This window comes from Mycobacterium sp. E2989, assembly GCF_001667595.1.
GTDB lineage: Bacteria > Actinomycetota > Actinomycetes > Mycobacteriales > Mycobacteriaceae > Mycobacterium.
The window spans coordinates 1-48,548 of the sequence record NZ_LZJX01000037.1 but is presented as its reverse complement, the minus strand read 5'-3'; the positions used below and the strand labels follow the sequence as shown (position 1 = coordinate 48,548).

Genomic DNA, 48,548 nt, shown 5'->3' with positions numbered 1-48,548 from the left:
GCGTCGTCGCGGGCATCCACCTGGAGGGGCCGTGGCTGAGCCGGGCCCGGTGCGGGGCGCACGACCCGGCCCGGATGCGCGACCCGGACCCGGCCGAGATCGACGCCCTGCTGGGCGCCGGCGGCGGCGCGATCCGGATGGTCACCCTGGCCCCCGAACTGCCCGGGGCCGACGACGCGATCCGGCGCTTCCTCGATGCCGGAGTCGTTGTGGCACTGGGGCACACGGACTGCACCTACGAGCAGGCCGAACGCGCCATCGGCCTGGGCGCCACGGTCGGCACCCACCTGTTCAACGCGATGCCGCCGGTGCACCATCGCGAGCCCGGCCCGGCGCTCGCCCTGCTCCGCCATCCCGCGGTCACCGTGGAGGTGATCGCCGATGGCGTGCACGTGCACCCGGCCGTCGTGCGGGCGGTGGTCGAGGACGCCGGGCCGGACCGGGTCGCCGCCGTCACCGACGCCATCTCCGCCGCCGGCCGCGGCGACGGGGCGTTTCGCCTCGGCGCGGTGGACGTCGACGTCGCGTCCGGAGTGGCGCGGGTGCGCGGCACGCCGACGATCGCGGGCAGCACCGCCACCATGGACCAACTCTTCCGCAACGTGCACGCCGGAGCGGGACTGGCCGCCGCCGCGCAGACGACCTCGGCGACGCCCGCGCGCGCCCTCGGCCTGCAAGGGGTGGGCAGCCTGCGCGCCGGCTACGACGCCAATCTCGTTGTGCTGGACCGCGATCTGCGGGTGGCCGCGGTCATGGTGGCCGGGCGATGGCGGGTGGGCGGCTAGCGCAGCCGCCGGATGATACGGGAAAGGGTCAGCGCCCCAAGGGCTCCCATCGCCATCGCGGTCAGCGTCTGCCGCGTGCCGATCCCCTCGTCGGGCTGCACGCGCGGCGCGATGATCGCCGGCGGCGGCGGGGGGACGCGACGCGCGCGCGGGTGATCGGACGCCGTCGCGGCCCACGCCGTGCAGAAGAGCACGAGATAGGCGGTGATGTAGGCGAACACCATCAGACCCAGCACCGGGCCGAAGGTGGCGCCCGCCGGGCTGCGCAGCACCACCCGCAGATAGACGGACCCCACCTGTTTGAACACCTCGAACCCGACCGCCGCCATCAGCGCGGCCCGCATCGACGCGCTCAGGCTGACCTTCTCGCGGGGCAGGCGCGCGATCATCCAGGTGAACAGCAGCCAGGACACGGCCGTCGAGATCACGATCGACAACAACCAGAAGAACCAATCGAACACCGAAAGCTGCGGCACGCCAAGCCATCTCAGCAGCGCGGCAAGCGGCGCGTCATGACCGAGCGTGGTCAAACCGACGGTGGCCATGATCACCGCGAACGTGCCCAGCATCGCCAACAGGTCGGAGAGCTTGTTGTGCACGAAACCCGGCGACTCGATCCGCTCGTCCCACCACATCTCCGTCAACGCCTGGCGCAGATGCGATATCCAGCCCAGCCCCGCCCACACCGCGGTGGCCAGGCCGATGACACCCACCGACGTCCGCGCGGCGATCGCCGAGTTCATCAGGTCCAGCAGCTGATCCCCCAGCGCACCGGTCACCTGCGACCGGATGTGGTCGTCGATCGTTTTCAGCAGCTCGGGCCGGCGCGCCAGCACGAACCCGAAGGCCGCGAAACCGACCATCAGCAAGGGAAATAACGCGAAGATCGTGTAGTAGGTGAGGCCGGCGGCGAAGAATCCGCCGCTGCGGTCGTCGAAGCGCCGGTAGGCGCGCAGGACGTGGTCGAGCCAGCCGTGCCGGGCCCGCAGCCGATCGAGAATTCCGGGCTTGGCAGCTTCGGTCATGAGGGGACTTCACCTGCCTGCCGGGCCCGGGGGCCGTCCCGCGCCGTCGCGGCCCAGGCGGTGCTGTACAGCACCAAGAGCCAGGTGACGTACGCGAACGCCAACAGACCCAGCACCGGGCCGAAGGTGGCGCCGGCGGCGCTGCGCAGCACGAATTTCAGGTAGAGCGATCCCAACAGCTTGAACAACTCGAAACCGGCGGCCGCGATCAAGCCGGCCTCCATCGACGTGACGACGCCAACCGACTCGCGCGGCAATCGCACGATCACCCAGCTGAACACCACCCACGACACCACGAACGCCGTCAACACCGAAACAACCCGAAAGACCCAATGGAACACCGAGAGTTCCGGCAGCCCAAGCAGTTTCAACGCCGCACGCAACGGCTTCTGATGTCCCAGTGCGGACAGCCCCATGCTGACCACGATCACCGCGAACGTGCCCACCACGGCGGCCAGATCGGACAGTATCGTCCGCACGAAACCCACGGAGTCCATTGGGTGATCCCAGATTCGGCCCAGCGCCTCCCGGAGGCGATACATCCACGTCTGGCCCAGCCAGGCCGCGACGACCAACCCGATCACACCGACGGACGTGCGGGCCGCGACCGCCGAATGGATCAAGTTGACCAGATGCTGCCCCAACTCGGGGGACACCCAGGACCGGACGTGGTTGTCAATTGTGTCCAATCGCTCGGGATGATGCGACAACCCGAAGCTACCCAGCGCGAAACCGACCATCAGCAAGGGAATTAGCGCGATCAGCGTGTAGTAGGTGAGGCCGGCCGCGAGCAGATTGCCGTTGCAGTTCCGGAAGTGAAAAAAGGCGCGCAGGACGTGGTCGAGCCAGCCGTGCCGGGCCCGCAGCCGATCGAGGACACCTGGCTTGGCCGGCTCGCCCATGTGCGACTCATCCCCGTTGCGGAAGGAAACCTAACCGATCGTAGACCCGCCGAACGGTTTTCCCGGCGACGTCCTCGGCGCGCTCCGCGCCCGCCGCGAGCACCGACTCCAATTCGGCTGAATCGGCCAGCAATTCGTCGACGCGGGCCTTGATGGGGCTGACGAACTCGACGACGGCCTCGGCGGTGTCCTTCTTCAGATCCCCGTAACCGCGTCCGGCATAACCCTCCACGAGCGTGTCGATCGCGGCACCGGTGACCGCCGACTGGATGCTCAGCAGGTTGGACACCCCCGGCTTGGCGTCGGTGTCGAAGCGGATCTCGCGCTCGCTGTCGGTCACCGCCGAGCGGATCTTCTTCGCCGACGCGGCGGGATCGTCGAGCAGGTTGATCAGGCCCGCGTCGGTGGCCGCGGATTTGCTCATCTTCGACGTGGGGTCTTGCAGGTCGTAGATCTTCGCGGTCACCTTGGGGATCATCACGTCGGGGACCACGAACGTGTCGGGGAACCGGCTGTTGAACCGCTGCGCCACGTCGCGCGCCAGTTCGAGGTGCTGGCGCTGGTCCTCGCCCACCGGCACCAGCTCGGTGTCGTAGGCCAGCACGTCGGCGGCCTGCAACACCGGATAGGTGAACAGGCCGACGGTGGTGGAGTCGCCGCCCTGGCGGGCCGACTTGTCCTTGAACTGCGTCATCCGCGAGGCCTGCCCGAAGCCGGTGAAGCAGCCCAGCACCCAGGCCAGCTGGGAGTGGGCGGGCACGTGGCTCTGCACGAAGACCGTGCTGCGGGCCGGGTCGATGCCCAACGCCAGGTACTGGGCGGCCGTGACCAGGGTGCGGCGGCGCAGCGCCTCGGGATCCTGCGGGATGGTGATGGCGTGCAGGTCGACCACGCAGAAGAAGCAGTCGTGATCGTCCTGCAGCCCGACCCATTGGGTGATGGCACCCAACGCGTTCCCCAGGTGGAGCGAATCGGAGGTGGGCTGGACGCCGGAGAAGATCCGGCCGGATCGGGTGCTCATGATGCACCGATCTTTTCACGCGGGCCGTGCCGGGCATGCGCCGCCGCCGAGTGTGCGGCTAGCTTCATCCTCGCCGCCGAGTGTGCGGCCAGCCGCACACGCGCGAGCGAGCGGCGCCCCTCCAGGCGATCGCGCCGCGGGTCACACTCGCTTGCGGTACCGGCGGTACCGCCTTTAGTGTCGGGGCTATGGGGAGCAGCACGAACAGCAGCGCGGGGACGCGGCCACCGATTCACCTGGGTTCTGGAGAGCCGGTCCTGTTGCTGCACCCGTTCCTGCTGTCCCAGGCGGTTTGGCAGGACGTCGCCCAGCGGCTGGCCGACACCGGGCGCTACGAGGTGTTCGCCCCGACGATGGCCGGCCACAACGGCGGCCCGCCCGCGGGGACCTGGTTCTTGTCCTCGGCGGTGCTCGCCGACCACGTGGAGCGCCAGATGGACGAGCTGGGCTGGAAGACCGCGCACATCGTGGGCAACTCGCTGGGCGGTTGGGTCGCGTTCGAGCTGGAGCGGCGCGGGCGCGCGCGCAGCGTGATGGGCATCGCCCCGGCCGGCGGATGGACCCGATGGAGCCCGGCCAAGTTCGAGGTGATCGCCAAGTTCATCCTGGGCATTCCGCTGCTGATATTGGCCGCGCTGTTCGGCCCGCGGGTGATGGGGCTGCCGTTCAGCCGCCACCTGGCCACCTACGCGATCAGCGCGACGCCCGACGGGGTCAGCCACGAGCAACTGCTGGGCTGCATCGACGACGTCGCGCACTGCCCGGCCTACTTCCAGCTGCTGGTCAAGTCGCTGCTGCTGCACGGACTGCGGGAGCTGGCCGAGAACGCCGTCCCGGCGCACCTGGTGATCTGCGAGAAGGACCGGATCGTGCCCGCCCCCAGGTTCAGCCGGCATTTCACCACCCATTTGCCCGACGACCACCAGGTCACCGAGCTCGACGGCGTGGGCCACATCCCGATGTTCGAGGCGCCCGAGCGCGTCACCGACGTGATCATCGGCTTCCTCGACGAATGCGTCGACCCGGCGCGGCGCCGCGCGAACCCCTCGGCTAGTTAGCCAGCTCCTTTTCCAGGTTTTCGGCGATCGAGTTGAGGAACTCCTCGCTCTGCTGCCATTCCTGGTCGGGGCCGACGAGCATGGCCAGGTCCTTGGTCATCTTCCCGCTCTCGACCGTCCCGACGACCACGTCCTCCAGCCTCTGCGCGAACTCGACCACCCCCGGGGTGCCGTCGAGCTTGCCGCGGTGGGCCAGCCCGCGCGTCCAGGCGAAGATCGAGGCGATCGGGTTGGTCGAGGTCGGCTTGCCGGCCCGGTACTGCCGGAAGTGCCGGGTGACGGTGCCGTGCGCGGCCTCGGCCTCCACCGTCTTGCCGTCGGCGGTCATCAGCACCGACGTCATCAGCCCCAGCGAGCCGTAGCCCTGGGCGACGAGGTCGGACTGGACGTCGCCGTCGTAGTTCTTGCACGCCCACACGTAGCCGCCCTCCCACTTCAGGCACGCGGCGACCATGTCGTCGATGAGCCGGTGCTCGTAGGTGAGCCCCTCGGCCTCGAACTTGTCCTTGAATTCCTCGTCGTAGATGCGCTGGAACTCGTCCTTGAACATGCCGTCGTAGGCCTTGAGGATCGTGTTCTTGGTGGACAGGTACACCGGCCATTTGGCGTTGAGGCCGTACTTGAACGACGCGCGCGCGAAATCCCCGATGGAGTCCTTGAAGTTGTACATCCCCATCACGACGCCGCCGTCGTCGGGGATGTCCACCATCTCGTGCACGATCGGCTCGCTGCCGTCGGACGGGGTGAACGTGATCGCCACGGTGCCCGGCTTGTCGATCTTGAAGTTGGTCGACCGATACTGGTCACCGAACGCGTGGCGCCCGATGACGATCGGCTTGGTCCAGCCGGGAACCAGCCGGGGGACGTTCGAGATGACGATCGGCTCGCGGAAGATGGTGCCGCCCAGAATGTTTCGGATGGTGCCGTTGGGTGAGAGCCACATCTTCTTCAAGTTGAATTCTTGGACGCGGGCCTCGTCGGGGGTGATGGTGGCGCACTTGACGCCTACCCCGTGTCTCTTGATGGCGTACGCGGCGTCGATGGTCACCTGGTCGTTGGTGCGGTCGCGGTTTTCGATGCCGAGGTCGTAGTACTCGAGGTTGACGTCGAGATGCGGCAGTATCAGCATCTCCTTGATCAGTTTCCAGATGACGCGGGTCATCTCGTCACCGTCGAGCTCGACGACCGGCCCCCGGACTTTGATCTTGCGGTCGCCTGACATCTTCGGACCTTACGAACCTTGCGAGGCTGTCAGCGCTTCGTTGAACGTCTTGCTCGGCCGCATCACGGCGGTCGTCTTCTCGCTGTCCGGGTAGTAGTAGCCACCGATGTCCACCGTCTCGCCCTGCGCCTCGGCCAGCTCGCCGACGATGGTGTCCTCGTTCTCGCCCAGCGACTCGGCCAGCGCGGCGAAGTGCTTGGAAAGCTCCTCGTCGTCGGATTGCGCGAGTTCCTGCGCCCAGTACAGCGCCAGGTAGAACTGGCTGCCGCGGTTGTCGAGTTCGCCGGCCTTGCGCGACGGACTCTTGTTGTTCTCCAGCAGCTTGCCGATCGCGGCGTCCAGCGTCTTGCCCAGGATCTTGGCGCGCTCGTTGTCCGTCTTGATGCCGATGTCCTCGAAACACGCTCCGAGAGCGAGGAATTCGCCGAGGGAATCCCAGCGCAGGTGGTTCTCCTCGAGGAGCTGGTGCACGTGCTTGGGCGCCGAACCGCCCGCCCCGGTTTCGTACATGCCGCCGCCGGACATCAGCGGCACGATGGACAGCATCTTGGCGCTGGTGCCCAGCTCGAGAATCGGGAACAGGTCGGTGAGGTAGTCGCGCAGGATGTTTCCGGTCGCGGCGATGGTGTCCTGGCCGCGGATCGCGCGCTCGATCGTGTACCGCATGGCCCACACCTGGGGCATGATGTTGATGTCCAGGCCCTCGGTGTCGTGTTCCTTCAGATACGCCTTGACCTTCTTGCGCAGCTCGACCTCGTGCGGCCGCTCGGTGTCCAGCCAGAACACCACCGTCATGCCCGAGTTGCGCGCCCGCGTGACGGCCAGCTTGACCCAGTCGCGGATCGCCTCGTCGGTGACGATCGGCATCCGCCAGATGTCGCCCTCCTCGACGTTCTGGGTCAGCAGCACCTCGCCGCTGTCAAGGTCGACGATGTTGGCGACCCCGTCCTCGGGGATTTCGAACGTCTTGTCGTGCGAGCCGTACTCCTCGGCCTGCTGCGCCATCAGGCCGACGTTGGGCACGGTCCCCATGGTCGTCGGGTCGAACTGCCCGTGGGTCTTGCAGAAGTTGATGATCTCCTGGTAGATCCGCGAAAAGGTCGACTCGGGGTTGACGGCCTTGGTGTCCTTCTGCCGCCCGTCGGCGCCCCACATCTTGCCGCCCGCCCGAATCATCGCCGGCATCGACGCGTCCACGATCACGTCGCTGGGCGAGTGAAAGTTGGTGATGCCCTTTGCCGAATCGACCATGGCCAGCTCGGGGCGGTGTTCGTGGCAGGCGTGCAGGTCGCGGATGATCTCCTCGTGCAGCGAGGCGGGCAGCGACTCGATCTTGTTGTAGAGGTCGACCAGTCCGTTGTTGACGTCGACGCCGAGCTCGTCGAACAGCTCCTGGTGTTTGGCGAAGGCGTCCTTGTAATAGACCTTCACGGCGTGGCCGAAGACGATGGGATGCGAGACCTTCATCATGGTCGCCTTGACGTGCAGTGAGAACATCACGCCGGTCTCGTAGGCGTCCTCCATCTGCTCTTCGTAGAACTCGACCAGCGCCTTCTTGCTCATGAACATGCTGTCGATGACGTCGCCCTCGCGCAGCTCGACCTTGTCCTTCAGCTCGAGGGTCTTGCCGCTCTTGGTTTCCAGCACCATCTTCACGTTGCGCGCGCGGTCCAGCGTCATCGACTTCTCGCCGTGGTAGAAGTCGCCCTTGCGCATGGTCGCGACGTGGGTGCGCGACGCCGGCGACCACTCCCCCATGCTGTGCGGGTGCCTGCGCGCGTACTCCTTGACGGCCTTGGGCGCGCGCCGGTCCGAGTTGCCTTGTCGCAGTACCGGGTTGACCGCGCTGCCCAGGCATTTGCCGTAGCGGGCGCGGATTTCCCTGTCCTCGTCGGTCTTCGGGCTCTGCGGAAAGTCCGGAATCTTGAAGCCCTTGCCCTGCAGCTCCTTGACGGCGGCGACCAGCTGGGGCACCGAGGCGCTGATGTTCGGCAGCTTGATGATGTTGGTGTCGGGCAGCTGCGTCAGCTTGCCCAACTCGCCCAGGTTGTCGCCGACCCGCTGCTCCTCGGTCAGGTCGTCGGGGAATTCGGCCAGGATGCGCGCGGCCACGGAGATGTCGCTCGTCTTGATCTCGATGCCCGCCGGCTCGGCGAACGCGCGCACGATCGGCAGGAACCCGTAGGTCGCCAGCAACGGCGCCTCGTCGGTCAGTGTGTAGATGACGGTCGGCTGTTCGGCGCTCACGGTCCCTCTCCCGGCGTGGAAAATCTTCGAGTATTCGGTCAGACCTCTGGGGGGCTCAGCGTTCTTCCTGCCACGTTATCAAGGGCGTTTGGGCAGGTGTCGACCTGCCATTGGCACACAGTCGGCACAGTAAGATAGTCTCCGTATTGGTCATGAGCGCCAGCATCAAGCCCCGGCTTGCTGGCCGGCAACCCTCCAACCGCGGTGGGGTGCCCCGGGTGATGACCAGGTTGAGTAGCCAAGCACCGGCTATCCGGCAAGCGCGGGTCCGCCATGACGGGCCCCTGAGCCAGACAGGGAAGCTTCCATGAGCGATGCCACCAACAGCGACGACACCGATCCGAGCGCCCACTGGTCGTTCGACACCAAGCAGGTGCACGCGGGCCAGCGGCCGGACCCGGCCACCAACGCCCGCGCCCTGCCGATCTACCAGACCACGTCCTACACGTTCGACGACACCTCGCACGCCGCCGCCCTGTTCGGGCTGGAGGTGCCGGGCAACATCTACACCCGGATCGGCAACCCCACCACCGACGTCGTCGAGCAGCGGATCGCCGCGCTCGAGGGCGGCGTGGCAGCGCTGTTCCTCAGCTCCGGGCAGGCCGCTGAGACCTTCGCCATACTCAACCTCGCGTGTGCCGGAGATCACATCGTGTCCAGCCCGCGGCTCTACGGCGGCACCTACAACCTGTTCCACTACTCGCTGGCCAAGCTCGGCATCGAGGTCAGCTTCGTCGACGACCCCGACGACCTGGATTCCTGGCAGGCCGCGGTGCGCCCGAACACCAAGGCGTTCTTCGGCGAGACCATCTCCAACCCGCAGATCGACCTGCTGGACATCCCCGGGGTCGCCGGCGTCGCCCACGCCAACGGGATACCGCTGATCGTCGACAACACCATCGCCACGCCGTACCTGATCCGGCCGTTCGAGCACGGCGCCGACGTCGTGGTGCACTCGGCCACCAAGTACCTGGGCGGGCACGGGTCGGCGATCGCCGGCGTCATCGTCGACGGCGGCACCTTCGACTGGACGCAGGGCCGTTTCCCCGGATTCACCACACCCGACCCGAGCTACCACGGCGTGGTGTTCGCCGAGCTCGGGCCGCCGGCGTACGCGCTCAAGGCGCGCGTGCAGCTGCTGCGCGACCTGGGTTCGGCCGCCTCCCCGTTCAACGCGTTCCTGGTCGCCCAGGGCATCGAAACGCTGAGCCTGCGGATGGAACGCCACGTCGCCAACGCGCAGCGGGTCGCCGAATTCCTCGAGGGCCACGACGGCGTTGTGTCGGTGAACTACGCCGGGCTGCCCAGCTCGCCGTGGCACGAGCGCGGGAAGAAGCTGGCGCCCAAGGGAACCGGCGCGGTGCTGGCCTTCGAGCTGGCCGGCGGCGTCGAGGCCGGCAAGGCGTTCGTGAACGCGCTCAAGCTGCACAGCCACGTCGCCAACATCGGCGACGTGCGATCGCTGGTGATCCACCCCGCGTCGACCACGCACGCCCAGCTGAGCGCCGCCGAGCAGCTGGCGACCGGCGTGACGCCCGGCCTGGTGCGGCTGGCCGTCGGCATCGAGGGCGTCGACGACATCCTGGCCGACCTGGAGTTGGGCTTCGCCGCGGCGCGCAAGTTCGGCGCCGAGGCGGCCGACCCGCAAGCCGTGGCGGCGTTCTGAGGGGCCGGCCATGACGATCTCCGACGTCGGAACCCAGACGCTGCCGGCCGAAGGCGAGATCGGCCTGGTCCACATCGGCTCGCTGAGGACCGAGGGCGGCGCGGTGATCGACGATGTGTGCATCGCCGTGCAGCGCTGGGGCGAGCTGTCGCCGACCCGCGACAACGTGGTGGTGGTGCTGCACGCGCTCACCGGTGACTCGCACATCACCGGTCCCGCCGGGCCGGGGCATCCCACCGGTGGCTGGTGGGACGGGGTCGCCGGCCCGGGCGCGCCCATCGATACCGACCGCTGGTGCGCCGTCGCCACCAACGTGCTGGGCGGTTGCCGCGGCTCCACCGGCCCCAGCTCGCTGGCCCGCGATGGAAAGCCCTGGGGCTCAAGGTTTCCGATGATCACCGTGCGCGACCAGGTGGAGGCCGACATCGCCGCGCTGGCCGCGCTGGGAATCAATGAGGTCGCCGCGGTTGTTGGTGGTTCCATGGGCGGCGCACGGGCTTTGGAATGGATGGTCGGGCACCCCAGTCGGGTGCGGGCGGGGCTGCTGCTGGCGGTCGGCGCGCGCGCGACCGCGGACCAAATCGGCACGCAGACCACGCAGATCGCGGCCATCAAGGCCGACCCGGACTGGCAGGGCGGCGACTACCACGACACCGGCCGCACACCGGACACCGGCCTGGCCATCGCCCGCCGCTTCGCCCACCTGACCTATCGCGGCGAAGCGGAGCTCGACACCCGCTTCGGCAACGACAAGCAGGGCGGCGGGGACAGCCGCTACGCGGTGCAGAGCTACCTCGAGCATCAGGGCGACAAGCTGTTGGCCCGCTTCGACGCAGGCAGCTACGTGGCCCTGACCGAGTCGCTGAACAGCCATGACGTGGGCCGCGGCCGCGGAGGGGTGCGCAAGGCGCTCCGCGGTTGCCCGGTGCCGGCGGTGGTAGGCGGCATCACGTCCGACCGGCTTTATCCGCTGCGGTTGCAGGAGGAGCTCGCCGAGCTGCTGCCGGGCTGTAGCGGACTGCAGGTCGTCGAGTCCATCTGCGGGCACGACGGCTTCTTGGTGGAGTCCGAGGCGGTCGGCGAGCTGATTCGCGAGACGCTCGACCTAGCTGAGAGTGAAGGCGCGTGCCGGCGGTGACGCGCTCCGGGCAGGACCGCTCTTTGTCGTTCGGCTCGGCGGCCGCTGCCTATGAGCGGGGACGCCCCTCTTATCCCCCGGAGGCGATCGACTGGCTACTGCCGCGCGGCGCGCGCCAGGTGCTGGACCTGGGTGCCGGCACCGGAAAGCTGACCACCCGGCTGGTGGAACGCGGGCTGGACGTGGTGGCCGTCGACCCGATCCCCGACATGCTGGAGGTGTTGCGCAGCTCGCTGCCGGAGACCCGGGCGCTGCTTGGCACCGCCGAGGGAATTCCGTTGCCGGACAACAGCGTCGACGTCGTGCTGGTCGCACAGGCGTGGCATTGGGTGGATCCCGAACGCGCCATTCCCGAGGTGGCCCGCGTGTTGCGGCCGGGCGGCCGGCTGGGTCTGGTGTGGAACACGCGCGACGAGCGGCTGGGCTGGGTGCGGGAGCTGGGCGAGATCATCGGCTCCGACGGTGACCGCGGCCGCTTCGACGTCACGCTGTCCGAATCGTTCACCTCACCGGAGCGCCACCAGGTCGAGTGGACGAATTACCTTACGCCCCAAGCCCTGATCGACCTGGTCGCATCGCGCAGCTACTGCATCACCTCGCCGACCGAGGTCCGCACCAGGACCCTGGACCAGGTGCGCGAGTTGCTCGCCACCCACCCGGCGCTGGCGAATTCGACCGGCCTGGCACTGCCCTACGTCACCGTGTGCATCCGGGCGACGCTGGCCGGGTAATTACGGCGCGTCATCATCGTCATTCCCGAGCAGTTTCTCGGGGTGGTGGAAGGTGTTGGTTCTGGGCTGGCCCCTGTCGAGGTGGGGTGGGGGAATCCAGACGGTGTCGCCTTGGGTGTTTTTGCGGGTGCGCCAGCCGGCGGGTGTGAGTAGGCGGTGATGGGGTCCGCAGGGGAAGGTGAGGTCGTTGATGTCGGTGCGGCGGCTGCGGGCGTAGTCGGTGACGTGGTGGACTTCGGACAGGTAGCCGGGCACGGTGCAGCCCGGGGCGGTGCAGCCGCGGTCCTTGGCGTAGAGCACGATCCGTTGGCCGGGGTTGGCGAGGCGTTTGGTGTGATACAGCGCCAGGGGTGTGGCGTCGTTGTCGAAGATGGCCAGGTAGTGATGGGCGTGGCGGGCCAGCCGGATCACGTCGCTGATCGGCAGGCGGGTGCCCCCACCGGTGCGCCCGTGCCCGGCGGCGGTCTGCAGTTCCTGCAGGGTGGTGGTGATGATGATGGAGGCCGGTAACCCGTTGTGCTGGCCGAGTTTTCCCGAGGCCAACAGCGCGCGCAGCCCCGCGGTGAGCCCATCGTGGTTGCGTTGGGCGGCGCTGCGCCCATCGTGATCGATGGCCTGCTGACTCGGGGTGCCGTCCACGCACGGCGTGTCGTCGAGCGGGTTGCACATGCCCGGCGCGGCCAGCTTGGCCAGCACCGCCTCGAGGGTGGCCCGCAGCTCGGGGGTGAGCAGCCCGCGCAGCTCCGACATGCCATCAGGGCCCTGCTTGCCCAGGGTGAGGCCGCGGCGGCGGGCGCGCTCGGCGTCGCTGTAGGTGCCGTCGGGGTTGAGGCAATCGGCGACATGCTCGGCCAGCCCCGCCAATTGCTCGGGCCGATACTGCGTTCCATACCTGACGAGGTCGACCTCCACGGCCGCCCGGGTGGGTGCATCCACCGCGGCGGGTAACTGGTGAAAGAACCGGCGGATCACCCCCACCTGCCCGGTGCCCAGGGCGCCGTCGCGTTGGGCGGCGGCCGTCGCGGGCAGGATCGGGGCTAACGGTTCGCCGGTCAGCCCGTGCCGCGGCCCCAACTCGACGGCCTCTTTCACCCGCCTCGACGCCTCGGCCCGGCTGATCAGCGTCGCCTCGGCGATCGCGTGCGGCAGGCTGCCACCCAACTCCTCGGCGGTGGCCTGCCGGCCCAGGGTGTTGATCACCGGATGCTCGAGGGCCGGCAGCTGCCGGCGTACTTTTTCGCAGCGTTCCAGCATCGCCAGCTGTTGGTGAACGTTCAAAGCATCCACCGGCAGTGCGCGGACACGGGCCAAGACGGCATCGAGATCGTCGAACACCGCGTCGACGTCTGGATGACCGCTTGGACTCATACCCTCGAACCTAGCGACCCCCACCGACAAAAATGCACCCGAAAATCGCCACAGATACACACTCGCGCAAAAACTTTGGATACTTCCGGCCCTCAACTGAGATCGTCAACCAAGACGTCGTTGACCGTCCGCAGGTCCTCAATTGCCTGGTGCACGAACGAGTCCGCTCGATCCAGATCCTCCGGGGTGCTGTTAGGTCCCAATGACATGCAAAGGTGCGTCGCGGTATGGAAGTCATTGATCTGGGACTGCAGGGCAGCAGTCAACGCCGGGTCCGGCGTGGGCAGATGGGCCTGCAGGCCGATCGTCTGTTCGTCGTGCACCGCCGAACATGCGGACTTCAGGGCGTTGACGTCGTTGGCTTCGATTGCCTCGACCGCCGCCTGCATGAACTTGGTCGTATTCGCCAGGTGCACTTCGGCCTGCGAATACCACTCCGGAACGCCGGGGTAGACCGCGCTCGCCGTCCCGGGTGTCCCCACGGCCACCAGGACGACCGCCAGAACAGAGGCGGCACCCGAGCGCTTTCGAACGTGCCTCGACACGGACTTCAGGCTCCGCGCCGGACAACAGCTTCGCTAGGGCCTTCGGGCCCGTCCTTTCAGGTGAGGACTTAAGACCCTCGCCGTGAACTACAGCGTCTCGTCCAGCTCGCCGAGCCGATCGGTCAGCCGCAGGTTCTCCGAGTAGTCGACCGGGCAGGCGATCACCGAGACGCCGTCATCCGCCAAGGCCGCGCGCAGCGTCGGCAGCAGCTCGTCCGCATGAGAGATCCGATACCCCTTGGCGCCAAAGCTTTCCGCATACTTGACCACATCCGGGTTGCCGAACTTGACGTAGTAGTGCGCGCCGAGCTCGAGGTCCATCTTCCACTCGATCAGGCCGTATCCGCCGTCCTCCCAGATCAGCACGACCAGCGGTATCCGCTCCCGCACGGCGGTCTCGATCTCCTGCGAGTTCATCAGGAACGCACCGTCACCGACCACCGCCAGCACCTTCGAATCCGGGCGCGCCAGCTTGACACCCAGCGCACCCGGCAGCGCAAAACCCATAGTGGACAGGCCATTTGACACCAGGCACGTGTTGCACTCGTACGTCGGATACAGTCGCGCCATCCACATCTTGGTGGCTCCGGTGTCGACGAGGACGACGTCGCTGCGGCCCAGCGCCTCGCGCGTGTCGGCCACCACCCGCGCCGGCGCCAGCGGATAGCGCGAATCCTGTTGCCCGCGAGCGAATTCCTCGGCCAGCAGGCCGTGTCCGGGCACCTCGGGATCGGCCTCGTAGGCGTGGCCGTCCAGCCCGTCCCTCAGCGCATCCAACGAGGCGCCGATGTCGCCGATGATGCCGACGTCCACCGAGTAATGCGCGTCGACCTCGGCCGGAAAACGATGGATGTGGATGATCTTCTTGTCCGCCTGCGGGTTGATCCGCACCGGGTCGAACTCCTGCAGCTCGTAGCCGACGGTGATGACCACGTCGGCGTTGTCAAAGCCGAAGTTGACATAGTCGTGCCGCATGAACCCCAGCGTCCCGATGCTGTTGGGGTGGTCGTCGGGCATCACGCCCTTGCCGTGGAAGGTGTTGGCCACGGGGATGCCGAATTCCTCGGAGAACCGGACCAGGGCCGCGGTGGCGTTGCCGCGGGCGGCGCCGTGCCCGGCCAGCACCACCGGCCGCTTGGCCTTACGCAGGATGTCGACCGCGCGCTCGACTTGACCGGGCGCGGGTGCATCGGCCCGAACGACGTTGCGCGGCAACGGCGTGAGGTCGTAGTCGGTCTCGTCGGCGTCGATGTGCTCGGGCACGGCGAGATAGACCGCGGCCGGGCGCTCGGTCTCGGAGACCTTGAACGCCTTGCGGAACATCTCCGGGATGGCGCGCGCGGTGGGGACCCCGGCCGCCCACCGGGTGATTGGCGCGAACATCGACACCAGGTCGACGTACTGGTGGGACTCCTTGAACTCGCGGTCGTGGCCCACCTGCGCGGAGATCGCGACCAGCGGGGTGCTGTTGGTCGTGGCGTCGGCCACGCCGAGTTGCATGTTGATCGCGCCGGGTCCCAGCGTGCTCGACACCACCGCCGCCCGCCCGGTGACCCGCCCGTACATCTCGGCCATGAAGGCCGCGGCCTGCTCGTGCCGGGTGAGCACGTAGCGGATGCTCGACGAAGCCAGCGCCTGCACGAAGCGGATGTTCTCCTCCCCCGGCAGGCCGAAGACCACGGAAACACCCTCGTTTTCCAGGCACTTGACCATCAGCTCGGCGGCTTTACTCATCCGGCACCTCCCTTGAGGGAACGATAGTGGCAGGCTGGGTGTTGGACCTTTTACCAACCCCAACGCGAAGGATGTCAGCGTGCCCATCGCCACCATCAACCCGGCTACCGGCGAGACAGTAAAAACCTTCACCCCGGCAACCGACGAAGAAGTCGACGCGGCCATCGCCCGCGCGTACGCCCGGTTCCAGGACTACCGCCATAACACCACCTTTGCCCAGCGGGCGGCGTGGGCAAACGCGACCGCCGACCTATTGGAGAAGGAGGCCGACGACGTCGCCGCGATGATGACCCTGGAAATGGGCAAGACGTTGAAGTCGGCCAAGGCCGAGGCGCTCAAGTGCGCCAAGGGTTTTCGCTACTACGCCGAGAACGCCGAGCAACTGCTGGCCGACGAGCCCGCCGACGCCAAGGCGGTGGGCGCAAAACGGGCCTACACCCGCTACCAACCGCTCGGGGTGGTGCTCGCCATCATGCCGTGGAACTTCCCGCTGTGGCAGGCCGTCCGGTTCGCCGCGCCGGCGCTGATGGCCGGCAACGTCGGTATCCTCAAGCACGCGTCGAACGTGCCGCAGTCCGCGCTCTACCTGGCCGACGTCATCGCCCGCGGCGGCTTCCCGGACGGCTGCTTCCAGACGCTGCTGGTCTCGTCCAGCGCCGTCGAGCGCATCCTGCGCGACCCCCGGGTCGCGGCCGCCACCCTCACCGGCAGCGAGCCGGCGGGCCAGTCGGTCGCGGCCATCGCCGGTGACGAGATCAAGCCAACTGTGCTCGAGCTCGGCGGCAGCGACCCGTTCATCGTGATGCCGTCGGCGAACCTGGACGAGGCCGCCAAGACCGCGGTCACCGCGCGCGTCCAGAACAACGGCCAGTCCTGTATCGCCGCCAAGCGGTTCATCATCCACACCGACATCTACGACGCGTTCGTCGACAAATTCACCGAGAAGATGCAGGCGCTCAAGGTGGGTGACCCGACCGACCCGGACACCGACGTCGGCCCGCTGGCCACCGAGTCGGGCCGCGACGACATCGTCAAGCAGGTCGACGAAGCGGCCGCGGCGGGCGCCACGATCCGCCTCGGCGGCAAGCCCATCGACGGGCCGGGGTGGTTCTACCCGCCGACGGTGGTCACCGACATCACCAAGGACATGGCGCTCTACACCGAAGAGGTCTTCGGGCCCGTCGCGTCGATGTACCGGGCCGAGAGCATCGACGAGGCCATCGAGATCGCCAACGCCACCACGTTCGGGCTGGGGTCCAACGCCTGGACCAACGACGAGGCCGAGCAGCAGCGCTTCATCGACGACATCGAAGCCGGCCAGGTCTTCATCAACGGCATGACGGTGTCCTACCCCGAGCTGGGCTTCGGTGGCGTCAAACGATCCGGCTACGGCCGCGAACTCGCGGGACTGGGCATCCGGGCGTTCGTGAACGCCAAGACCGTCTGGGTCGGCGACATCGATGCCGGCGACGCCGCCGGCGGCAGCAAGGTCGAGTAGCTAGGCCGACGCGGCGGCCAGGGCCTTCTCGTCCTCGTCGGCGAAGGTGTCCTCGAGCTGCAGCGGCGAGTAGTCGAGGTCGATCTCTTCCAGCGGCCGCCCGCGGGCGCTGGAGATGGTGCCGAAGCGCCGCATGCCCTTGTCGGCCGCGTACTGCATGAACTCGTCCACCGACAGGCCAAACGGCATCGGGTCGTAGAGGGAGAAGCCCTCCTCGATGAGGCGCAGCCCCAGCGGCATGAGCTCGTTCATCCGGGTTTCGAAGACGCCCCAGTTGGCATCGTCGGCCGCGACGTGGCGGCGGCAGGTGAAGGTGCCCCATGCCATGTGGCGCCGCTCGTCGTCGCCGATGCGGCGGACCAGCTCTTGCATGCCGGGCAGGATGCCGCGCTCCACGCAGATCTTGTGCCAGCCGAAGTAGCCCGTGAGGGCGAGCATGCCCTCGACCATGTGGTTGTAGGTGACCGACGCGCGAACCTGGGCGGCCGGTGACGGGTCGACCGAAAGGGCGTTAAGGCAGTCGGGGAGTTCCTCGTAGAAGATCGTCCGGTAGGTGGGGATGTCGTCGAGGTACTCGTGCAGGTCGTCGGTGACGCCGACGGCGTCGAGCCACATCCGGAACACCTGGACGTGCTTGGCCTCCTCGAACGCGAACTGCGTCAGGTACATCTCGTCGCCCAGCCGGCCCTCGACCCGCATCGCGGACATGAACGGCTGAATGTCTTCGGTCACCGCTTCCTCGCCGGCGATGAACTCGGCGCAGAGCCGGATGGCGTAGTGGCGCTCGTCGTCGGTCAGCTGCTCCCAGTCGGCGCGGTCGCGGGAGAAGTCGATGTCGGCCGGGTTCCAGAACTTGGCGTTGCCGCCGGCGAACAGCCGCAGCGGCAGGCTGTCCCAGTTCAGGCCCCCTCGAACCATCGAGTTCGTGTGTGTGCGTGTCATGAGATCTCCTCGGATTGTTGTGGGCCTGAGTGGACGGGCGGGCGCGGTGCCGCCGAGAAGGCGGCCGCCAGAACCCCGACGAGCCGGCGCACGGCCAGCGCCGGTTGCTCCGGCGTGGGTTCGTCGAGCCCGAGAATCGGATCCAATCCGCGCATGTATGGCGCGAGCGCCAGGTGCGGAAAGACCAAGAGCAGCAACGACAACAGCGCGTCGGTGTCCGAATCGGCGCGCAGGTCGCCGCGGACCTGCGCGTCGCGCACCAGCGGCCGCATGACTTCCAGGTAGTGGCGGTGGATGACGTTTTGCACGCTGACGCGCGCCTCGGTGTCGACCTCCAGGGTCGCCGCGGCGTGCAGCGCGCGCTCGTGCGGGTGGTCGGCGAAGTAGGCCACCCACGCGTCGAGCCAGTCAGTGAGGAAGTCGAAGAACGGCCGGCTCGGGTCCAGCTCGCGGATGCGGTCCTCCATGTAGGCCCGGACTCGCTGGCTGGCGATGTCGGCGATGAACGCGTACAGGTCGCGCTTGTCCGCGAAGTATTGGAAGAGGCTGCCCTTGGCGACGCCGGCCCTGCGCGCGATGACGTTGAGGCTGCCGCGGGAGAACCCGTGCGCCCCGAATTCGTTTTCCGCGGCTTCGATGATCGCCGCGCGACGAGCGGGGTCGACCCGCGCCCAAGTCACCGTTGGCAATGCGGCCCCCTAACCTCGATGACCACTGGTCATACTACGGTGAGCTGCGTCACAGTCAAGGGGTTGTTGCCCAGTGCGCCCTGCCGCACGCTCGCCCCACGAATCAGGGCCGCATTTGGTACGCGCCGTTGAGGGGAAGGATGTACTCCTTCCAGATCTGGGCGTAGCGCGCCGGGTCGTGGGCGGGGCGGCGGATCATCCGCGTCGCGAAGCGGGCCTGGTCGTCCGTGGTCGTGGGCTTGTCGCTCAGCTCCACGGCGTAGCCGTTGAAGTCGCGCACCAGCACGGCGAAGATCGCGTCGATCAACGCCTCGTCGACGTCCGAGAGCGCGGCCTCCTCGAGGATCAGCTGCGCGTAGGGCACCGTCGCGAACAACTGGCCGACCGCGAACGCGAAGTCGACGTCCTTCTGCTGGGCGGCGTCAGGGGTGGCGCTGGCCAGCATCTCGGCGAGGACGTCGATCTGCTGGCGCAGCAGCGCGACATTGGGTAGATGGGCGAAGGCGTCGAACGGCGCGCGCCAGTCGTGGAAGCGCACCTTGCCAAGCCCGCCGGTCGGCCCCTGCGCGAACAGGAACGCGTCATCGGCCGCGTCATCGCGGCGGCCGATCAAAGGCAGGTCGCCACTCGGGGCGAACAGGAAGTTGGGCATGAACTTCGCCAGCAGCCCGATGTTGATGTGTACGGTGCCCTCAAGCCTTGGCAGCAAACCGATTTCGCGGGTGACGGCCTCGAAGAAGGTGTCCTTCTCCACCCCCTTGGCGGCGATGACGTCCCACAGCGCGATGACCACCCGCTCCCCCTCGCTGGTGACCTTCGCCTTGGTGAGCGGGCTGTACAGCAGGTAGCGGCGGTCGTCCGCCGACGCGCTGCGCATGTAGTCACAGGCCCGGGTGCACACCAACCGCATCGCGACCAGGCGCAGGTAGGCGTCGGTGAGCAGCCGCCGCACGTGGCTGAAGTCGGTGACCACGGTGCCGTACAGCACCCGGTTGGAGGCGTGGGTGACCGCCTCGTACATGGCGTGGGTGCACATGCCGACCGCGCCCCAGCCCAGGTTGTACTTGCAGACGTTGACGGTGTTCAGCGCGGCGTGGAACGCCTCGGGGCCGCGGTGCAGGATGTCGGCCTCGGTGACCGGGTAGTCGCGCAGCGCGTAGTTGGCCACGAAGTTCTGCGAGTTCACCACGTTCTTGATGAGCTCGTACCGGTCGTGCTGCGAGTCGGCGGCGAAGAATACGTATTCGTCGGTGCCGGCGATCTTGCCGAACGTCGACACCATCCGCGCGACGTTGGCGTTGCCGATGTAGTACTTCTCGCCGCTCGCCGTCCAGCCGTGTTCGGACGGCGTCAGGATCATGTCGGTCTGGTAGACGTCGGCGCCGTGGGTCTGCTCCGACAGCCCGAAGGCGAACACCTCGCCGGCTTCCAGCTCCGCGGCGGCCTTGCGCTTCGCCTCCTCGTTGGGGCTCATCCAGATCGGGCCCAGGCCCAGCGCGGTGACCTGGAAGGGATACCAGTAGCTCAGCCCGTAGAAGCCCACGATCTCGGCGAACTCGCTGATTCGGTAGGTGTCCCAGCGGCAATCGTCAGCGCCGTACTCGGACGGCGTCAGCAGGGACGCGAAGATGCGCTCGCGTCCGACGTGGTCCAGAAATTCCGAGTACCAGACCCGGTTGTGGTCGTCCTCCTTCAGCCGCGCCTTGCCGCGCGACTCGAAGAAGTCCACCGTCGCGGCCATGATCTCCCCCGAACGGCGATCCGGGTAGCGGCGTTGCAAGTGGTTGGGATTGAGCAACATGGCGTGGACGGTACTGCACCGGCGCCGCCGCCGGAACGCACCGGACAAAACTGTCCGGCCCTGTTGTGCGACCACCGAGTCGACCTAGCATCAGTCACGTGTCAGAACTCAATACCGCCCGCGGCCCCATCGATACCGCCGACCTCGGCGTGACGCTCATGCACGAGCACGTGTTCATCATGACCACCGAGATCGCCCAGAACTACCCCGAAGCCTGGGGCGACGAGGAACGCCGGGTGGCCGACGCCATCGACCGGCTCAACGAACTCAAGTCCCGCGGGGTCGACACCATCGTCGACCTGACCGTGATCGGGCTGGGCCGCTACATTCCGCGCATCGCGCGCGTCGCAGCGGCCACCGAGCTGAATATCGTTGTGGCGACCGGTCTTTACACGTACAACGATGTGCCGTTCTGTTTCCACTACCTGGGCCCCGGGGCACCACTCGACGGCCCCGAGATCATGACCGACATGTTCGTCCGCGACATCGAGGAGGGCATCGCCGACACCGGCGTCAAGGCCGGGATCCTCAAATGCGCCACCGACGAGCCCGGCGTCACGCCCGGCGTCGAGCGGGTGCTGCGCGCCGTCGCGCAGGCGCACAAGCGCACCGGGGTGCCGATCTCCACCCACACCCACGCGGGGCTGCGGCGCGGGCTCGAGCAGCAACGCATCTTCGAAGAGGAGGGCGTCGACCTGAGCCGCGTGGTCATCGGCCATTCCGGCGACACCACCGACCTCGGCTACCTCGAGGAACTCATCGCCGCCGGCTCCTACATCGGGATGGACCGATTCGGCATCGACGTGTACCTGCCGTTCGAGGACCGGGTCAACACCGTGGCGCAGATGTGCGAGCGTGGGCATGCCGACAAGATGGTGCTGTCCCACGACGCGAACTGCTACTTCGATGCGATACCCGAGGACCTGCTGGCGGTGGCCGCGCCGAATTGGCATTACCTGCACATCCACAACGACGTCATCCCCGCGCTCAAGGAGCGCGGCGTCACCGACGAGCAGCTGAAGACCATGCTCGTCGACAACCCCCGCCGTATCTTCGAGCGGCAGGGCGCATATGAGTGAGCCGATCCCGCCGATCGGCACCCAGATCGCGGCGCTGGCCGCACTCGCGCCCGACGAACCCGCCGTCACCTGCGACGGGCTGACCCTCACCCGCGCCGAACTCGACGCCTCGACGAACCGGCTGGCGCGCGCCTACGCCGAGCGGGGCGTCGGGGTCGGCGACTACGTGACGATCGTGCTGCCCAACTCCGTCGAGTGGATCCAGGCGGCGGTGGCGTGCTGGAAGCTGGGCGCGGTGCCCCAGCCGCTGTCGGCGCGGCTGCCGGACGCCGAGCTGGCCGGCCTGCTCGAGTTGCGGCCGTCCGCCCTGCTGGTGGGCCGCGAAAGCCCCGAAATGCCCAGCGTGCCAGTGGGTTTCATGCCCGGCCCGGAATACTCCGACGCCGCGCTGCCGGAGGCGGTCTCGCCCGTGTGGAAGGCGATGGGGTCCGGCGGCAGCACCGGCCGCCCGAAGCTGATCGAATCGGCGGGCGACACCCGGATACCGGCCGCCATCGGCTATCCGCTGGGCGCGCAAGAGGGCGACACGACCCTGGTGCCGATCCCGTTGTCCCACAACACCGGCTTCACCACCGCGACCATCGCGCTGCTGATGCGGCATCACCTCGTCGTGATGAGCCGCTTCGACCCGGGGCAGTTCCTGCGGCTGATCACCGACCATCGCGTCACGTTCCTGACGACGGTACCGACGATCATGCAGCGGACGCTGCCGGTCTACCACGCCGACCCCGGGTCCTACGACCTCTCGTCGATCCGCCGGTTCTGGCACATGGGGGCGCCGTGCCCGCCCGCGGTCAAGCAGGCCTGGATCGACCTGCTCGGTCCCGAGGCCGTCTGGGAACTGTACGGCGGCACCGAATTACAGGCGCTCACGTTCATCTCCGGCGACCAGTGGCTGAGCCACCGCGGCTCGGTCGGCGTCGTGGTCGCCGGGGAGATGCGGGTGCTCGACGACGACGGCAACCCGTGTCCGCCCGGCGTGGTCGGCGAGATCTACATGCGGCCCGGCCCGGGCAGCGGGCCCACCTACCGCTACGTCGGCGCCACGGCCAAGTCCCGCGACGGCTGGGATTCCCTTGGCGATCTTGGCCATTTCGACGCCGACGGCTTCCTGTATCTGTCGGACCGGCGGGTGGACATGTTCACCGTGGGCGGGCGCAACGTCTACCCCGCCGAGATCGAGAACGCGTTGTCCGCGCACCCCGACGTGCTGTCCTGCCTCGTGGTCGGCGTGCCCGACCCGAACTCCGGCGACCTCGGCCAGGTGCCCTACGCGCTGGTGCACACGGCCGACGGCGCCGCGCTGGACGCCGCGGGCGTGCGGGAGTTCCTGCGCGAACGCATCGCGGGATACAAGGTGCCGGCGTTCGTCGAATTCGTCGACGCCCCGTTGCGCGACGACGCCGGCAAGGCCCGGCGGTCGGCGGTGCGCGCCGAGATCATGGCGCGCCTGCAGGCCACCGAGCCGGCCTGACCCCAACGCACCAAGAATCTTCCAAGCCCGCGGCCCCATCATCGGGCCCATGCAGATCGAACCCCTGAGCACGGAGCTGATCGAACGCTATCTGCAATCGCGTCAGTTGCGATTCTTCCGCAGCGACGACGGCGAGGAGTTCATGATGCTGCCCAGCTACGAGCGCGGCAAGCTGCACGTGAACCTGCGGATCAACGGTTTGCGGCGCGACGTCTTCGAGATCTCGGTCAGCCCCGCCGGCTACTACCCCGCCACCGAGCGGCCGCGGCTGATGGAGCTGGTGAACGACTGGAATCGCGAAACCCATTGGCCCAAGGCGTTTGTGCGCGAGACGGCCCGGCCCAGCCAGGTCAGCGTCGTCGGCGAGAACGCCTACCTGCTGTCCGACGGCATCCACGTCGAGGCGCTGGGCGGCCTCATCCGGTCCACCGTCGAATACGGGGCCGACCTGTTCGAGAAGATCGACCGGGCCGTCTGTCTGCCGTCCGCGGACACGCTGGAAGAGTGGATGGACCGCACCGGCTAGGGCGCGATCGCGTCCGCCTCGGCGTCCACGGCGCCGCGGCTCTCGGCCGGCGCCTCGCGTTTCTCCCAGCGCCGCAACGCTTCCCGGCAGGGCGACTCGACCAGGCCGTAGCTGACGGCGGCGATCGCCCACCCGAAGATCAGCGTCAGCGCCAGCACCGCGGGCATCCGGCCGGTGAACGCGAACGTGCCGAGCACCGGGAACACCATGGCCAGCGCGGCCAGGTGCCACACGAACAGGCCGTAGGACCACCGCCCCAGCGTCACCATGACGGTGCTGCCCAGCAGCCGATGCGAAGTGTCGACGCGGTCCAGCACCAGGGGGGCGACCAGCGCGAACGCCAACAGCGAGCCCGCCGCCGTCTTGACCGCGAACTGCGTTGCGGTGCCGGGGATCAGGCCCTCCGGGCCGGCCAGGGGGGAGGCCGCCAGCAGGTAGGCCAGCAGGGCGACGACGGCCATCGACACCCGCCGCCGGGCCCACCGGTGCGGTGTGCCGACCGGGCTGTGCACCCATTCCGCCAGCAGCATGCCCGCGGCGAACCAGGAGAAGAACGCGGGCGGCCAGTTGAGCGGGTTGGTGCCCGACGCGGAATGGATGGGCACCCAGCCCCACAACCAGCTCAGCGCCCCCAGCCCGGCGATCGCCGGCACCCGCGCACCGACCGGCAGGCGCCGCGCCAGCAACGCCAGGACCGGCAGGGCCAGGTAGAAGCTGACCTCGACGGAAAGGCTCCACATCTGGGTCAGCCCGCCGGTCAGGGTGAGGGGCACGTAGATCTGGGTGAGGGTCAGGTTGGCCAACCACACCGTCGGGCTGGCGCGATCCGCGTCGGGCAGCAGCGACAGGATGACCACCACCGCCACCAGATAGGCCGGCATGATGCGCACCACCCGGGACCGCAAGTAGTGGCCCGTGCGGGGCCGCGCTCCCAGGCCTCGTGCCGCCGCGGCGTGGCCGCGCCACAACAGGAAACCGGACAGCGCGAAGAACACCGCGACCGCGAGGTCGAAGCGGCCGAAGAGCCTCCCGGTGACCCCGCTGGAGTGCCCGGTCTGGAACGCGACGTGGGTGACCACCACGCCCATGGCCGCGCAGGCGCGCATCCCCTCCACCGCGGGCAGGAAGCTGCGGGTCCCGCCCGCCCGCTGGCCATCCGTCACCCCCACAGTCTGCATCTGATGCGTTTGCGAACGAATGGGTACACCCGAAGCACCCGCGGGGCGGCGGCAACAGGTTCGTAAGCCGGGGCCTTACGTTCTGCTGTTAGGGTCAAACGGGTTTGCGGCTGACGACGCACGAGAGCACTAGGAGGGCACGGCCACGTGAACCGAGCAGTCATGTTGCGGTTCGCCGCATGCGGGATCATCGGACTCGGAGCCGCCCTGCTGATCGCCGCGCTGCTGTTGTCGACATACACCACCAGCAGGATCACCAAGATCCCGCTGAACCTCGACACCACGCTGGTCAGCGACGGCACCGGAACCGCCCTCGACTCCGCGTCGCTGTCGACCGATCACGTCGTCGTCAACCAGAACGTGCCGCTGGTGTCCCAGCAGCAGGTCAGCGTCGAGTCCCCCGCGAACGCCGACGTCGTCACGCTGCAGGTCGGAAGCTCGGTGCGGCGCACCGACAAGCAGAAGGACAGCGGCCTGCTGCTCGCGATCGTCGACACCGTGACGCTCAACCGCAAGACGGCGATGGCCGTCTCCGACGACACCCACGCCGGCGGCTCGGTCCAGAAGCCGCGCGCCTTCAACGACGAGAACCCGCCCACCGCGATGCCGCTGCGCCACGACGGCCTGGCCTACCGGTTCCCGTTCCACACCGAGAAGAAGACGTACCCCTACTTCGACCCGATCGCGCAGAAGCCCTTCGACGTCAACTACGACAGCCAAGAGGACGTCAACGGACTGACGACCTACAAGTTCACCCAGAACATCGGCTACAACGCCGACGGCAAGCTGGTGGCCCCCGTGGCGTACCCGTCGCTGCTGGCCGGCAACGAGGACGCCAAGCAGACCACGTCCGCGTCGATGTGGGGCGTCCAGGGCGGTGACCCGAACGAGCAGATCACCATGACCCGCTACTACGCGGCGCAGCGCACGTTCTGGGTGGACCCCGTGTCCGGCACCATCGTCAAGCAGACCGAACACGCCAACCACTACTTCGCCCGCGATCCGCTCAAGCCGGAGCTGACGCTGGCCGACTACAAGGTCACCTCCAACCAGGACACTGTCGAGTCGCAGGTGAACGCCGCCCGCGACGAACGCGACCGGCTGTCGCTGTGGTCGCGGGTACTGCCGATCACCTTCACCGCGGTCGGCCTGATCGCCCTCGTCGGCGGCGGCCTGCTCGCCTCGTTCAGCCTGCGCACCGAGAGCGCGCTGACCGACCCCGGCCTGGACCGCGGTGATCAGGACTTCTTCGGCCGCAGCGGGCTCGAGGAGCCGGTGCCCGGCGCCGAGGCCGAGACCGAAAAGCTGCCCACCCAGCGCCCCGCTTCGCGCGATGATCCCGAGGCGCCCGCGCTGGGAGCCGACGAGCCGCCCGATGCGGGTCCGCCGGCCGAGCCCACCGGCCCACCCGAACGGGAGTAGCCCGCCGCGTGCGCTGGACCCGGCCCGGTTACGCGTTGGTCCTGGCGCTGCTGGTGGTCGGGCCGCTGCTCAAGCCCGGTTACCTGCTGCTGCGCGACGCCGTTTCCACGCCGCGCTCGTACGTCTCCGACACCGCGCTGGGTTTGACGGCGGCGCCGCGGGCCACGCCGCAGGACTTCGCGGTGGCGCTCGCCTCGCACGTGCTGGACGGCGGCGTGGTGGTCAAGGCGCTGCTCGTGCTGGGGCTGTGGCTCGCGGGGTGGGGTGCGGCCCGGCTGGTCGCGACGGCGCTGCCCGACGCGGGCGCGCCCGGGGAGCTCGTCGCCAGCACCCTGGCGATCTGGAACCCCTACGTCGCCGAGCGGCTGCTGCAGGGTCACTGGAGCCTGCTGCTCGGCTACGGCTGCCTGCCGTGGGTCGCGGCGGCGATGTTGCGGCTGCGGGCGTCGTCGTCCTCGTTCTTCGGGCTGGTGTTCTGGATCGCGCTGGCCGGGCTGACGCCGACCGGTCTGCTGCTCGCCGCGACCGTCGGGCTGGTGTGCGTGGCCGTCCCGGGGTCGGGCCGGTCCCGGCCGCTGTGCGCCGCGGCGGCGTCGGCCGCCGCGCTGGTGGCCGCGCTGCCGTGGCTCACCGCGTCGGCCCTCGGCGCGTCGCTGGCCTCCCACACGGCGGCGAACACGCTCGGGGTGACGGCGTTCGCGCCGCGCGCGGAGCCGGGTCTGGGCACGCTGGGCACCTTGGCCAGCCTCGGTGGCATCTGGAACGGCGAGGCCGTGCCGATCTCGCGGACCACGTCGTTCGCGGTGGCGTCGGCCGTCGTGCTGCTGGGCGTGGTGGCGGCCGGGCTGCCGACCGCGGTGCGCCGCCCGGCGGTGCGACCGCTGCTGGTGTTGGCGGCGGCGGCCGTGCTGGTACCGGCCGCGCTGGCGACCGGCCCGGGTTTGCACCTGCTGGGCGCGTTGGTCGACGCCACACCGGCGTTCGGGGTGTTGCGGGACGGGCAGAAGTGGGTGGCGCTGGCCGCGCCGGGCTACGCGCTGGCGGGGTCGGGCGCGGTGGTGACGCTGCGCCGGTGGGTGTGGCCGGCTGTCGTGGCGCCGGTGTGCTGCCTCGCCCTGGTCGTCACGCTGCCGGACCTGGCCTGGGGCGTGTGGGGCCAGCTGTCGCCGGTGCGGTATCCGAGCGGGTGGGCCGCGGTGGCCGCCGCGATCAACGAGCGGCCCGGGCCGGTGGCGGTGTTGCCGGCCGGCACCATGCGGCTCTACACCTGGTCGGGCCGCGCGCCGGTGTTGGACCCGCTGCCGCGCTGGGTGCGCGCCGACGTGCTGAGCACCGGCGACCTGGTGATCTCGGGGACCGTCATCCCGGGCGAGGGCAATCGCGCCCGCGCGGTGCAGCAGTTGCTACTGGCCGGGCCGGAGCCGGCCGCCCTGGCCCCGGCCGGGGTGGCGTGGCTGGTCGTGGAGTCGGACTCCGCCGGCGACATGGGGGCGTCGGCCCGCACCCTCGCCGCGCTCACGCCGGTCCACCGCGACGACGGGCTCGCGCTCTATCGCATCGGCGGTGAGGCGGCCACGGTCTCCGCCGGCGCCCGGACGGTGACGCTGATCGCGCATCTGGCGTGGCTGGCCGCGCTGCTGGCGGGAGGTGCCGGCGCGGCGGTCGGCGCGTGGCGGCGCCGGTCAGCCCCGGCCGCTGACTAGGCCGCTCACCGGGTGGTCCGCCCGCACCGCCTCGAGGACGGTGCGCATCGCATCGGCGCTTTGCCGCCACGAGAATTCCCCGCTGCGGGTGTGCGCCTTGGCGCCGAGTTGGTCGCGCAGCACCGGGTCGGACAGCAGCTCCTCGAGGCGATCCACCAGCTCGGCGTGGGTGTCGACCAAGATGCCGGTCACCTCGTCGACGATCGAGTCGGATAGGCCGCCCGAGGAGCGGTAGCCGATGGTCGGCACCCGGTGCTGGGCCGCCTCGACGACCGCGAGGCCCCAGCCCTCCTTGCGCGAGGGCAGCAGCTGCACCCAAGAGCTTTGCAGCACATGGTGTTTGGTCACGTCGTCGACGTGGCCGTGGAACGTCACCGCGTCGGAGATGCCGAGCCGGCGGACGTGGTCCACCAGCCGCTGGCGCCACCAGCCGTCGCCGACGATGTCGAGGTGCAGACCCGGGATGCGCGGCCGCAGCTGCGCGACGGCCTCCAGCGCGTCCTCGATCTGCTTGTGCGGCACCAGCCGCGACAGCACCACCACCCGCGGCGCGGCGGCGCGCGGGCCGGACAGCGATCGCGCCGGCGCCTCGTCGAGGCCGTTGCGCACCACCGCGATTCGCGCGTTGTCGACGCCGAGGGTCACCAGGTCGCGCGCCGACGGCAGCGACACCGTGACGTACTGGTTGCGCCGGTTCAGCCGCGGCGACAGCGTCGACTCGACGAACCAGCCGAGCCGGCCGAGCACCGGCCCGGCCACCGGCCACTGCTCGCGGTGGCAGTGGTGCACCAGCACCACCACCCGCCGGCCGTACACCAGCCGGGCGAGGAACGGCAGGCCGTTCTGGGTGTCGACGACGACGTCGGGCCGCACCCGGCGCAGCGGTCCGAGCCCCAGCCGCGCCGCGGCCATCGCAAGCAGGGCCCAGACGTAGACGGAGTAACGGCCGCCGGCGCGGTCGATCCGGACGCCGTCGACCACCTCACGGCGGGGCGCGCCCGGGTATCGGGCGGTGCGCAGCGTGACGGCGATGCCCGACGCGGCCAGCTGCGCGCCGATGCGCTGCAAGTAGGCCTCGCTGCCGCCGCCCTGGGGATGGCCGGTATCGCGCCAGCACAGCAGGAGCACGGAGCGCAGATCGGACATCACTGGTCAGCCTAGCTTGCGGGTGAGTGTGGCCTCGGGGCTGCGTAGGGTTGGCCGGTGGCCGCGACCCGGCATCCGACCCAAGTCTTCGCACGGCGGGCGACCCTGGCCCGCGCCCTGCGACTGCTCTCCGAATTCCGCTTCGAGCAGTCGGACCCGGCCCGGTTCTACGGGGCGCTGGCGGCCGACACCGCCGCGATGGTGAGCGACCTGTGGCTGGGCGCGCGCGGCGAGCCGGGGGCGGGCCGCACCCTGCTCGACGTCGGCGGCGGGCCCGGCTACTTCTCGGCCGCCTTCGCCGACGCCGGGATCCGCTATGTCGGCGTCGAACCCGACCCGAGCGAGATGCACGCGGCCGGCCCGCCGACCGCCGGGGGTCCCGGGAACTTCGTGCGCGCCTCGGGCATGGCGCTGCCGTTCGCCGACGATTCGGTGGACATCTGCCTGTCGTCCAACGTCGCCGAGCACGTGCCGCGGCCGTGGCAGCTCGGCGCCGAGATGCTGCGGGTGACCAAGCCCGGCGGCCTGGCCGTGCTCTCCTACACCGTCTGGTTGGGCCCGTTCGGCGGGCACGAGATGGGCCTGACCCACTACCTCGGCGGCGCCCGCGCCGCCGAGCGGTACGCCCGCAAACACGGGCGCCCGGCCAAAAACAACTACGGGTCGTCGTTGTTCGCCGTGTCCGCGGCCGACGGCCTGACGTGGGCCGCGAGCACCGGGGCGGCGGTGGCCGCATTTCCCCGCTACCACCCCCGATGGGCGTGGTGGCTGACGCGCGTGCCGGTGCTGCGCGAGTTCGGGGTGAGCAATCTGGTGCTGGTCCTGCAACCCCAATAGTGAAACGTGTTCTCGTTTCGCGTCGGCTTGGGTAGGGTGGCGCGCATGACCGAGGTTAAGACCGAATACGACAAGCTTTTCATCGGCGGCAAGTGGACCGAGCCGTCGACCGACGAGGTGATCGAGGTGCGCTGCCCGGCCACCGGCGAGTACGTCGGCAAGGTGCCGCTGGCGGCGGCCGCCGACGTCGACGCCGCCGTCGCCGCGGCCCGCGCCGCCTTCGACAACGGCCCCTGGCCCACCACCCCGCCCAAGGAGCGGGCGGCCGTGATCGCCAACGCGCTCAAGTTGATGGAGGAGCGCAAGGACACGTTCACCCAGCTGCTCGCGGCCGAGACCGGCCAGCCGCCCACCGGCATCGAAACGATGCACTGGATGAGCTCGATCGGGGCGCTGAACTTCTTCGCCGGCCCCGCGGTCGACCAGGTCAAGTGGAAAGAGATTCGCACCGGCGGGTACGGGCAGAGCATCGTGCACCGCGAGCCCATCGGCGTGGTGGGGGCGATCGTCGCGTGGAATGTGCCGCTGTTCCTGGCCGTCAACAAGCTGGGCCCGGCGCTGCTGGCCGGCTGCACGGTGGTGCTCAAACCGGCCGCCGAAACCCCGCTGTCCGCAAACGCTTTGGCGGAGGCCTTCGCCGAGGCCGGCCTGCCGGAGGGCGTGCTGTCGGTGGTGCCCGGCGGGATCGAGACCGGGCAGGCGCTGACCTCCAACCCGAACGTCGACCTGTTCTCCTTCACCGGGAGCTCGGCCGTCGGCAAGGAGATCGGCCGCCGCGCCGCGGAGATGCTCAAGCCGTGCACCCTGGAGCTCGGCGGGAAGTCGGCGGCCATCGTGCTCGACGACGTCGACCTGCCCTCCGCCATCCCGATGCTGGTGTTCTCCGGGATCATGAACACCGGTCAGGCCTGCGTGGCGCAGACCCGTATCCTGGCCCCGCGCTCGCGCTACGACGAGATCGTGGACGCGGTAAGCGCTTTCGTGCAGGCGCTGCCGGTGGGCCTGCCGTCCGACCCGGCCGCCCAGGTCGGTTCGCTGATCTCGGAGAAGCAGCGCGCCCGGGTCGAGGGCTACATCGCCAAGGGCATCGAGGAGGGCGCGCGGCTGGTGTGCGGCGGCGGCCGTCCCGAGGGCCTGGACGGTGGATTCTTCGTGCAGCCAACGGTTTTCGCCGACGTCGACAACAAGATGACGATCGCCCAGGAGGAGATCTTTGGGCCGGTGCTGAGCATCATCCCCTACGACACCGAGGAGGACGCGATCAAGATTGCCAACGACTCGGTGTACGGCCTGGCCGGCAGCGTGTGGACGACCGACATCCAGCGCGGCATCGAGGTCTCGGAGAAGATCCGCACGGGGACCTACGGGATCAACTGGTATGCCTTCGACCCGTGTTGCCCGTTCGGCGGCTACAAGAACTCCGGCATCGGCCGCGAGAACGGCCCCGAGGGCGTGGAGCACTTCACCCAGCAGAAGAGCGTCCTCATGCCGATGGGCCACACGATCGAGGGCTGACGCCCGGCGCGGAGCGTGCACCCACCTGCGCAGTGGGTGCACGCTCGGCGTTTCGGGCCCGGCCGGCGCTCAAATTATGCAAAAGAGCATAGAAACCTGCCGGTTACGCTCTGGTAAACCGTGCGTCCAGACGGCGTGCGCGGACATTTCCCGTGCTTCAGCACTTACATAGGGAATAGATTTGCTTACTAAACCGATGTCTTATATGCTTCTAAGCATAATCATGGGCGGCGCTAAGGCCGGGAGAGAACATGTGGATCATCGAGCTGAACATCGGCGGCTATCAATTCACCCGCGAGATGCCCGACCTCAAGCGCCGGACTTTCCGCTTTAACCCGCGCAGCATGCATTGGCCGGCACTTCGGCATTCTCACGCTGCATGATGTTAGCCACGGGAGGCACGAGAGTGGCGACCACGAGCGAAGCAGTGCAGGACCTCGCCCCGACGAAGCGCGGCGGCACGCGCAAGAAGATGCTGGCCAGCGCCGCAGAGGTGATGCGTGAACGCGGCGCCGCCGGGGTGACCATCGACGCGGTGCTAGCCCGCAGCGGCGCGCCGCGCGGCTCCGTCTACTACCACTTCCCCGACGGCCGCAACCAGATCCTGATCGAGGCCCTGCGCTATTCCGGTGACTCCATCACCGCGATGATCGACGACGCCGTCGACCAGGGCGCCCGGGTGCTGCTGGGCAAGTTCGTCGAGTTCTGGGAGCGCCTGCTGACCGAGGGCGGCTTCAACGCCGGCTGCCCGGTGGTGGCCGCGGCGATCGGCTCGGATGACACCGACCCCAAGCTTTCCGAGGAGGCCGGCGCCATCCTGGGCCGCTGGTGCGCCGCGTTGACCCGGGCGTTCACTCACGACGGCTTCGACGAGCCGTGCGCCGCGTCGCTGGCCATGATGTCGGTCGCCGCCCTGGAGGGCGCCATTGTGCTGTCCCGTTCGAGCGGCAGCATCGATCCGCTGCGCCAGGTCGGCGATCAGCTCGAATTCCTGATCAAGGCAAGGGAATTCGTGCTCCGCAACAATATCGGCGAGTAACGCCTCAGTCGCTGGCCGGCAGCGGCTTGACCTCCTTGAGTTGCAGCGCGGTCTGACCGACGCTCAGGCTGCCCGCGCCCGGCTTGGTCACCAGCACCTCGGCGCCGGTCTCGTCGACGTAGCGCTTGCCCATCACGGTGCCGGCGGCGAAGGCGGGGTCCAACTCGCCCGACCGCTCGCCGCCTATCGGCACCATCGGCGCACCGCCACAACGCAAGTCGTCGAGGCTGTCGGCGCTCCTGACGACGATCACCTGCGTGTCACACACCTGGCTGGCCAGGCGGGTTCCATTCTTGATCATGCACGTAGCCCTTCCAGCGTCTCGATGATCTCCCGGCGAAGTACCTTGCCGGTGGGGGTCGTGGGCAGCTCGTCGCGAAACACCACCCGGTCCGGGGTTCGCGACCCGCGCAAGCTTTTACGGACATGCTCGCGCAATTCCTCGGGGTCCGGTTCCGCGCCGGGGCGGGGCACCACCACGGCGACGATCGCCTGGCCCCACTGCGGATCCTCGACGCCGACCACGGCGACGTCGCGCACGTGCGGATGCTCGACCAAGACTTCTTCGAGCTCGGCGGGGGCGATGTTCTCGCCGCCGCGGATGATCGTATCGTCGCTGCGCCCGCCGATGAACAGGTAGCCTTCCTCGTCCAGCATGGCGATGTCTTTGGTTGGGAACCAACCGTTTTCGTCGAGCACCGAACCGATCCCGGTGTAACGTCCGGACACCTGCTCACCGCGGACGAACAGCTCGCCGGTCTCGCCGGGCCCGAGCACATTGCCGTCCTCATCGCGAATCTCGATCTCGATGCCGGGCACGGGCCGCCCGACCGACGCCAACCGCCGGGCGGCCTCGGGCGTCTCCGCGCCCTGCGCCGCCCGGTGGTCGTCGGGGGTCAGCACCGCGATGGTCGAGCTCGTTTCGGTCAGCCCGTAGGCGTTGACGAAGCCCACCCCCGGCAGCAGTTCCAGGGCCCGGCGCACCAGCGGCAGCCCCACCTTCGAACCGCCGTACGCGAGGTTGCGCAGCGACGGCAGCTCGTGGCCGTCGGCCTCCAGCGCGGCGACGATGCGGTCCAGCATGGTGGGCACCACCGTCGCGGTGGTCACGTTCTCGGCGTTGATCAGCCGAACCCATTCCTGCGCATCGAAATTCGGCAGGTACACCATTTTGCGGCCGGCGTACAGGTTCGACAGCGCGGCGCCCACCCCGGCGATGTGATAGGGCGGCACGCAGATCAGCGCGGCGTCGCTCTCGGCGGCCGATTCGAACTCCACCGTGCCGGTCACATAGCTGGTCAGGTTGTTGTGCGACAGTTCGACGGCCTTGGGCTGCGACGTGGTGCCCGACGTGAACAGCACGATCGCGACCGAGTCCGGGTCGGGGAATTCCGCCGCCGGCTCGTTGTCGCGCGCGGCCGCCAGGAACTCGTCGGTGGTCATCAGCCGGCCCGCGGCGTCGCCGACCATGTCCCGGTAGCGGCCGTCGACGATCACCAGCGGTTCGGGCAGGCGATCGATGAGCGCCTGGATGCCGTCGGCCGACAGCCGGTAATTGATCGGGGTGAAGGCCACCCCGGCGCGCGCGGCCGCGAAGATCAGCACCGGCAGCGCCGCGCCGCCGGTGCCCACGTAGACCACGTGCTTGGCGTTGGATTCCGCGATCACCCCGGCGCCGCCGTCGGCGAGATCGCTGAGCTGCTGGGTGGTCAGCCGCAGGTCACCGGAGACAACCGCCGTGCGATCGGGATTGCTCGACGCCGCCATCTCCAGCAGCAACGAAATACTCACGCTTGCACTCCGGTATCAACGCGTTACAAAGCTGGCCAAAAGTGTCATGCCCGACTGTAGTTTAACCACGCCGAGGCCGGGCCGCGGACCGCGGCCTCAGCTGCCCGTCCAGCGCGGCGGACGCTTCTCGGCGAAGGCGATCGCCCCCTCCTTGGCGTCGTTGGACGAGAACACCGGGGCCAGCAGCTTGTTCTGCTCGGCGAACATCTCCTCAGGGCTCCAGCCGCGCGACTCGACGATGATCCGCTTGGTGGCGGCCACCGCGAGCGGCCCGTTGGCCGCGATCCGCTCGGCGAGCGCGATGGCCTCGTCGAGCGCCTTGCCCGGCTCGGCCAGCACGTTGACCAATCCCAGCTTGTGCGCCCGCTCGGCCGGCAGGTTGTCACCGGTGAGGGCGAGCTCCATGGCGATGGCCGACGGGATGCGCTGCGGCAGCCGCAGCAGGCCGCCGCCGCCGGCGACCAGTCCGCGCTTGACCTCCGGGATGCCGAAGGCCGAGTCCTTGGACGCGACGATCAGGTCGGTGGCCAGCGCCAACTCGGTGCCGCCGGCCAGGGCGTAGCCCTCGACGGCCGCGATGAGCGGTTTGACGGGCGGACGCTCGGTGAAGCCCATGCCGCGACCCTCGACGATCGGCAGCTCGCCCCGCGCGAAGGCCTTGAGGTCCATGCCCGCGCAGAAGGATCCGCCGGCGCCGGTGAGGATGCCCACCGAGAGGCCCGGATCGCCGTCGAGCCGGTCGACGGCCTCGGCTAGGCCGTTGGCGACCGCGGCGTTGACCGCGTTCTTGGCCTTCGGCCGGTTGATCGTGATGATCAGGATCCGGTCCCGCTGTTCGACCAGGACTTCGGGTTCGTTGGCTTCTTCGCTCACGGTGCTCCCACAGCTTCATCGGATAGGGACGGCTGCTGTGATGTTAGCGGTCGGTTAGAACGCCATTGACGCCAGGCGAGAGTGACATTTCCAACGGCCCGCCGGTCAGGCCGGCGCCATCGCCGCTTCGACGACGGTGAGCTCCTCGGAAAGGCCTGCGGCCCTGCGTATTTCGATGAAATCGGCGACCATCGCCTCGGTCACCTCGTGCGGGTCCTTGAGCGTGGCGCCGTCGGACAGCACGGAGATGTTGAGCTGATCGACGTAGCTCCACACGGTGATGTTCAGCCCGCTGCCGGCGGTCAACGGACCCACCGAGTAGATCTCGGTGACCAGCGCGCCGCCCACCCGGCCGCGCTGTCGCGGCCCGGGCACGTTGGAGATGTTCAGGTTGAGGATCTTGTTGTGCCCGTCCCGGCCGGAGGCCCACCGGAAGAACGCCTGGGTGGGGGCGGGCGGCATGTAGGCCGCCCAGCGGCTGACCAGCTCCGGCCCCATCAGCTGGTTGCTCTCCTTGGCGGCGATGGCGTTCTCGTGGCTGCACCGCACCCGCTCCAGCGGATCGTCGGAATCGGTGGGCAGGCCCACCAGCACGCCGGTGAAGCGGTTCCCGGAGATCCGGTCGGGCGAGAAGTCGAAACTCATCGGCACCGACGCCAGGAGGGGTTCGGCCTGGCCGTCGTAGCGCAGCAGCAGCGTCCGCAGCGCCCCGGCCGACATGGCGAGCACCATGTCGTTGATCGTCGCGCCCAGCCGCTTGCCGGTCTCCTTGACGTCGGTCAGCGCCAGGGTGGCGGTGGCGAACCTGCGCTCGGGGGTGATCTTGTGGTTGATGAAACTCGGTGGCGGCTCGAACGGCCGGCTCAGCTCCGGGGACAGCTTGCGGGAGCTGCGCCGGACCCGGCCGAGCCCCTGGGCGGTGTAGCGGATGGTCCCGGGGATCCGTCCGACGTGGCGCAGGTGATCGGCGAACGCCGAACTCATCAGCTGCCGGGTGGTGGGCGGCGGATCGCACTCGTACGGGCCGCCCTCCGGCCCCGGCTGCAGGTCCATGCCGCGGGCCAGCAGGTTGGCCGACGCGACGCCGTCGGCGAGCGCGTGGTGGATCTTGCCGACCACCCCGATGCGGTTGTTGGCGAGGCCCTCGACGAAGTACATCTCCCACAACGGGCGGCTGCGGTCCAACGGCGTGCTCGCGATGCGCCCGATGGCCTCGTCCAGCTCGCGCCGCCCGCCCGGCGCGGGCAGCCGCAGCGGCCGAATGTGGTAGGAGAGGTCCACCTCGCAGTTCTCCCGCCACATCGGATGGTGTAGCTGGAACGGTATTTCGACCAGCTGGTAGCAGAACGGCTCGAGCTTGTTCAGCCGGCCGCGGATGACCTCGCGGAACGTGTCGATGTCGAAGTCATGCCGATCGGGATCCAGCTCGACCACAGCGGCTTTGATGGTGTGCATGTGCACGTTCGGCGTTTCGCTGTACAGCAGAACCGCGTCCCACCCGCTGAGCCGTTTCACCCCTGCCCCTTACCCATAGAGGGACCATACTCAGCGGCGGCAGTTCAGATAACCTCTTTGGCCGCGTTCGTCTTGGTGCGATACACCTGGTTGAGGAACAGCGACGCCGCGTGCGCCGCGGCGCCCGCCCGCTCCCCGTCGATGAGGTCGTACCCGTGGCCCGCGCCGGGCAGCTCCAGGTAGCCGACCATCGAGTGGGAGACCGCGCGCATCCGGTCGACGAAGCTGCGCGCCTGCTCGACGGGGATGACGCTGTCCCGGCTGCCGTGAATCACCAAGAACGGCGGGGCGTTTCGGTGCACGCGCGCCATCGGCGACGCGTCGCGGAACAACTCCGGGTGACGGTCCATCCGCTTGCGGACGACCACCCGCTCGAGGAAGTCGACGAACCGGTCCCGCTCGGGAGTCGAGCGGTCCTCCCAGTCGTAGCGGCCGTAGATGCCGACCACGGCATCCACCGAGGTGTTGGCGCCTTCGGGCAGCTTCGCGTGGTACTGCGCGTCGTCGGGGGTGAGCCCGGCCAGCGCGGACAGGTGGCCGCCGGCCGAACAGCCCGCCACCGCGACGAAATTGCGGTCACCGCCGAACTTGTCGACGTTTGCCCGGGCCCACGCGATCGCGGTCTTGACGTCGACGATGTGGCGCGGCCAGCGGTGATGCGGGGCGACGCGGTAGTCGATCGCCAGGCAGACCCAGCCCTGCTCGGCCAGCCGCGACATCAGGGCGGTGCCCTGCCCCATGCACCTACCGTGCACCCAGGCGCCGCCGGGCACGAAGATCAGCACCGGCGCGGGCTGCGCGGGCAGGTCCTTGCGGCGCCAGACGTCGAGCACCTGCGCGGGGTGGTCGCCATAGTGGACCGCGCGACGGTGCAGGTAGCGGCGCTGGCGCAACCCGTCCCAGATCGGTGGCGTGCGCAGCGCGGCCGGCCACTCCAATTCGAGGTCCGCGGCGGACACGATGCCGCGCAGGGCCGCGACGGACACGTCCTGCAGGCTCGCCCCGTCCTGGGGCCGGGCGGCGTCGCCGTCCGACGGCCGCTGCTCCTTGCGCCCGGAAAGGAAGTCGTTCGCGTGCCGGGCGCCCCAAATGCCCATAGCGGTGAGTCCGCCCAGGGGCTCGAGGTGCTTACCGACCACCGGCAGCGAAGCGCTTGCGACGCTCAAGGCCAGCGCGTAGTCGCCGGGACGGGCCCGCAGCAACCATTTCGCGCACGAACTCATACTCGGCCTCCTTGCCGTCGTGTGAGGGCAGCGTACCCCCGGCCCCAACTTCGAAACTGACGTTTGAGCCGACGGCACGCGCGGCGTTGCATAAACGTCCCGCGCGCAATTGCTCTGTGACAAGTCGACCTGTTCAAAACCTTGGCAGCGTTTGCTGTCCGAGACCCGTCGCGACACGCTCATCTGGCGGCCAGGCACGCGATCACCCGGCCGCCGATCAGCCGGCAACCGGTCAGCGTCAGGCCGACCTGCGCGGCGAGCCCGGCGGCGCTGTCCACGCCGACCGACGCCCAGCGGAACCAGGGCCCGACCTCGCGCGCCGACTCCAGCCGCACCCAGCGCGAACGGACGCCGATGTCCTCGGCATCGAACTCGGCCACGCAGCGCCCGCCCCGCGCCAACAGCTCGGTCGCCCGCCCCAGGATGCGGCGCGGGTCTCCGCCGAGGCCGACGTTGCCGTCAACCAGCAGCACCGTCTGCCAGAGCCCCATCGCGGGCAGCGGGTCGAACACGTCGCCCAGCAGGACCGGTGCGCCGCCGCGGCCCGCCAGCCGGATCGCGGCCACCGAGCGGTCGATGCCCAGGGCCGGTATCCCCCGCTGAATCAGCCGGGCCACCAACCGGCCCGGCCCGCAACCCAATTCAATGGTCGGCCCGGTGCACATCTGCGTGACGGCTTCGTCGAAGTCTTCGTCGAAGGCGTCACCAGATCCATCACCGGGACACACGTCATCCGGACATCGCACGCCCAACCAGCGGTGCGCCGGCAGCGGCCGAAGCTCGCCGTCGTCGTGGCGGATCCAACATCGCTCGCCGCCGAGTGCCCGATCGTAAAGATGACCCAGCATTCACGTCCCTCGCGTCCTGCCCAACCGGGCGGCCCGCGCTCGGTCCCGGCGAGGGACGTTGCGACGACGAACTAGCAACAGCTGCACGCTGACACACGCTCGTCAGCATTGCTCCGATACCCCGATCTTCGACCGGTTAATCCAAGGGTTCTCACGGATCAACTGTCGAACAGGAAGGCGTCCAGCACGTCATTCACCCGGGCGGGGTCCTCGAGCGCCGCCAGGTGTGCGATCCCGTCGAGCACGCGGAAGGCCGCGCCGGGAATCGACTCGGCCATGGCCCGGGTCTCCGCGACCGGGAAGGTGGCGTCCTCCGCACCGGCGACCACCAGGACGGGCACCGTGATCGTTCGCAACAGGGCGTGCTGGTCGGGCCGGGCGGGTACCACGCTGCGGACCGCCCACCGCGCCGATTCGATGTTGACCGTCCGCAGGTTCGCGCGCACGGCCTCGACCACGTCGGGCCGGGTGCGCAGCGTCGTCGGGCCGACGAAGGCGCGCAGCGCCGACCGCGTCAGGGGCGGCCGGATCCCGCCCAGCAGCGCCGCCACGCGCAGCATGGCCGCGTACTTCGCCTTCTGAACGGCACCGGCTTTCGACGCCGTGCAGTTCATCAGGACGGCGCGGTGCACGCGGTCGGGATAGTGGGCCGCGAACGTGGCGCCGATCATGCCGCCCCACGAATTGCCGACGAAGTGGGCGCGGTCGATGCCGAGCCCGTCCAACAGGTCGACGACGCAGCGGGCGCAGTCGGCGAAGGTGAAGCCCGACCCGAGGGGCTCGCTGCCGCCGTGGCCGGGTGGGTCGATGAGCACCAAGCGGTGGGCCTCGCCGAAGCGCGCGGCCTGGCCGGCCCACAGGTCCCCGGTCATCAGCAGGCTGGGCCACAGCAGCACGGCGGCGCCGGCGCCGGGGGTGACCTGCACGCGGATCTTGCCGAGCACGGTGTCGACGAACCGCGGATTCAGCCGCGGGGCGTTTCCGCTCACGTTGCCTCCCGGTATCACTGATACCAGGTTTCGCCGGTGAGGCGTCGGGGATACTGATGCGGTGCCGCACGCCGAAGTTCATCCCGACCTGCAGCGGATCGCCCGTTTCGCCCCCCGCCGCCTGGTCGGTCGCCGGACCCTGCCGATCATGCGGGCCAGCATGGCGCTGCGCGAACGCCTGGGCAGGCCCGCCCGCGACGTCGAGGTGATCACCCTGGGTTCGGGGGCGGGCGTCCGGCTCTTCCGGCCGGCGGGCCTGGCCGAGCCGTCCCCGGCGCTGCTGTGGATCCACGGCGGCGGGTACGTGATCGGCACGGCCAAGCAGGACGACCGGCTTTGCAGCAAGTTCAGCCGGCGCCTGGGCATCGTTGTCGCGTCGGTGGAATACCGCCTGGCACCGGAGCATCCGTACCCCGCCCCGCTGGAGGACTGCTATTCGGCGTTGACCTGGCTGGCCGGGCTGCCGTCCGTGGACCGCTACCGGGTGGCGATCGGCGGCGCGAGCGCCGGCGGCGGGCTGGCGGCGGCGCTGGCCCTGCTGGCACGAGACCGTGCCGAGGTCAGCCCCGCGTTCCAGCTGCTGACCTATCCCATGCTCGACGACCGCAGCTCGGCCACCGGCCGCAGTCCGAACTACCGGCTGTGGGACAACCGCAGCAACGAGTTCGGTTGGTCGGCGTACCTCGGCGACGCCGACCCGTGGGTGGCCGTGCCGGGGCGGCGCGAAGACCTGAGCGGCCTGCCGCCGGCCTGGATCGGGGTCGGCACGCATGACCTGTTCCACGACGAGGACCTGGCCTACGCCGAACGTCTGACCGCCGCCGGGGTGCCGTGCCAGGTCGAGACCGTTCCGGGCGCCTTCCACGGCTTCGACCTCGTCGTGCCCAAAGCGCAAGTGTCGCAGCGGTTTTTCGACAGCCAGTGCGGCAGTCTGCGCGCGGCGCTCGCCCTCGCGGCGTGATCGCCGGTCACATCGCGAAGTAAACGAGCTCGCCGCCGATGACGGTGGCCGCCACCATGCCGGCGTCGAGCTCGGCCAGCGCCGTGTGCGGGGGCTCGCTCAGCACGCAGAGGTCCGCCGGCTCACCGACCGCGACCGTGCGCGGCTGGGCCGGCCGGTCCGGCCGGCCCAGAAACATCGTCAAAGCCGTTCGGGCGGAAACACATTCGTTGGCATTGAGCACTGCGCCGCCGGGGGTGGTGCGGTGGACGGCGGCGCGCATGGCCGTCCATGGGTCGCCGTGACCGAACGGCATGTCGGTGGAAAAGGCCACCGGCACCGCCGCTTTCGACAGGGAGGCGACCCGCCAAAGCGCGGGATGCTCGGCGGCGGGGACGTCGGCGAGGTAGTGATCGCCGCGCTCTGCGACGAAATTGGGCTGGGTCACCACCGTGACGCCGAGCTCGGCCAGGTCGGCCACGTTGTCGTCCGGCACGACGGCCGCGTGCTCGATGCGGTCCCGCGGATGGCCGCCGGCCGCCCGCAGTGCCGCGATGGTGACCACCAGTTGGGCGGCGGTCACGCAGTGCACGGCGACCGGCCGGTCCTCCCGGTGGTGCCCGGCGATCCAGTCCGACAGGCCGTCCAGGTCGAGGCGGTCGTCGTGCAGGATCTTCTTGCTGGGGGACAGAAAGCTCGGCCGCGGCCGAAACTCGCCGCGCCGGTGCGCCACCATCAGCGACACCATGTCGTCGGCGTCGAGATCGGGGGTGGCGTCGGTGACGCCGGTGACGCCGGTCGCGGTGATGCGCCGGCTGAGTTCGGCGAGGTCGCTCTCGCGCCGCTGCAACAGGTCCGACCAGCCGTGGTCCGCGCTGCGCAGGCGCCCATCGGGATGGTCGGCCAACCCGACGCGGCCCAGCGCCTCGGAGTTGAGGATCCACAGCGCACCGCTGCGATGCTGGATGCGCACCGGGACGCGCCGAACCATCGCGTCGAGGGCGGCCCGGTCCAGGTCACCGGCCACCGATTCGTGATAGCCGACGGCGCGGATCCACCCGTCCGGTCCCGGCGTGGCGTTCGACAACAGTTGGGTCAGTTCGGTTTTGGTGCTGACCCCGGGTGGGCCGACGAAGAAGGAGTCCAGCGCGGAGGCGGCGGAGCGCACGTGCACGTGGTGGTCGTGCAGGCCGGGCAGGACGAGTCCCTCGCCGGCGTAGAGCACGCCCTCGCCGCGCTCGGCGACCAGCGCCTCACCCATTTCGTCGATCCGGTCGCCGACCCTGATGTCGGTGGTCGTGCCGTCCAGCAGGGTGGCGCCCCGAATCAGCACGGGCTGCAGGTCCGTGCGGATACCAACCGGCGCACGGCGTCGTTGTCGGCCCCCAGCCGGGCCGCCGGCCGGGCCGTCGCCGGGACCGGCGGGGGCGGCGCCGGCCGGTTCGCGACCGACGCCAGCGTGGGCAGCGCCGCGTAGCCGGCCGCGGCGGCGGCCATCGAGATCTCGACCAGTTCGCCGCCGCCACGCCCCAGCGATTCGGCGACCGCCCGGGCGGCCTCCAGCCCCGTCAGCGGATCGGCGATGGCGTCGCCGCAGAACACCGGCCCGTCGGCGGCGACGCCGACGAGGCCACCGGCCACCGCGGCGTCGTCGCCGAACGCGGGCCTGCCGTCGGCATGGCCCTTGATGCGCAACCAGATTCGCCCCGCCCGCGGCTCGACCTGCTCCGGCCCCAGCCCCCGCCGCGTCAACGCCGCGGGGCGCGAGCCCTCGATCACGACGTCGGCCGCGGCGAGCAACGCGCGCAACTGGTCGGCGTGCGCATCGAAATCCACGCAGTACGAAAGCTTTTCACCGTTCATCCAGTCGAAGAAGGCCGGGTTGCCCGCCCGGGTGCCGTCCGGGCGCGCCGGGCTCTCGACCTTGACGACGGTCGCTCCGGCGCGGGCCAGCAGCTGTCCGCACAGCGGGCCCGCCCACATGGAGGACAGGTCGGCGACCAGCAACCCGCCGGCGTCGCGCGCCGGCCCGCGGCCGCCCAGCGGTCGTATCCGCGGCGCCGCGGCCGCCGCTTCGCCGAGGGCCGCCGCGGGGATGTCGAGCAGGGCCGCGCGCTCGAGGATCGCCGAGCGCTGTCGCGTTGCGGCCCAGCGCCGCAGCGTCGGCCAGGGGTCCTCGGGCACGTCATCGGTTTGCACCAGCGCGGGGACGGCCGCGGCGTCGTCGGTGCGTGACAGCGTGATGGCGCACCAGCCGTCGGCGGTGACCAGCAACCGGGTGGCACCACCCGCCGACACCCGGCCGCCGCGGCTCAGGCCCAGCATTGCGGCCCGCCCGGCCAGCAGTTCGGCGGCATCGACGGTGATGCGCAAGCGCTCGCCGGCGGCCGCGGCCACCCGCCGGGCGCGGGTCAGCACGTTGGCGCGGGAGAAGTCGGGCGGCCCGTCCGGCAGACCGGTCAGGTAGGCCAGCCCGCTGCTGCCCCACATCGACGCGGCCGAGCTCACGCCCCCCATTGTGCTCGCGGGTCTCCTCAGAACTGCAGCGCGCTGAATCGCCAGTCCAATACCGCGCGATCCGGTTCGCCGACGGCGTAGACGAGCGACCGCAGCCCGAGCACGCCCCCGTGGGCGGTCGGCTCGGCGAATTCGACATGCAACTCGCTGTACAACGTGTCGCCCTCGTGCACCGGGCCGGTGTGGTCGCAGGATTGCCAGCCCAGCACCGTCACCAGATTGGGCAGCAGCCTGCTCGCCTGCGCGAGGGCCAGCCCGATGGTATGGCCGCCGTACACCAGTCGGCCGCCCGCGACGCGCGAATCATGGTGTGTCGCGGCGATATTCAGGGTCAGCCGGGCGAGCTCCGGCGCGCCGCTGACGACGTCGCCGGTGCTGTGCAGCACCGCGCCGGCCAGACCGGGGTCGAAATGCGGGCCGGGCACCTTGCCGCGGAACGCGGCGCCGTCCCACGTCGCGGTCGGGTCGGCCGCGGGGCCGGGCGCGTCGGTGCCGATGGCGGACAGGTCGTCGGGCGGCGCGACGTCGGCCGCGGGCCGCCAGCCGGGGCCGGCGGGCAGCATGCCGCATCGGTAGAAGTCGAGCACCAACCGGTCGTCCTGGTCGACGGTGGTCATCCGCAGCGCCGCCAGTCCGGTCGGCGCCCGGCCGGGCTTCGGCGAATTGGGGCGCAGCCCAACCACTTCCGTGCGCGTATAGAGGGAATCGCCGATCACCGGGAACCGGTGGAACACCAGCCCGCGATAGAACAGGTTGGCCTTGACCCGCTGGGTGGCCAGCGTCGACTGCCCGATCGCCACGTCGCACACCAGCGCCGGATGCGCGAGCGGGGCGGGCAGGCCGGTGACGGCCGCGCACAGGTTGGCGTCCAGCGCGAGCCGCAGCCGATCGCCCACGATCGCCTGGTGGGCGGCGGCCAATCCCGACGACAGCGTCGCCGCGGGCGCCCAGTCGAAGACCTGACCGAGGGAAAGGTCGTCGAAGTAGGGCCCGCCCTCCCGTACACGCGCATAGGTCACGGGGCCAATATGGCACATGTGAGAAGTGAGCTGAACGACGAAGAAGAGATGCTGGTCGCCACGGTGCGGGCGTTCATCGACCGCGACGTGAAGCCGACCGTCCGCGACGTCGAGCACGCCAACACCTACCCCGAGGCGTGGATAGAGCAGATGAAGCGGATCGGCATTTTCGGCCTGGCCGTCCCCGAGGAATACGGCGGGTCGCCGGTGTCGATGCCGTGCTACGTGCGGGTCACCGAGGAGCTGGCCCGCGGCTGGATGAGCCTGGCCGGCGCGATGGGCGGACACACCGTGGTGGCCAAGCTGCTGACGCTGTTCGGCACCGACGAGCAGAAGCGGGCCCACCTGCCGGCGATGGCGACCGGCGAGCTGCGGGCCACCATGGCGTTGACGGAGCCGGGCGGTGGTTCGGACCTGCAGAACATGACGACCACCGCTGTGCCTGACGGCTCCGGGGGCTTGCGCATCAACGGGTCCAAGACGTGGATCAGCAACGCGCGGCGGTCGGGGCTGATCGCGTTGCTGTGCAAGACCGATCCGCAAGCCACCCCGCGCCATCGCGGCATCTCGATCGTGCTCGTCCAGCACGGGCCCGGCCTGACGGTGTCGCGGGACCTGCCCAAGCTGGGCTACAAGGGGGTCGAGTCCTGCGAGCTGTCCTTCGACGACTTCTGTGCGCCCGAGTCCGCGGTCCTGGGAGGCCAGCTGGGCGAAGGCTTTTCGCAAATGATGAAGGGCCTCGAGACCGGCCGCATCCAGGTGGCCGCCCGCGCCCTGGGCGTGGGTACGGCGGCGCTCGAGGACGCGCTCGCGTATGCGCAGCAACGGGAAAGCTTCGGAAGGCCCATCTGGAAGCACCAGTCGGTCGGCAACTACCTGGCCGACATGGCGACCAAGCTGACCGCGGCGCGGCAGCTCACCCGCTACGCCGCCGAGCGCTACGACAGCGGTGAACGCTGCGACATGGAGGCCGGCATGGCCAAACTCTTCGCCTCCGAAGTGGCGATGGAGATCGCGCTGAACGCGGTGCGGATTCACGGCGGGTACGGCTACTCATGCGAATACGACGTGGAGCGGTACTTCCGCGACGCGCCCCTGATGATCGTCGGCGAAGGCACCAACGAGATTCAGCGCAACGTGATCGCCGGGCAACTCGTGGCGCGGGGCGGCATCTGAGCGCGAGTCCGAATGTGCGGGCTTGACGACGACGTGTGCTGTATCCTTGCCTGACTTATCCGCCAGCAAAGCGGCGGGCGGGTAAAAGCTACTGCGTCGAAAGAAAGTCGGCTGCCATGAGTTATCCCCCAGGGCCATACGAGGGCTCGCCGGAGTTTCAGGGTCAGCCGCCCGAATGGCAGGGCCAGCAGCCGGGCTGGCAGGCGCCGCAACCGGGTTATCCCGCGCCGCAACCGGGTTACCCGGCGCCGCAAGCGGGTTGGCCGGGCCAGGCCGAGCCGGACAACTACCTCGTCTGGGCCATCCTGTGCACCGTGCTGTGCTGCCTGCCGTTCGGCATCGTCTCGATCGTGTACTCCACCAAGGTCTCCGGGCTGTGGTCCCAGGGGCGGTACGCCGAGGCCCAGGCGGCGGCCGACAGCGCCAAGAAGTGGGCCATCATCGGCGCCATCGTCGGTGTCGTGTTCGCGGTGATCATGATCATCCTGTATGTGGCCATCGGCGTGATCGCCGTCTCCAACCTGCCGTCGACCACGACCACCACGTATTCGGGCTTCTGACAACGCTTTAGGCGCAGACGGCGTCGACCAGGCCCCAGGCCAGCGCGGTCTGCGCGTCGATGGTGCGGCCGGACAGCACGAGATAGGCGGTGCGCCACCGGCCGATCCGGCGGGTGACGCTCAGCGTCCCGCCGGCGCCCGGGATCAGGCCGAGCTGCAGTTCGGGTAGCCCGAACACCGCGTCGGCCCGCGCGGAGACCCAGCCGCAGAACGCCGCCATCTCCAGCCCGCTGCCCAGCACGCGGCCGTGCACCTCCGCCCTGCAGGCGCGGCCGAGCCGTGCGGTGAGCGCGTCGAGGGCCAGCGCGGGGCTGTGCCGGGTGCGGGCCAGGTGCGCGCTCGCCGGATCGGCGAAGGTGCCGAATTCGGCGAGGTCCCCGCCGCTGCAAAACGACGGCCCGTTGCCGCTCAACACGATCCCGGTCACCGAGGGGTCCAGCTGCGCGACGGTCAGCGCCTCCAGCAGCGCGGCCCGGGTGTCGGTGGAGAAGGCGTTGTGGCGCTGCGGCCGGTTGAACGCGATGCGCAGCGTGTCGCCGTCGCGCTCCGCCCGCACCGGATCGGCGATGTCGGGCACTTCGGCCGGGCCGCGTTCGCCCAACCAGCGCGCGAACTCGGGGCCCGCCTGCAAGGTCGAGTAGGCCAACGATTCGGTCAGGACGGCGGGCAGCGCCGGGCCGGCGGGATCGATCGCTCGTAAGACGTCGTCGCACACGGCGCTTGCCCGCGGCCACCGCCCGCAGCGCTCGGTGAGCGCGGCCAGTGCGTCGGGCACCGAGTCGACGACGATCACCCGGCGGTCCGCGCAGTCGCCCTCCTCGGTCAGCGTGAATGTCGCGTTCTGGAGCCAGAATTCGGGGGCGCCCGCGACTTGCCCCACGGCGATGACCACCCCCGCGGGCATGACGTCGCCGGTCGGCGCCGGCTCCGCCAGGTCGACGATCCGCAGTGTCACACCGAGTACTTCTCGATCAGCCCGTTCTTGTAGAGCTTGCCGGTGTCGGTGCGCGGAAGCTGAGCCTCGAACGCGATGGAGCGCGGACACTTGTAGTGCGCCAGGCGATCCCGCAGCCACGACACCAGCTCGTCGGCGAACCTGTCCGTGGCGTCCGCGGGGTCGACGGTCTGCACGGCCGCCACGACCCGCTGCCCCATCTCGTCGTCGGGCACGCCGAATACCGCCGCGTCCAACACCTTCGGGTGAGTCACCAAGAGGTTCTCCGCTTCCTGCGGGTAGATGTTCACCCCGCCGGAGATGATCATGTGGTGGCGCCGGTCGGTGAGGTACAGGTAGCCCTCGTCGTCGAGGTAGCCGATGTCGCCGACGGTTGCCCACCCGTGCCTGGAGCGGGAGGCGGCGGTTTTCGTCTCGTCATTGAGGTATTCGAACGACATTCCGCCCTCGAAGTAGATCTCGCCCGCCTGCCCCGGCGGCAGCTCGTCGCCGTTCTCGTCGAGGATGTGCACGGCGCCTGCCATGGGTTTGCCCACCGAACCCGGATGCGCCAGCCAGTCCTCGGCCATGATCAGCGTCGACCCGTGGGCTTCCGAGGAGGCGTAGTACTCGTCGATGATCGGGCCCCACCAGTCCATCATCTGCTTCTTGATCTCCACCGGACACGGCGCCGCGGCGTGCATCGCCCGCTGCAGGCTGGACAGGTCGTACGAATTGCGCACCGCCTCGGGCAGTTTCAGCATCCGGGTGAACATTGCCGGGACGAACTGGCCGTGCGTGACGCGGTAGCGCTGGATGGCCTGCAGGCAGCCCTCGGGGTCGAACTTCTCCAGCACCACGGTCGTGATGCCGCCCGCCTGCGCGCTCATCGACCACACCGACGGCGCGGTGTGATACAGCGGCGCGGGGCTCAGGTAGATCGAGTCGGGCGTCATCCAGAAGCCGACGAGTGCGGACATCATGCCGGGCGCCTCGGCCGGCGGCACGTGCGGCAATTCGCGTTTGATGCCCTTGGGCCGGCCGGTGGTGCCCGACGAATACTGCAGTAGGTCGCCCTCGAGCTCGTCGTCGATCGGGGTGTCCGGCTCGCCCGCAACGCATTCGGGGTAGCGCCGCCAACCGTCGAGGTCGTCGTCAGCGATCAGCAGCAGTTCGGGCAGGCCGCGCGGCAAGTGCTCGGCCAGGTTCTCGCAGGTTTTGCGCAGCGCGGCCGACCCGATGATCGCCTTGGCGGCGCTGTTGTCGACGATGTAGGCGGCCTCGGCCGCCGTCAGGTGGGTGTTGATCGGCACGTAGTACAGGCCGCTGCGGCGCGCGGCCCACATGACCGCGTGGATGTGCTCGTTGTTCTCCATGAGGATCGCGACCGCGTCGCCCTCGGTGAGGCCGGCCCGCCGGAAGTAGTGCGCCAGCCGGTTGGCCCGCGCCTCCAGCTCGTCGAAGGTGATGACGGTGCCGGACGGGTGAAGAATGATCGCGGGCTTGCCCGTCCCGAGATACTCACGAATCTGCATGCGCAGACTGTACCGCCGAAAAACTTGACGGGTGTCAAGTGGTTGCTGAAATCCCGGTCACCGGCGGATTCACCGCCCCCGGCGCGTTCGCCGGTACGGTACATTGCCTCTACGCCGCCGGTTTGCTGGCGCGACGGGTTCGGAGGTGCACATGGACACGGTGCCCGCCGCGTGCTGTTCTCCCACCGGCCAATTCGGCGTGTACGACTATGTCGACGGCATGGAGCGCCTGCTGCAGGCGGTCCAGGAACTGTCGCTGGCGCGCAGCACGAACGTGGCCCCGTCGCAGCCGGTGAGCTCGCGCGCCGAGGTCCGCACGATGCGCTGGATCTCCGGA

At 69.4% G+C, this 48,548-nt stretch carries 44 protein-coding genes and 1 riboswitch; of the genes, 19 read left to right on the top strand and 25 right to left on the bottom strand.

Going from position 1 to position 48,548, the window contains the following annotated elements:
• On the top strand, positions 1-785 hold a 785-nt coding region (locus A5680_RS07995; RefSeq protein WP_067818002.1), incomplete at its 5' end, for an N-acetylglucosamine-6-phosphate deacetylase.
• Here A5680_RS07995 and yhjD (A5680_RS07990) read toward each other — a convergent pair.
• Genes yhjD (A5680_RS07990) through trpS form a run of 3 tightly spaced genes read right to left on the bottom strand, consistent with a single transcriptional unit; the run spans position 782 to position 3,733 of the window.
• Complete coding sequence (gene yhjD / locus A5680_RS07990) at positions 782-1,810, bottom strand: inner membrane protein YhjD (RefSeq protein WP_067817999.1); 1,029 nt, start codon at positions 1,808-1,810, stop codon at positions 782-784. The two genes, A5680_RS07995 and yhjD (A5680_RS07990), sit on opposite strands and share 4 nt — an antisense overlap.
• Positions 1,807-2,712 (bottom strand): inner membrane protein YhjD, encoded by a 906-nt coding sequence (gene yhjD, locus A5680_RS07985; RefSeq protein ID WP_055405020.1) that lies wholly within the window; start codon positions 2,710-2,712, stop codon positions 1,807-1,809. The genes yhjD (A5680_RS07990) and yhjD (A5680_RS07985) overlap by 4 nt, the downstream gene beginning before the upstream one ends.
• 7 nt (positions 2,713-2,719) lie before the next feature.
• Positions 2,720-3,733: a tryptophan--tRNA ligase gene (trpS, locus tag A5680_RS07980; protein WP_067817996.1), complete on the bottom strand. Its 1,014-nt coding sequence runs from the start codon at positions 3,731-3,733 to the stop codon at positions 2,720-2,722.
• 257 nt (positions 3,734-3,990) lie between these two features.
• Between trpS and A5680_RS07975 the strand changes: the two genes are divergently transcribed.
• Positions 3,991-4,791, top strand: a complete 801-nt coding sequence (locus A5680_RS07975; RefSeq protein WP_055405026.1) for an alpha/beta fold hydrolase — start codon at positions 3,991-3,993, stop codon at positions 4,789-4,791.
• Here A5680_RS07975 and A5680_RS07970 read toward each other — a convergent pair.
• Both A5680_RS07970 and A5680_RS07965 read right to left on the bottom strand, forming a co-directional pair.
• Positions 4,784-6,013, bottom strand: coding sequence for an NADP-dependent isocitrate dehydrogenase (locus tag A5680_RS07970; protein WP_067817992.1), 1,230 nt, complete (start codon positions 6,011-6,013; stop codon positions 4,784-4,786). The two genes, A5680_RS07975 and A5680_RS07970, sit on opposite strands and share 8 nt — an antisense overlap.
• Positions 6,014-6,022: 9 nt before the next feature.
• A complete protein-coding gene (locus tag A5680_RS07965) occupies positions 6,023-8,260 on the bottom strand; it encodes an NADP-dependent isocitrate dehydrogenase (protein WP_067817989.1) in 2,238 nt (745 codons plus the stop codon).
• 148 nt (positions 8,261-8,408) lie between these two features.
• Positions 8,409-8,529: riboswitch (SAM riboswitch) on the top strand.
• Positions 8,530-8,567: 38 nt separating this feature from the next.
• Between A5680_RS07965 and A5680_RS07960 the strand changes: the two genes are divergently transcribed.
• The 3 genes from A5680_RS07960 to A5680_RS07950 are packed head-to-tail and all read left to right on the top strand — an operon-like array spanning position 8,568 to position 11,795.
• Positions 8,568-9,926 (top strand): bifunctional o-acetylhomoserine/o-acetylserine sulfhydrylase, encoded by a 1,359-nt coding sequence (locus A5680_RS07960; protein WP_067817986.1) that lies wholly within the window; start codon positions 8,568-8,570, stop codon positions 9,924-9,926.
• A 10-nt stretch (positions 9,927-9,936) separates the two neighbouring features.
• A complete protein-coding gene (locus tag A5680_RS07955) occupies positions 9,937-11,064 on the top strand; it encodes a homoserine O-acetyltransferase (RefSeq protein WP_055405015.1) in 1,128 nt (375 codons plus the stop codon).
• Entirely contained in the window at positions 11,061-11,795 is a 735-nt protein-coding gene (locus tag A5680_RS07950; protein ID WP_067818015.1) for a class I SAM-dependent methyltransferase, read from the top strand. Before A5680_RS07955 ends, A5680_RS07950 begins: the two co-directional genes overlap by 4 nt.
• Here A5680_RS07950 and A5680_RS07945 read toward each other — a convergent pair whose 3' ends face one another.
• The 3 genes from A5680_RS07945 to A5680_RS07935 all read right to left on the bottom strand — a co-directional run bounded on the left by A5680_RS07945 (position 11,796) and on the right by A5680_RS07935 (position 15,442).
• A complete protein-coding gene (locus A5680_RS07945; RefSeq protein WP_067817983.1) occupies positions 11,796-13,163 on the bottom strand; it encodes an HNH endonuclease signature motif containing protein in 1,368 nt (455 codons plus the stop codon).
• 92 nt (positions 13,164-13,255) lie between these two features.
• The gene (locus A5680_RS07940; RefSeq protein ID WP_156675033.1) at positions 13,256-13,708 is read right to left on the bottom strand and encodes a hypothetical protein; all 453 of its coding nucleotides are present in this window, start codon (positions 13,706-13,708) and stop codon (positions 13,256-13,258) included.
• A gap of 87 nt (positions 13,709-13,795) precedes the next feature.
• Positions 13,796-15,442 (bottom strand): acetolactate synthase large subunit, encoded by a 1,647-nt coding sequence (locus A5680_RS07935; RefSeq protein ID WP_067817977.1) that lies wholly within the window; start codon positions 15,440-15,442, stop codon positions 13,796-13,798.
• A gap of 79 nt (positions 15,443-15,521) precedes the next feature.
• On the opposite strand from A5680_RS07935, the gene A5680_RS07930 reads away from it, so the two are divergent.
• A complete protein-coding gene (locus A5680_RS07930; protein WP_055404542.1) occupies positions 15,522-16,940 on the top strand; it encodes an NADP-dependent succinic semialdehyde dehydrogenase in 1,419 nt (472 codons plus the stop codon).
• On the opposite strand, the gene A5680_RS07925 is transcribed toward A5680_RS07930, so the two are convergent.
• From A5680_RS07925 to A5680_RS07915, 3 genes are all read right to left on the bottom strand, one after another.
• Positions 16,941-17,882, bottom strand: a complete 942-nt coding sequence (locus A5680_RS07925) for a R2-like ligand-binding oxidase (protein WP_067817974.1) — start codon at positions 17,880-17,882, stop codon at positions 16,941-16,943.
• The gene (locus A5680_RS07920; RefSeq protein WP_067817971.1) at positions 17,879-18,571 is read right to left on the bottom strand and encodes a TetR/AcrR family transcriptional regulator; all 693 of its coding nucleotides are present in this window, start codon (positions 18,569-18,571) and stop codon (positions 17,879-17,881) included. Before A5680_RS07920 ends, A5680_RS07925 begins: the two co-directional genes overlap by 4 nt.
• A 103-nt stretch (positions 18,572-18,674) precedes the next feature.
• Positions 18,675-20,372, bottom strand: a complete 1,698-nt coding sequence (locus A5680_RS07915) for an acyl-CoA dehydrogenase family protein (protein WP_067817968.1) — start codon at positions 20,370-20,372, stop codon at positions 18,675-18,677.
• Between the two features lie 98 nt (positions 20,373-20,470).
• Here A5680_RS07915 and A5680_RS07910 point away from each other — a divergent pair, with 98 nt between their 5' ends.
• The 3 genes from A5680_RS07910 to A5680_RS07900 are packed head-to-tail and all read left to right on the top strand — an operon-like array spanning position 20,471 to position 23,451.
• Positions 20,471-21,451 carry a phosphotriesterase gene (locus tag A5680_RS07910; protein ID WP_067817966.1) on the top strand — a complete coding sequence of 327 codons (981 nt, stop codon included), beginning with the start codon at positions 20,471-20,473 and terminating at the stop codon, positions 21,449-21,451.
• Complete coding sequence (locus A5680_RS07905; RefSeq protein ID WP_067817963.1) at positions 21,444-22,925, top strand: AMP-binding protein; 1,482 nt, start codon at positions 21,444-21,446, stop codon at positions 22,923-22,925. Before A5680_RS07910 ends, A5680_RS07905 begins: the two co-directional genes overlap by 8 nt.
• Before the next feature lie 49 nt (positions 22,926-22,974).
• Complete coding sequence (locus A5680_RS07900; protein ID WP_055404536.1) at positions 22,975-23,451, top strand: YbjN domain-containing protein; 477 nt, start codon at positions 22,975-22,977, stop codon at positions 23,449-23,451.
• On the opposite strand, the gene A5680_RS07895 is transcribed toward A5680_RS07900, so the two are convergent.
• Positions 23,448-24,629, bottom strand: a complete 1,182-nt coding sequence (locus A5680_RS07895) for an acyltransferase (protein ID WP_156675032.1) — start codon at positions 24,627-24,629, stop codon at positions 23,448-23,450. The genes A5680_RS07900 and A5680_RS07895 overlap by 4 nt on opposite strands.
• 147 nt (positions 24,630-24,776) lie before the next feature.
• Here A5680_RS07895 and A5680_RS07890 point away from each other — a divergent pair, with 147 nt between their 5' ends.
• Together A5680_RS07890 and A5680_RS07885 are read left to right on the top strand one after the other, a co-directional pair.
• Positions 24,777-26,051 (top strand): DUF3068 domain-containing protein, encoded by a 1,275-nt coding sequence (locus A5680_RS07890; protein WP_197499741.1) that lies wholly within the window; start codon positions 24,777-24,779, stop codon positions 26,049-26,051.
• An 8-nt stretch (positions 26,052-26,059) separates the two neighbouring features.
• Positions 26,060-27,754 carry a hypothetical protein gene (locus A5680_RS07885; RefSeq protein WP_067817957.1) on the top strand — a complete coding sequence of 565 codons (1,695 nt, stop codon included), beginning with the start codon at positions 26,060-26,062 and terminating at the stop codon, positions 27,752-27,754.
• Here A5680_RS07885 and A5680_RS07880 read toward each other — a convergent pair.
• On the bottom strand, positions 27,734-28,900 hold the full coding sequence (locus A5680_RS07880; protein ID WP_067817954.1) for a glycosyltransferase family 4 protein: 1,167 nt from the start codon (positions 28,898-28,900) through the stop codon (positions 27,734-27,736). The two genes, A5680_RS07885 and A5680_RS07880, sit on opposite strands and share 21 nt — an antisense overlap.
• Before the next feature lie 57 nt (positions 28,901-28,957).
• Between A5680_RS07880 and A5680_RS07875 the strand changes: the two genes are divergently transcribed.
• The 4 genes from A5680_RS07875 (at position 28,958) to A5680_RS07865 (ending at position 32,291) form a co-directional block, all read left to right on the top strand.
• A complete protein-coding gene (locus tag A5680_RS07875) occupies positions 28,958-29,737 on the top strand; it encodes a class I SAM-dependent methyltransferase (RefSeq protein ID WP_067817951.1) in 780 nt (259 codons plus the stop codon).
• A 45-nt stretch (positions 29,738-29,782) separates the two neighbouring features.
• Positions 29,783-31,252, top strand: coding sequence for an aldehyde dehydrogenase (locus A5680_RS07870; RefSeq protein WP_055404532.1), 1,470 nt, complete (start codon positions 29,783-29,785; stop codon positions 31,250-31,252).
• A 251-nt stretch (positions 31,253-31,503) separates the two neighbouring features.
• A complete protein-coding gene (locus tag A5680_RS26455) occupies positions 31,504-31,635 on the top strand; it encodes a hypothetical protein (RefSeq protein WP_255353617.1) in 132 nt (43 codons plus the stop codon).
• An 89-nt stretch (positions 31,636-31,724) separates the two neighbouring features.
• Positions 31,725-32,291, top strand: coding sequence for a TetR/AcrR family transcriptional regulator (locus tag A5680_RS07865; RefSeq protein ID WP_055404545.1), 567 nt, complete (start codon positions 31,725-31,727; stop codon positions 32,289-32,291).
• Positions 32,292-32,295: 4 nt separating this feature from the next.
• On the opposite strand, the gene A5680_RS07860 is transcribed toward A5680_RS07865, so the two are convergent.
• From A5680_RS07860 to A5680_RS07830, 7 genes are all read right to left on the bottom strand, one after another.
• Positions 32,296-32,592, bottom strand: coding sequence for a hypothetical protein (locus A5680_RS07860; protein ID WP_067817948.1), 297 nt, complete (start codon positions 32,590-32,592; stop codon positions 32,296-32,298).
• Complete coding sequence (locus A5680_RS07855) at positions 32,589-34,082, bottom strand: class I adenylate-forming enzyme family protein (protein WP_067817945.1); 1,494 nt, start codon at positions 34,080-34,082, stop codon at positions 32,589-32,591. The genes A5680_RS07860 and A5680_RS07855 overlap by 4 nt, the downstream gene beginning before the upstream one ends.
• Positions 34,083-34,178: 96 nt before the next feature.
• A complete protein-coding gene (locus A5680_RS07850; RefSeq protein ID WP_055404527.1) occupies positions 34,179-34,955 on the bottom strand; it encodes a crotonase/enoyl-CoA hydratase family protein in 777 nt (258 codons plus the stop codon).
• A 105-nt stretch (positions 34,956-35,060) separates the two neighbouring features.
• Positions 35,061-36,470 carry a wax ester/triacylglycerol synthase family O-acyltransferase gene (locus A5680_RS07845; protein ID WP_067817942.1) on the bottom strand — a complete coding sequence of 470 codons (1,410 nt, stop codon included), beginning with the start codon at positions 36,468-36,470 and terminating at the stop codon, positions 35,061-35,063.
• A 44-nt stretch (positions 36,471-36,514) separates the two neighbouring features.
• Positions 36,515-37,693: an alpha/beta hydrolase gene (locus A5680_RS07840; protein ID WP_067817939.1), complete on the bottom strand. Its 1,179-nt coding sequence runs from the start codon at positions 37,691-37,693 to the stop codon at positions 36,515-36,517.
• Between the two features lie 179 nt (positions 37,694-37,872).
• Positions 37,873-38,541 carry a hypothetical protein gene (locus A5680_RS07835; protein WP_055401070.1) on the bottom strand — a complete coding sequence of 223 codons (669 nt, stop codon included), beginning with the start codon at positions 38,539-38,541 and terminating at the stop codon, positions 37,873-37,875.
• A gap of 158 nt (positions 38,542-38,699) precedes the next feature.
• Positions 38,700-39,485: an alpha/beta fold hydrolase gene (locus A5680_RS07830; RefSeq protein WP_369827627.1), complete on the bottom strand. Its 786-nt coding sequence runs from the start codon at positions 39,483-39,485 to the stop codon at positions 38,700-38,702.
• A gap of 106 nt (positions 39,486-39,591) precedes the next feature.
• Here A5680_RS07830 and A5680_RS07825 point away from each other — a divergent pair, with 106 nt between their 5' ends.
• Positions 39,592-40,491 carry an alpha/beta hydrolase gene (locus A5680_RS07825; protein ID WP_067817936.1) on the top strand — a complete coding sequence of 300 codons (900 nt, stop codon included), beginning with the start codon at positions 39,592-39,594 and terminating at the stop codon, positions 40,489-40,491.
• 7 nt (positions 40,492-40,498) lie between these two features.
• Here A5680_RS07825 and A5680_RS07820 read toward each other — a convergent pair whose 3' ends face one another.
• From A5680_RS07820 to A5680_RS07810, 3 genes are read right to left on the bottom strand one after another with little or no spacing between them, the layout of a single operon-like run.
• On the bottom strand, positions 40,499-41,803 hold the full coding sequence (locus A5680_RS07820) for an amidohydrolase family protein (RefSeq protein WP_067817934.1): 1,305 nt from the start codon (positions 41,801-41,803) through the stop codon (positions 40,499-40,501).
• A complete protein-coding gene (locus A5680_RS07815) occupies positions 41,797-42,987 on the bottom strand; it encodes a CoA transferase (RefSeq protein WP_067817931.1) in 1,191 nt (396 codons plus the stop codon). Before A5680_RS07815 ends, A5680_RS07820 begins: the two co-directional genes overlap by 7 nt.
• Positions 42,988-43,004: 17 nt before the next feature.
• On the bottom strand, positions 43,005-44,006 hold the full coding sequence (locus A5680_RS07810; RefSeq protein WP_231977585.1) for a MaoC family dehydratase: 1,002 nt from the start codon (positions 44,004-44,006) through the stop codon (positions 43,005-43,007).
• A gap of 30 nt (positions 44,007-44,036) precedes the next feature.
• On the opposite strand from A5680_RS07810, the gene A5680_RS07805 reads away from it, so the two are divergent.
• Both A5680_RS07805 and A5680_RS07800 read left to right on the top strand, forming a co-directional pair.
• Positions 44,037-45,182 (top strand): acyl-CoA dehydrogenase family protein, encoded by a 1,146-nt coding sequence (locus tag A5680_RS07805; RefSeq protein ID WP_067818007.1) that lies wholly within the window; start codon positions 44,037-44,039, stop codon positions 45,180-45,182.
• 116 nt (positions 45,183-45,298) lie between these two features.
• Positions 45,299-45,742, top strand: a complete 444-nt coding sequence (locus A5680_RS07800) for a CD225/dispanin family protein (RefSeq protein WP_055401079.1) — start codon at positions 45,299-45,301, stop codon at positions 45,740-45,742.
• Between the two features lie 7 nt (positions 45,743-45,749).
• On the opposite strand, the gene A5680_RS07795 is transcribed toward A5680_RS07800, so the two are convergent.
• A complete protein-coding gene (locus A5680_RS07795; RefSeq protein ID WP_067818005.1) occupies positions 45,750-46,646 on the bottom strand; it encodes an enoyl-CoA hydratase/isomerase family protein in 897 nt (298 codons plus the stop codon).
• Between the two features lie 47 nt (positions 46,647-46,693).
• On the bottom strand, positions 46,694-48,211 hold the full coding sequence (gene fadD4, locus A5680_RS07790) for a fatty-acid--CoA ligase FadD4 (RefSeq protein ID WP_067817926.1): 1,518 nt from the start codon (positions 48,209-48,211) through the stop codon (positions 46,694-46,696).
• Positions 48,212-48,362: 151 nt separating this feature from the next.
• Between fadD4 and A5680_RS25625 the strand changes: the two genes are divergently transcribed.
• On the top strand, positions 48,363-48,548 hold a 186-nt coding region (locus tag A5680_RS25625), incomplete at its 3' end, for a hypothetical protein (protein WP_156675030.1).

Bases quoted from the DNA above. Each gene is read 5' to 3' on its own strand.
- yhjD (WP_067817999.1), bottom strand. From the start codon at position 1,810: ATGACCGAAGCTGCCAAGCCCGGAATTCTCGATCGGCTGCGGGCCCGG.
- yhjD (WP_055405020.1), bottom strand. From the start codon at position 2,712: ATGGGCGAGCCGGCCAAGCCAGGTGTCCTCGATCGGCTGCGGGCCCGG.
- trpS (WP_067817996.1), bottom strand. From the start codon at position 3,733: ATGAGCACCCGATCCGGCCGGATCTTCTCCGGCGTCCAGCCCACCTCC.
- A5680_RS07970 (WP_067817992.1), bottom strand. From the start codon at position 6,013: ATGTCAGGCGACCGCAAGATCAAAGTCCGGGGGCCGGTCGTCGAGCTC.
- A5680_RS07960 (WP_067817986.1), top strand. From the start codon at position 8,568: ATGAGCGATGCCACCAACAGCGACGACACCGATCCGAGCGCCCACTGG.
- A5680_RS07955 (WP_055405015.1), top strand. From the start codon at position 9,937: ATGACGATCTCCGACGTCGGAACCCAGACGCTGCCGGCCGAAGGCGAG.
- A5680_RS07945 (WP_067817983.1), bottom strand. From the start codon at position 13,163: ATGAGTCCAAGCGGTCATCCAGACGTCGACGCGGTGTTCGACGATCTC.
- A5680_RS07935 (WP_067817977.1), bottom strand. From the start codon at position 15,442: ATGAGTAAAGCCGCCGAGCTGATGGTCAAGTGCCTGGAAAACGAGGGT.
- A5680_RS07925 (WP_067817974.1), bottom strand. From the start codon at position 17,882: ATGACACGCACACACACGAACTCGATGGTTCGAGGGGGCCTGAACTGG.
- A5680_RS07915 (WP_067817968.1), bottom strand. From the start codon at position 20,372: ATGTTGCTCAATCCCAACCACTTGCAACGCCGCTACCCGGATCGCCGT.
- A5680_RS07905 (WP_067817963.1), top strand. From the start codon at position 21,444: ATGAGTGAGCCGATCCCGCCGATCGGCACCCAGATCGCGGCGCTGGCC.
- A5680_RS07900 (WP_055404536.1), top strand. From the start codon at position 22,975: ATGCAGATCGAACCCCTGAGCACGGAGCTGATCGAACGCTATCTGCAA.
- A5680_RS07895 (WP_156675032.1), bottom strand. From the start codon at position 24,629: ATGCAGACTGTGGGGGTGACGGATGGCCAGCGGGCGGGCGGGACCCGC.
- A5680_RS07880 (WP_067817954.1), bottom strand. From the start codon at position 28,900: ATGTCCGATCTGCGCTCCGTGCTCCTGCTGTGCTGGCGCGATACCGGC.
- A5680_RS07870 (WP_055404532.1), top strand. From the start codon at position 29,783: ATGACCGAGGTTAAGACCGAATACGACAAGCTTTTCATCGGCGGCAAG.
- A5680_RS26455 (WP_255353617.1), top strand. From the start codon at position 31,504: ATGTGGATCATCGAGCTGAACATCGGCGGCTATCAATTCACCCGCGAG.
- A5680_RS07865 (WP_055404545.1), top strand. From the start codon at position 31,725: ATGCTGGCCAGCGCCGCAGAGGTGATGCGTGAACGCGGCGCCGCCGGG.
- A5680_RS07860 (WP_067817948.1), bottom strand. From the start codon at position 32,592: ATGATCAAGAATGGAACCCGCCTGGCCAGCCAGGTGTGTGACACGCAG.
- A5680_RS07840 (WP_067817939.1), bottom strand. From the start codon at position 37,693: ATGAGTTCGTGCGCGAAATGGTTGCTGCGGGCCCGTCCCGGCGACTAC.
- A5680_RS07835 (WP_055401070.1), bottom strand. From the start codon at position 38,541: ATGCTGGGTCATCTTTACGATCGGGCACTCGGCGGCGAGCGATGTTGG.
- A5680_RS07815 (WP_067817931.1), bottom strand. From the start codon at position 42,987: ATGGGGGGCGTGAGCTCGGCCGCGTCGATGTGGGGCAGCAGCGGGCTG.
- A5680_RS07800 (WP_055401079.1), top strand. From the start codon at position 45,299: ATGAGTTATCCCCCAGGGCCATACGAGGGCTCGCCGGAGTTTCAGGGT.
- A5680_RS07795 (WP_067818005.1), bottom strand. From the start codon at position 46,646: ATGCCCGCGGGGGTGGTCATCGCCGTGGGGCAAGTCGCGGGCGCCCCC.
- fadD4 (WP_067817926.1), bottom strand. From the start codon at position 48,211: ATGCAGATTCGTGAGTATCTCGGGACGGGCAAGCCCGCGATCATTCTT.